This is a genomic window from Bradyrhizobium sp. AC87j1 (assembly GCF_002936975.1).
Taxonomy (GTDB): domain Bacteria; phylum Pseudomonadota; class Alphaproteobacteria; order Rhizobiales; family Xanthobacteraceae; genus Bradyrhizobium; species Bradyrhizobium shewense.
Genome location: NZ_PTFE01000030.1, coordinates 1 through 57,671, shown reverse-complemented (window position 1 = coordinate 57,671; position 57,671 = coordinate 1). Strand labels below are relative to the sequence as shown.

The 57,671-nt window shown below is 63.7% G+C and carries 49 protein-coding genes and 1 pseudogene; 29 read left to right on the top strand and 21 right to left on the bottom strand.

Features of this window, described 5'->3' with window-relative positions; genetic code table 11:
- The first annotated feature begins 160 nt into the window (after positions 1-160).
- The gene (locus tag CV770_RS17615) at positions 161-1,045 is read left to right on the top strand and encodes a 4-hydroxyphenyl-beta-ketoacyl-CoA hydrolase (RefSeq protein WP_018321552.1); all 885 of its coding nucleotides are present in this window, start codon (positions 161-163) and stop codon (positions 1,043-1,045) included.
- A gap of 61 nt (positions 1,046-1,106) precedes the next feature.
- Here CV770_RS17615 and CV770_RS17610 read toward each other — a convergent pair whose 3' ends face one another.
- Entirely contained in the window at positions 1,107-1,841 is a 735-nt protein-coding gene (locus tag CV770_RS17610) for an SDR family NAD(P)-dependent oxidoreductase (protein ID WP_165637802.1), read from the bottom strand.
- A 148-nt stretch (positions 1,842-1,989) separates the two neighbouring features.
- Here CV770_RS17610 and CV770_RS17605 point away from each other — a divergent pair, with 148 nt between their 5' ends.
- Positions 1,990-2,361, top strand: a complete 372-nt coding sequence (locus CV770_RS17605) for a winged helix-turn-helix transcriptional regulator (RefSeq protein WP_201759906.1) — start codon at positions 1,990-1,992, stop codon at positions 2,359-2,361.
- A gap of 463 nt (positions 2,362-2,824) precedes the next feature.
- Here the strand turns inward: CV770_RS17605 and CV770_RS17600 are convergent, their stop codons facing one another.
- On the bottom strand, positions 2,825-4,588 hold the full coding sequence (locus CV770_RS17600) for a caspase family protein (RefSeq protein WP_104463200.1): 1,764 nt from the start codon (positions 4,586-4,588) through the stop codon (positions 2,825-2,827).
- Positions 4,589-4,811: 223 nt separating this feature from the next.
- On the opposite strand from CV770_RS17600, the pseudogene CV770_RS17595 reads away from it, so the two are divergent.
- Positions 4,812-4,940 (top strand): annotated as a pseudogene (locus CV770_RS17595) (haloacid dehalogenase type II); the annotation flags it as partial.
- A 188-nt stretch (positions 4,941-5,128) separates the two neighbouring features.
- Here the strand turns inward: CV770_RS17595 and CV770_RS17590 are convergent.
- Positions 5,129-5,830, bottom strand: coding sequence for an alpha/beta fold hydrolase (locus tag CV770_RS17590; protein ID WP_091965982.1), 702 nt, complete (start codon positions 5,828-5,830; stop codon positions 5,129-5,131).
- Positions 5,831-5,955: 125 nt separating this feature from the next.
- Positions 5,956-6,657 carry an alpha/beta fold hydrolase gene (locus CV770_RS17585; RefSeq protein WP_104463199.1) on the bottom strand — a complete coding sequence of 234 codons (702 nt, stop codon included), beginning with the start codon at positions 6,655-6,657 and terminating at the stop codon, positions 5,956-5,958.
- 108 nt (positions 6,658-6,765) lie between these two features.
- Between CV770_RS17585 and CV770_RS17580 the strand changes: the two genes are divergently transcribed.
- From CV770_RS17580 to CV770_RS17560, 5 genes are all read left to right on the top strand, one after another.
- Positions 6,766-7,689: a LysR family transcriptional regulator gene (locus tag CV770_RS17580; RefSeq protein WP_104463198.1), complete on the top strand. Its 924-nt coding sequence runs from the start codon at positions 6,766-6,768 to the stop codon at positions 7,687-7,689.
- Positions 7,690-7,904: 215 nt separating this feature from the next.
- On the top strand, positions 7,905-8,429 hold the full coding sequence (locus CV770_RS17575) for a hypothetical protein (RefSeq protein ID WP_146101300.1): 525 nt from the start codon (positions 7,905-7,907) through the stop codon (positions 8,427-8,429).
- A gap of 168 nt (positions 8,430-8,597) precedes the next feature.
- Entirely contained in the window at positions 8,598-9,329 is a 732-nt protein-coding gene (locus CV770_RS17570) for a haloacid dehalogenase type II (RefSeq protein WP_104463196.1), read from the top strand.
- Positions 9,330-9,370: 41 nt separating this feature from the next.
- Positions 9,371-9,838 (top strand): YbaK/EbsC family protein, encoded by a 468-nt coding sequence (locus CV770_RS17565; protein ID WP_104463195.1) that lies wholly within the window; start codon positions 9,371-9,373, stop codon positions 9,836-9,838.
- A gap of 59 nt (positions 9,839-9,897) precedes the next feature.
- A complete protein-coding gene (locus tag CV770_RS17560; RefSeq protein ID WP_104463194.1) occupies positions 9,898-10,728 on the top strand; it encodes an adenylate/guanylate cyclase domain-containing protein in 831 nt (276 codons plus the stop codon).
- Positions 10,729-10,797: 69 nt separating this feature from the next.
- Here CV770_RS17560 and CV770_RS17555 read toward each other — a convergent pair whose 3' ends face one another.
- Positions 10,798-11,145 carry a hypothetical protein gene (locus CV770_RS17555; protein WP_028140073.1) on the bottom strand — a complete coding sequence of 116 codons (348 nt, stop codon included), beginning with the start codon at positions 11,143-11,145 and terminating at the stop codon, positions 10,798-10,800.
- A gap of 314 nt (positions 11,146-11,459) precedes the next feature.
- Here CV770_RS17555 and CV770_RS17550 point away from each other — a divergent pair, with 314 nt between their 5' ends.
- A complete protein-coding gene (locus tag CV770_RS17550) occupies positions 11,460-14,078 on the top strand; it encodes an autotransporter outer membrane beta-barrel domain-containing protein (protein ID WP_104463193.1) in 2,619 nt (872 codons plus the stop codon).
- Between the two features lie 112 nt (positions 14,079-14,190).
- Here CV770_RS17550 and CV770_RS17545 read toward each other — a convergent pair whose 3' ends face one another.
- The gene (locus CV770_RS17545) at positions 14,191-15,177 is read right to left on the bottom strand and encodes a tripartite tricarboxylate transporter substrate binding protein (protein ID WP_104463192.1); all 987 of its coding nucleotides are present in this window, start codon (positions 15,175-15,177) and stop codon (positions 14,191-14,193) included.
- Between the two features lie 148 nt (positions 15,178-15,325).
- On the opposite strand from CV770_RS17545, the gene CV770_RS17540 reads away from it, so the two are divergent.
- A complete protein-coding gene (locus tag CV770_RS17540; RefSeq protein WP_104463191.1) occupies positions 15,326-15,583 on the top strand; it encodes a hypothetical protein in 258 nt (85 codons plus the stop codon).
- Between the two features lie 112 nt (positions 15,584-15,695).
- Here the strand turns inward: CV770_RS17540 and CV770_RS17535 are convergent, their stop codons facing one another.
- On the bottom strand, positions 15,696-16,631 hold the full coding sequence (locus CV770_RS17535) for a LysR family transcriptional regulator (protein WP_104463190.1): 936 nt from the start codon (positions 16,629-16,631) through the stop codon (positions 15,696-15,698).
- Between the two features lie 117 nt (positions 16,632-16,748).
- On the opposite strand from CV770_RS17535, the gene CV770_RS17530 reads away from it, so the two are divergent.
- The 3 genes from CV770_RS17530 (at position 16,749) to wrbA (ending at position 18,918) form a co-directional block, all read left to right on the top strand.
- A complete protein-coding gene (locus tag CV770_RS17530) occupies positions 16,749-17,501 on the top strand; it encodes an SDR family NAD(P)-dependent oxidoreductase (protein WP_104463189.1) in 753 nt (250 codons plus the stop codon).
- A gap of 34 nt (positions 17,502-17,535) precedes the next feature.
- The gene (locus CV770_RS17525; protein WP_104463188.1) at positions 17,536-18,234 is read left to right on the top strand and encodes a pirin family protein; all 699 of its coding nucleotides are present in this window, start codon (positions 17,536-17,538) and stop codon (positions 18,232-18,234) included.
- Between the two features lie 84 nt (positions 18,235-18,318).
- Positions 18,319-18,918, top strand: a complete 600-nt coding sequence (gene wrbA, locus CV770_RS17520) for an NAD(P)H:quinone oxidoreductase (RefSeq protein ID WP_104463187.1) — start codon at positions 18,319-18,321, stop codon at positions 18,916-18,918.
- Positions 18,919-18,966: 48 nt separating this feature from the next.
- Here wrbA and CV770_RS17515 read toward each other — a convergent pair whose 3' ends face one another.
- A complete protein-coding gene (locus tag CV770_RS17515; protein ID WP_018321535.1) occupies positions 18,967-19,443 on the bottom strand; it encodes an Lrp/AsnC family transcriptional regulator in 477 nt (158 codons plus the stop codon).
- 122 nt (positions 19,444-19,565) lie between these two features.
- On the opposite strand from CV770_RS17515, the gene CV770_RS17510 reads away from it, so the two are divergent.
- Positions 19,566-20,105, top strand: a complete 540-nt coding sequence (locus CV770_RS17510; RefSeq protein ID WP_104463186.1) for an RBBP9/YdeN family alpha/beta hydrolase — start codon at positions 19,566-19,568, stop codon at positions 20,103-20,105.
- Positions 20,106-20,126: 21 nt separating this feature from the next.
- Here the strand turns inward: CV770_RS17510 and CV770_RS42635 are convergent, their stop codons facing one another.
- From CV770_RS42635 to CV770_RS17495, 3 genes are all read right to left on the bottom strand, one after another.
- A complete protein-coding gene (locus tag CV770_RS42635; RefSeq protein WP_201759903.1) occupies positions 20,127-21,269 on the bottom strand; it encodes a GNAT family N-acetyltransferase in 1,143 nt (380 codons plus the stop codon).
- A 119-nt stretch (positions 21,270-21,388) separates the two neighbouring features.
- The gene (locus CV770_RS17500; protein ID WP_104463213.1) at positions 21,389-22,741 is read right to left on the bottom strand and encodes an O-antigen ligase family protein; all 1,353 of its coding nucleotides are present in this window, start codon (positions 22,739-22,741) and stop codon (positions 21,389-21,391) included.
- Positions 22,742-22,756: 15 nt separating this feature from the next.
- Positions 22,757-23,857 (bottom strand): glycosyltransferase, encoded by a 1,101-nt coding sequence (locus CV770_RS17495; protein WP_104463185.1) that lies wholly within the window; start codon positions 23,855-23,857, stop codon positions 22,757-22,759.
- A 245-nt stretch (positions 23,858-24,102) separates the two neighbouring features.
- On the opposite strand from CV770_RS17495, the gene CV770_RS17490 reads away from it, so the two are divergent.
- Positions 24,103-25,089 carry a glycosyltransferase gene (locus tag CV770_RS17490; protein ID WP_201759902.1) on the top strand — a complete coding sequence of 329 codons (987 nt, stop codon included), beginning with the start codon at positions 24,103-24,105 and terminating at the stop codon, positions 25,087-25,089.
- 3 nt (positions 25,090-25,092) lie between these two features.
- Here the strand turns inward: CV770_RS17490 and CV770_RS17485 are convergent, their stop codons facing one another.
- Complete coding sequence (locus CV770_RS17485; RefSeq protein WP_091965999.1) at positions 25,093-26,121, bottom strand: glycosyltransferase family 2 protein; 1,029 nt, start codon at positions 26,119-26,121, stop codon at positions 25,093-25,095.
- A gap of 394 nt (positions 26,122-26,515) precedes the next feature.
- Between CV770_RS17485 and CV770_RS17480 the strand changes: the two genes are divergently transcribed.
- The 5 genes from CV770_RS17480 to CV770_RS17460 all read left to right on the top strand — a co-directional run bounded on the left by CV770_RS17480 (position 26,516) and on the right by CV770_RS17460 (position 32,313).
- On the top strand, positions 26,516-27,316 hold the full coding sequence (locus CV770_RS17480; protein ID WP_104463184.1) for a class I SAM-dependent methyltransferase: 801 nt from the start codon (positions 26,516-26,518) through the stop codon (positions 27,314-27,316).
- A gap of 291 nt (positions 27,317-27,607) precedes the next feature.
- Positions 27,608-29,977: an exopolysaccharide transport family protein gene (locus tag CV770_RS17475; RefSeq protein ID WP_104463183.1), complete on the top strand. Its 2,370-nt coding sequence runs from the start codon at positions 27,608-27,610 to the stop codon at positions 29,975-29,977.
- Entirely contained in the window at positions 29,970-30,773 is an 804-nt protein-coding gene (locus tag CV770_RS17470) for a WecB/TagA/CpsF family glycosyltransferase (protein ID WP_104463182.1), read from the top strand. Before CV770_RS17475 ends, CV770_RS17470 begins: the two co-directional genes overlap by 8 nt.
- 19 nt (positions 30,774-30,792) lie before the next feature.
- Positions 30,793-31,785 carry a UDP-glucose 4-epimerase GalE gene (gene galE, locus CV770_RS17465; RefSeq protein ID WP_091966003.1) on the top strand — a complete coding sequence of 331 codons (993 nt, stop codon included), beginning with the start codon at positions 30,793-30,795 and terminating at the stop codon, positions 31,783-31,785.
- Positions 31,786-31,971: 186 nt separating this feature from the next.
- Positions 31,972-32,313: a hypothetical protein gene (locus CV770_RS17460; RefSeq protein ID WP_104463181.1), complete on the top strand. Its 342-nt coding sequence runs from the start codon at positions 31,972-31,974 to the stop codon at positions 32,311-32,313.
- Here the strand turns inward: CV770_RS17460 and CV770_RS17455 are convergent.
- The gene (locus CV770_RS17455; RefSeq protein WP_104463180.1) at positions 32,287-36,402 is read right to left on the bottom strand and encodes a bifunctional diguanylate cyclase/phosphodiesterase; all 4,116 of its coding nucleotides are present in this window, start codon (positions 36,400-36,402) and stop codon (positions 32,287-32,289) included. The genes CV770_RS17460 and CV770_RS17455 overlap by 27 nt on opposite strands.
- Before the next feature lie 297 nt (positions 36,403-36,699).
- On the opposite strand from CV770_RS17455, the gene CV770_RS17450 reads away from it, so the two are divergent.
- The 3 genes from CV770_RS17450 to CV770_RS17440 are packed head-to-tail and all read left to right on the top strand — an operon-like array spanning position 36,700 to position 39,942.
- Positions 36,700-37,752, top strand: a complete 1,053-nt coding sequence (locus tag CV770_RS17450) for an Ldh family oxidoreductase (RefSeq protein ID WP_104463211.1) — start codon at positions 36,700-36,702, stop codon at positions 37,750-37,752.
- A 21-nt stretch (positions 37,753-37,773) separates the two neighbouring features.
- A complete protein-coding gene (locus CV770_RS17445) occupies positions 37,774-39,141 on the top strand; it encodes an LLM class flavin-dependent oxidoreductase (RefSeq protein ID WP_104463179.1) in 1,368 nt (455 codons plus the stop codon).
- 15 nt (positions 39,142-39,156) lie between these two features.
- On the top strand, positions 39,157-39,942 hold the full coding sequence (locus CV770_RS17440) for a fumarylacetoacetate hydrolase family protein (RefSeq protein WP_091966008.1): 786 nt from the start codon (positions 39,157-39,159) through the stop codon (positions 39,940-39,942).
- A 104-nt stretch (positions 39,943-40,046) separates the two neighbouring features.
- Here CV770_RS17440 and CV770_RS17435 read toward each other — a convergent pair whose 3' ends face one another.
- Positions 40,047-40,502 (bottom strand): Lrp/AsnC family transcriptional regulator, encoded by a 456-nt coding sequence (locus CV770_RS17435; RefSeq protein WP_091966009.1) that lies wholly within the window; start codon positions 40,500-40,502, stop codon positions 40,047-40,049.
- A 152-nt stretch (positions 40,503-40,654) separates the two neighbouring features.
- Here CV770_RS17435 and CV770_RS17430 point away from each other — a divergent pair, with 152 nt between their 5' ends.
- Positions 40,655-44,104, top strand: coding sequence for an indolepyruvate ferredoxin oxidoreductase family protein (locus tag CV770_RS17430; RefSeq protein WP_104463178.1), 3,450 nt, complete (start codon positions 40,655-40,657; stop codon positions 44,102-44,104).
- Positions 44,105-44,180: 76 nt separating this feature from the next.
- Positions 44,181-45,605 carry an indoleacetamide hydrolase gene (gene iaaH / locus CV770_RS17425; RefSeq protein WP_104463177.1) on the top strand — a complete coding sequence of 475 codons (1,425 nt, stop codon included), beginning with the start codon at positions 44,181-44,183 and terminating at the stop codon, positions 45,603-45,605.
- Here iaaH and CV770_RS17420 read toward each other — a convergent pair.
- Positions 45,600-46,511: a LysR family transcriptional regulator gene (locus CV770_RS17420; RefSeq protein WP_104463176.1), complete on the bottom strand. Its 912-nt coding sequence runs from the start codon at positions 46,509-46,511 to the stop codon at positions 45,600-45,602. The genes iaaH and CV770_RS17420 overlap by 6 nt on opposite strands.
- A 298-nt stretch (positions 46,512-46,809) precedes the next feature.
- Between CV770_RS17420 and CV770_RS17415 the strand changes: the two genes are divergently transcribed.
- The 3 genes from CV770_RS17415 to CV770_RS17405 all read left to right on the top strand — a co-directional run bounded on the left by CV770_RS17415 (position 46,810) and on the right by CV770_RS17405 (position 50,208).
- Positions 46,810-47,991, top strand: a complete 1,182-nt coding sequence (locus CV770_RS17415; RefSeq protein ID WP_104463175.1) for an HlyD family secretion protein — start codon at positions 46,810-46,812, stop codon at positions 47,989-47,991.
- Between the two features lie 116 nt (positions 47,992-48,107).
- Positions 48,108-49,718 carry an MDR family MFS transporter gene (locus CV770_RS17410; protein WP_104463174.1) on the top strand — a complete coding sequence of 537 codons (1,611 nt, stop codon included), beginning with the start codon at positions 48,108-48,110 and terminating at the stop codon, positions 49,716-49,718.
- A gap of 28 nt (positions 49,719-49,746) precedes the next feature.
- Positions 49,747-50,208, top strand: coding sequence for a carboxymuconolactone decarboxylase family protein (locus CV770_RS17405; protein WP_104463173.1), 462 nt, complete (start codon positions 49,747-49,749; stop codon positions 50,206-50,208).
- A 137-nt stretch (positions 50,209-50,345) separates the two neighbouring features.
- Here CV770_RS17405 and CV770_RS17400 read toward each other — a convergent pair whose 3' ends face one another.
- The 6 genes from CV770_RS17400 to CV770_RS17375 form a co-directional block, all read right to left on the bottom strand.
- The gene (locus tag CV770_RS17400) at positions 50,346-51,206 is read right to left on the bottom strand and encodes a D-amino-acid transaminase (protein WP_104463172.1); all 861 of its coding nucleotides are present in this window, start codon (positions 51,204-51,206) and stop codon (positions 50,346-50,348) included.
- Between the two features lie 189 nt (positions 51,207-51,395).
- On the bottom strand, positions 51,396-52,127 hold the full coding sequence (locus tag CV770_RS17395) for an amino acid ABC transporter ATP-binding protein (protein ID WP_018321511.1): 732 nt from the start codon (positions 52,125-52,127) through the stop codon (positions 51,396-51,398).
- Positions 52,128-52,139: 12 nt separating this feature from the next.
- Complete coding sequence (locus tag CV770_RS17390) at positions 52,140-52,832, bottom strand: amino acid ABC transporter permease (RefSeq protein ID WP_091966017.1); 693 nt, start codon at positions 52,830-52,832, stop codon at positions 52,140-52,142.
- Positions 52,833-52,835: 3 nt separating this feature from the next.
- The gene (locus CV770_RS17385; RefSeq protein WP_104463171.1) at positions 52,836-53,567 is read right to left on the bottom strand and encodes an amino acid ABC transporter permease; all 732 of its coding nucleotides are present in this window, start codon (positions 53,565-53,567) and stop codon (positions 52,836-52,838) included.
- A 115-nt stretch (positions 53,568-53,682) separates the two neighbouring features.
- Positions 53,683-54,594 (bottom strand): amino acid ABC transporter substrate-binding protein, encoded by a 912-nt coding sequence (locus CV770_RS17380; protein ID WP_091966019.1) that lies wholly within the window; start codon positions 54,592-54,594, stop codon positions 53,683-53,685.
- 101 nt (positions 54,595-54,695) lie between these two features.
- Positions 54,696-56,081: a M20 family metallopeptidase gene (locus tag CV770_RS17375; RefSeq protein ID WP_104463170.1), complete on the bottom strand. Its 1,386-nt coding sequence runs from the start codon at positions 56,079-56,081 to the stop codon at positions 54,696-54,698.
- 274 nt (positions 56,082-56,355) lie between these two features.
- Here CV770_RS17375 and CV770_RS17370 point away from each other — a divergent pair.
- The coding region (locus CV770_RS17370) for an LLM class flavin-dependent oxidoreductase (protein WP_104463169.1) at positions 56,356-57,671 on the top strand (1,316 nt) is incomplete at its 3' end.

The following is a 57,671-nucleotide window of genomic DNA, read 5'->3' as shown; positions in this document are numbered from 1 at the left end:
GGCCCGTTCCGAACCGGCAAATTCGCGAAAACAACCCCATGCACCGTCAAAGCGGCCGGATCGGCCCGATTTATCGCAAGGGGGAACAGACCTTTCGACGATACCTTGCCAAATTCGTTATATCATATAATCAATTCGGCAACCCGTCGGGAGGAAACCCATGCCGAAGCTGAAGCTGCCCAATATCGACGATGTCGTCGCCATCGACATCCACACCCACGCCGAGGAGCCCTGCGGCTGCCACCCTGACGATGGCTATGACGATTTCCAGGCGCAGATGGCGGAGTATTTCAAGTCGCCGAACAAGCATCCGCCGACGGTGCCGGAGACCGCGGCCTACTACCGCTCCAAGAACATCGCCGCTGTGATCTTCCCGGTCGACGCCGAGCGCGAGACCGGCTTCCGCCGCTACAACAATTACGAGATGATCGAGGCCGCCTCCGACCATCTCGACGTCCTCATTCCCTTCGTCTCGATCGACCCGCACAAGGGCAAGCTCGGCGCACGCGAAGCGCGCAAGCTGATCGAGGAATACGGCGTGCGCGGCTTCAAATTCCACCCGACCATGCAGGGCTTCTACGCCAATGACCGCATGGCCTATCCGCTCTACGAAGAGATCAACAATGGCGGCGCGGTCGCGCTCTTCCACACTGGCCAGACCGGCGTCGGCTCGGGCATGCCCGGCGGCATGGGGATGCGGCTGAAATATTCCAACCCGATGTACATGGACGACGTCGCGGCTGATTTCCCCGACCTCAAGATCATCCTCGCCCACCCCTCCTTCCCCTGGCAGGAAGAGGCGCTGTCGGTCGCGACCCACAAGCCGAACGTTTACATCGACCTCTCCGGCTGGTCGCCGAAGTACTTCCCGCCGATCCTGGTGCGCTACATCAACTCGATCCTGCAGGACAAGATGCTGTTCGGCTCGGACTGGCCGGTGATCACACCGGACCGCTGGCTGTCGGACTTCGCCAAGATCGAGATCCGCGACGAGATCCGGCCGAAGGTGCTGAAGGCGAACGCGCGCAAGCTGCTGGGGATCTGAAGCGCTTCTCAGCGCCGCGCATCGAGGGCTTCGGGTGACCGAAGCCCTCATGCTCGAAACGTCAGACCTGCGCCAGGCCGCCATCGACGAAGACCTCGCCGCCCGTCATGAAGCTGCTGTCCGAGGATGCCAGGAAGGCAGCCACCGCGCCTGTCTCGGAGGGATCGCCGACGCGCCCGATGGGCGTGGCACTTCCGAGCGCATCGAACGCTTCCTCGCCGACGATCTCCAGTGCCAGCTCCGTCTTGGTCGGCCCGGGCGACAGCACATTGACGCGGATGCCGGTGCCGCGCAGGTCCAGCGCCCAGCTCCGCGCCAGATTGCGGATCGCGGCCTTGGTCGCGCTGTAGATGCTGAACTGCGGCGTCCCCATCACGCCCGTGCTCGACCCGGTCAGGATGATCGACGATCCCTTCGTCATCAGCGGCAGGGCTTTCTGTACCGTGAAGACCAGCCCCTTCACATTGACGTCGAAGATATGATCGTAATGCTCGACCGTGATCTCGCCGAGCGGGGCGAACAACCCCGTGCCGGCATTGGCGAAGAGAATGTCGAGCCCGCCTCGTTCTTTCTTCACCGTCTCATAGAGCCGGTCGAGATCGGCCAGATCCGTCACCGAGCCCCTGACGGCTCGCGCCGAGGATCCGAGCTTCGCCACGGCGGCGTCGAGCTGCTCCTGCCGCCGGCCGAAGATGTAGACGAACGCGCCTTCGTCGATGAACCGTTTCGCCGCTCCAAATCCGATGCCGGTACCGCCGCCGGTCACCACTGCCGTCTTGCCTTGTAGTCTGCTCATGATGTGCTCCTTCACTGAGGTTGCACTGAGCTGGCGGCGTACCCACCTATCGACAAGTATGCACCTTTTGGTAAGTGCCCAAAAAATGTCAGACACGACTTTCCCGCCTGCACAGGCTCCAACACCGGTCCAGAGCTGCACGCCGACTTTGCCCGGCTTCACCTGCGGGTTAGATGCAACCCTGCGCGTCGTCTCCGGCAAGTGGAAGCCGCTGATCCTGTACTTCGTCGCCCAGGACGGCCCGACCCGCTACGGCGAGCTCCGGCGCGCCATCCGCGACGTCAGCGACAAGGTGCTGATCCAGCAGTTGAAGGAGCTGGAGGCCGACGGGCTCGTGAAGCGGACCGACTACAAGGAAGTGCCGCCGCGGGTCGACTACAGCCTCACCCCGTTGGGTCACAGCCTGGCCCAGGCTCTCGTGCCGCTCTGCACGTGGGGCACCGAGCACATGGCAGAAGTCAGCCAGGTCTTCGCCGAGCGAGCGACCTGGACGCGGCGAGGACGTCAGCCGACCGTCTAGCTTGAATGGTTGCATCGAACACCATGCAAACTCTACCTCTGCGTCTGCTTCCTATTAAAACGGTTGTTTAGACAGTTGGCTGGCGAACAATATTTGCGGTGTTTTGCAAAAGCCGAACCGTCCATGGCGCAACTTCCGGTGGGACATTGTCCGTTGTCAGAGCTCATCTTGGCTGATGGACTGTGCACCTGAGCCCTCGCTTCGACCGCAAACACCAGCGAACACATCACAATCAAAAGAACTGGAAAAATCCTCGACATCAACCGCCCCCTCGATTCAGCGTAAAGTCAGAGTTTACCTAAGAATTGGCTCGGAAAGAAAGCAAATCGATTATTGAGAGCATACGCCTTGCGCCTCGACCGTGGAACGTCTCCATCCATTTGAGCTGATGCAAGTTCAAAACGCGACTGCGCCGACAACAGCCCAACCACAAGCAACTTTCATTTTTCTCCGCCTTGGTGATTCAGCACGTCGGCTGCCGACTGCACCAGATTTTGGCTCTCTGCGGGTCCATCTGCTGAACAGCCCTTGCATAACATCCCGTGATGGGGCCCATGCATTTCTGATAGGTGCCGTTAGATAGAGCCGCATCAGCGCGCGTGACGGCGGAGGACGAAGAGGGTCTTACTTCGCGGTGCTGCATCTCTGGCTTTTTCTTTGCTTCAGGCGATGCTCCCTTCTTCTCGCACTCATTCTCGTCGTTCAGGACGTGGCCCTTGCGGCAGCTGATTTTCGTGCAGCGGTCCCCCTCTGCGCGGTAGCCGTTCTCGCAAATCAGCGGACATATTCGCCCGCCCTTGTTTTTGACAGCGTCGAGCGCGTCGGTAGTGGCGACGCTCACATTCAGTTTCATGCCCGCGTGCTTGTTGAAGAGGTCGAGGGCTTTCTGCGAGGGCTCACCCCAAACGCCGTCTACAACGCCTACATTGCATCCCACGCGACGTAGCTCGGCTTGCAGCGCGCGAGCTGTATCGGCGCTGATCTGCTCCGTCTCGACGGGAGGTGGTAGAGCAGCGACTTGCTGGTTCTTTTCTCGCGAGGCCTTCTCTCGAATTGCGAGTTCCCGTGCCGCGTTCTCCTGGGCTGTCAGACGAGCTCTTTCAGCGGCAGCAGCCTTGTCATGCTCGATCTGCTTGACCTTCTCGGCAGCGATGCGGGCCTCTTCAGCAGCCTTGGCAGCCGCAGCTGCTTTTTCTATCTCGAACTGTCTTGCACCTTCTGCGGCAAGTCGAACCCTCTCCTGCTCCGCTAGCCTCGCCTTTTCAGCGGCAGCTGCCCGCGCCTCTTCTGCGGCGATTTTTTTCGCGTGCGCTCTCGCAAGGTTGGCATAGAAGCCATCTGGATATTGAGACAGAAAAGCTTCCCAGCCATCGTGGGTGCCGAGTTGCAGCGCCAGCTCGTAGTCCCTTCGGATCGCCGTCTGAGGATCCGCCTGCGGTCCTGTTGGTGACGGCGCCGCCGCTGCCGGGACAAGCGAAAGATCATCGCCTCCAAGTGAGCCGTAGAGATATGGCTCTTGCCTATTGGCGGTAGACTTCAAGACTTCGTCGCGGACGTAACCAAAAGCCTTCCGCAGATCCAGGCCTGGCTTTGTAACGTGGTGAACCATCGCCGCCGTGAACGGACTATTCTTGCCATCACCATCCAGCGCTGTTGAACCTGCCTTTGATGCGAAGGCAATCAGGGTGTTGGGACTTGACGGTTCTACCTTTGCGAGGCCGCGCCCAATCGCCCTGGAAGCGAGGGTCCGCTTCATCACCTTCGAGAACGGGCTGTCACGGCATGCGTCAAGAACCACCAGCCGCAACTTTTTCGCAGGCTCGATCGCTACTAACACCCGATCCAGCGACATTGCCTCGTCATAAATGTCAGTGTCACGTTCGAGGACAGCATCGATCGGGATGAGATAATTGACCCCATCAACCTCGATGCCATGACCTGCATAGTAAACGACCGCAACCTCGGCATCGCGGGACTGCTCGATAAAGTCCCGCAGCGCCCGCCTCATATCAGCTACTTTTAGGTCATGACGCAGGTCGACAAGATCGAAGCCGGCAGCCTTCAAGGTTTCCGCCACGAGTGCTGCGTCGCTGGAGGGATTGCCGAGCCGCGCGACCTTTTCATAAGCCGAGTTACCGATCACCAGCGCCACGCGGCGCTCGGCATGCGCCGAACCGCAGGTCAGCCAGATGAAAAAGAACAATGAAAACCAGCGAAGAGCGCCCATTGCAGGCCCCGATCAAATTGTGCGCAGCCTACGTCGAGCCTGATGAAAGGCAAGCATTGGCTCTGTGATGTTTATCACACTTCGATGCCATGCCCCCTTTAGATCACAGGCCACCGATCATGCCTGCAGTGGCAAACTTCCGCTGTGCTTTGGTAAGCTGACGACAACGCGTACTCCCCCAAGCCGAGTTCTTGTGCTCACAACGATCCCGGAAGGACACCCAATGAGCATCAAAGCCGTCGTCTTCGACGCTTACGGGACGCTCTATGACATCCAGTCGGTCGCGGAGATTACCGAGGACGCGTTTCCGGGATACGGCGAGATCATCACGCAGGTCTGGCGCATCAAGCAGCGTAGGATGGGTTGAGCTCTTGCGAAACCCATCAAACTTGGTTCTCTCAATCAGATCGCACCAACGATTGCTTGGCTTCGGCCGTCGGGCGCTGGTTTCGCAAGAGCTCAACCCATCCTACGAACTGTCGCGAACAGAGGAGTGAAGCCGCCCTACGACGGCTTCGTCCATACCAACGCCGACTTCGATCAGCCTTTTTGAACGGCGGCTGCCGCCTTGCGAATGACATCGATCACAACGTCGGGCCGGGAGAGCATCGGCACGTGGCTGCTCGCCACCTCCGTGACCGTCGCGCCCATGCGCTTCGAGACCCAGCGTTGCAAGTCGGGATGCACGGTGTGGTCATCAGTAGCCAGGATGTACCAGCTCGGCTTCAATCTCCACGCAACCTTGCCAGCGCTAAGCTTCTGCTGCTGGAACAGATCGGCGACGGGCGCATAATGGGTGGCCCATACCAGTTTCTGCTCAGCCTCGGAAAGGTCGCCGGCGAAAAACTCGGTGCCGTTCGGCAGCATCCAGGCACGACCGTCTGCGACCTCGACACGTGAGAAAATGTCCGACGGGAATTTGTTGAGCTGGTCTTGCACGGTCTCGCCCGCATCGGGCGCAACCGCTGCGATGTAGACGAGGCCAACCACGCGATCATCGGTGCCGGCGCCCGTGATGGTCGCTCCGCCATAGGAATGGCCGACGAGGAGGACCGGGCTGCCAACGCGGTTGAGCGTGCGCTTCACCGTCGCAAGGTCTTCTTCATAGGAGTCCAAACCATATTGGACGGCAATGACCTCGTGGCCATCCGCCTGCAACGCAGGAATGACCTTGCTGAAGCACGAGCCATCAGCCCAAATACCGTGACAAAAGACGATTGTTGGCTTCGATGTGGTGGACATGGGCACTCCTTAAGAGTCGCGATTGCACCCCAAATACTGTCGAAAGACGCAGCGACGTCTTTCAAGATCACCCGAATCGGCAGAACGGAGACGCCTTAAACGGGGTCCCCTTCGCGAGCGAAGTGTCATTTATTCATTTCGACTGACCGCCTTGCAGCCTTGCGAATGACCTCGATGACCACGTCAGGCTGCGAGAGCATGGTGACATGGCTGCTGTCGGTCTCGACGGTGATCGCATTCATGCGCTTCGCCAGAAAACGCTGAAGATCGGGATGCACGGTCTGGTCCTTTCGGGCGAGGATGTACCAGTTCGGCTTGGACTTCCAGGCGACTTCATCGAGATTTTGCTGCTCGAGCAGGTCGGCGGCCGGCGGGTAGTGGGTCGCCCACACCAGCTTCTGCTCGTGCTCGGGAAGGTCTCCCGCGAAGTACTTGACGCCTTCCGGCTTGATCCAGACCCGTCCGCCCGCGACCTCGATATGGGAGAATATCTCCGTGGGGTATTTGTTGAGCTCGCTCTGTACGGTCTCATGCACATCCGGAACGACGGCAGCGATATAAACCAGGCCAGCGACGCGGCCGTCGGTCCCCGCGCCCGTGATGGTGGCTCCTCCATACGAGTGACCGACAAGGATTGAGGGGCTGCTGACCCGTCCCAGCGTGCGCTTCACGGTCGCCACGTCATCCGCATAATTATTGAGCCCGTATTGGACGGCGATCACCTCGTGACCGTCGGCCTGCAAAGCGGGGATGACCTTGCTGAAGCAGGAGCCGTCGGCCCAGAGGCCGTGACAGAACACGATGCTAGGCTTGGAGGTTGTCGACATTCTTCCTTGTCCCTTAATGGTTTGAAACTGCGCGAAGCTAAATCCCCCTTCTGTTGATGACTAAGACCTTTACGCTCGGAGCTATGCCTCAAAGATATACGAGGGCGAATGGAACTTCGGCATTTGCGCTATTTCGTTGCCGTGGCGGAGGAAGGCAGCTTTTTGACTGCTGCCCAGCGGCGGCTGAACACATCGCAGCCGTCTTTGAGTCGACAGGTTCGCGATCTGGAAAACGAGGTTGGCGTACAGCTATTGGAGCGCCAGGCCCGCGGCGTGACGCTGACAGCCGCAGGAAGAGTGTTTCTCGATCACGCTCGGCTAGCGCTCTTGCAAGTCGAGGCGGCGACTGATGGTGCCCGGCGGACGGCCGAACCGCAACGACCCGCGCTTTCCATGGGATTCCTGGTTGGATTGGAGGTCATGTGGCTACCCCATCTGTTGCGGATCCTCCGCGAAGAAGCACCCGAGGTCGAAGTCACGCTCTGCACTCAATCCTCCCCGGAACTCACGCTCGCGTTGATGCGAGGAAAGTTGGATGTCGCCTTCCTTCGACCTGAGAAGGAGAGCGCGGGTCTAATCTTCAAGATGCTGGCGAAGGAGCCCTTGATTGCTGTGCTTCCGGCTGACCATCGTTTGGCCTCTCGCAAAAGGATTCGGCCGCAAGATCTCGCCCGGGAAATTTACGTCAGTTCGGCAAGAACCTCTCCGGTGCTGCAAGCCGCCATTGATGATTATGCATCCAAGATTGGGATCACGCTCAAGGCAAAGTACGAAGGCGAGAATATATCGTCGGCGATGTCGCTCGTAGCGTCCACAGGCGGAATTAGTCTTGTTCCCCTCTATGCGCAGAATATGCTGGCACCCAACGTTGTTGCCAGAGCGCTCGAGGGAGGAACGCCAACGGTCGATTTAGCCCTGGGGTTCAATCAGAGAAATTCCTCTCCGTTGCTTCAACGGCTTTTGTCTCGCGCAGATGAATTGATCGCAAGCGTTCAGAATCAGAGCATCATCCGCTATGCCGAAGTTCAATAATTGGCGGTCGGCAGGCTGGGTTGAACTCTTGCGAAGTCCATCAGACTTCGTTCCCTCAATCAGACCGCACCGATGATTGCATGGCGCCGACCGTCAGGCGATGGGTTTCGCAAGTGCTCAACCCATCCTACGAACTACTGAATTAAAGGGGCGGCTTGGAGAATTGCACTTTGATACGGTTCAGAAGGTTAATCGTCGTTTTAGGTGTTCTCCTGGTGTCGGTGGGCGCCGTGGCGCTCGGACGCAGGGCCTATGTTGAGGCGATCGGCACCGATGAGATAGATTACCGCGGCGAGAAGATCCGACTGTCAAAGAAGTACGTCGATTACGACGACTACAAGAACGATCCGGCCAACCTTGGAGCTTCGGAGATTCCGCGCGTTGAGAAGCTGATGACAGATGCGCAGGTTGGCCCGGATTTCGCGGATTGGCATGACGCCGCGCATCAACTCATCAATATCAAATTTCCGGGCTACGGCATGGCAAGCGGTGAAAACGTTGTCGCCGCCGGACGAGAGTTTGCCGTCCGATTCATGGAAATCCCGCAAGTCGCGAAGGAACGCTATTTCGTTCTCGAAAAGCTGGCAGGGGGGACGTTCCGTCTGGTTGATGATTTCGTGGCCGAGCGCGACCCTGGGTCGGCCTATGCCCCAATATCCTCCATTCACCTCGTTAGCGGCAGACTGGTTTATGCCGACCGCAACGGCAGGATTGTCCGCGAGACGCCTGTAGCACGCTGAGAGGCCGCGTTCATTCAATCTACCGCTCACAAGGAATGGAGTCCGCTATGGGGTCGAGAGCCACCGATTACCCTCAAAGTCGCAAACTTCCGCTGAACGCTGGTAAGTTGACGACACGAGCACATCCCCAGAGGATCCTGTGACCACAACGGCCCGAAAGGACACCCAATGCCCACCAAAGCCGTCGTCTTCGACGCCTACGGAACGCTCTACGACATTCAATCAGTCGCAGAGGTCACCGAGGACACGTTTCCGGGCTATGGCGAGATCATCACGCAGGTCTGGCGCATCAAGCAGCTCGAATACACCTGGCTGCGCTCGCTGATGCGGCGCTACCAGGATTTTGCCGCGATCACGCGCGACTCGCTGGCCTATACGCTGCGCGTGCTCGGGCTGGCCTATGAGAGCGAGGCGTTCGAGCGCGTGATCGAGAAATATCTGAACCTCGATCTCTATCCCGATTCGACGAGCGCGCTCGCAGCGCTCAAGCCGCGAAAGCTCGCCATCCTCTCCAACGGCAGCCCGGACATGCTGAATGCACTGGTGCGCAATTCCGGCCTCGATCGTCTGCTCGATGCCACCATCAGCGTCGATGCCAAGAAGATCTTCAAGCCGAGCCCGGAGGCCTACATGCTGATCGGGGAAGTGCTCGGCACCGCACCGAGCGAGACTCTGTTCGTGTCCTCCAACCCCTGGGACGTGGCGGGCGCGAAAGCGTTCGGGCTGAACGTCGCCTGGATCGAGCGGGTGACGCCGGAGGCGATGGCGCTGGCTTGCGTCGAGAACGAACTCGTGGCACCGCTGACCATGTTCAAGGCGATCCGCACCCAGATGGACGAGCTTGGCTTTGCGCCGGATCATCGTGTCCGGGCGCTCTCCGAGCTGCCAGGGATTGCTTAGGCATCGCCGCCCGCCCGTGAGTCTGGAATGAGCTGCCCGGAATGAGCCTGGAATCCGTTCGCGCCTTCTTCGCCGAGAAAGCCCCCGACATCAATGTGATGGAATCCCCCATCAGTTCGGCGACCGTACCGCTGGCCGCCGAAGCCTATGGCGTCGAGCCCGGAATGATTGCCAAGACGCTGAGCTTGCGCATCGGCGAACGCGTGATCCTGATCGTGGCCGCCGGCACCTCGCGCATGGACAACAAGAAGGTCAAGGCGCAGTTCGGCGGCAAGCCGAAGATGCTGGGGCTGGAGGAGGTCGCCGACATCACCGGCCACGAGGTCGGCGGCGTCTGCCCGTTCGGCCTGAAGTCGCCGCTCCCGATCTATTGCGACGTCTCCCTGAAGGCTTTCAGCGTGGTGGTCCCGGCCGCAGGCTCGACCCACAGCGCGGTGCGCATCACGCCCGACCGGATGGCCGAGCTGACCGCCGCCGAATGGGTCGACGTCTGCGAGGTCAGGCCGTAGGGCGGCACCGGACACGATGCCTGATGCATTTGCCGATCAGGGAGGCTAGCATAGCGCCGATGACCGACGACAAGGTGAAACGACGACTGACCACCGTGCTGTGCGCTGACGTGTACGGCTATTCTCGTCTCATGGAAGCAGACGAGACCGGAACGTTGGAGACGCTCCGGCGCTACCGCACCGCCATCGCGCGATTGGTCGAGCGCCATGACGGCCGCATCGTGAATACCTGGGGCGATGCCGTAATCGCCGAGTTCGCCAGCGTCGTCGAGGCCGTGCAATGCGCAGTCGAAATTCAGCAGGAGATCTCCAGTCAGGCTGCGGACGCGCCGCAGGCGAGCCCGATGCGGTTTCGCATCGGCATCAACCTCGGCGACGTGATGGTGGACGGCTCCGACATCTATGGCGACGGGGTCAATATCGCATCGCGGCTGCAAGAGCTCGCCGAGCCCGGCGGCGTCGTGATCTCGAGCTCCGTCTATGACCAGGTGCACAACAAATTGTCTGTTGGCTTCGACTGTCTCGGCCAGCGTCCCCTGAAGAACATTGCTCCCCTGACCAGCTATCGGCTGACCCTGGGCGGCCAAGCCGCCGCACAGGGGAGCTTCCCGATCGAGGAAAGCGCAACTCCCTCAGAGCGAACGCGTGCTCCGCGGATGGACGACAGGCGCGAGCTGACTTCGGCGCCGAATGTCGTTTCGGAGTGGCTGGCAAAGCTGCCCCGCCCGCTTGCAACGGCCCTCACGGTGTCGGCCTTCCTGATTCTGATCAATCTTTTCACTGGCAACAAGATCTGGTTCCATTGGCCGGTCGCAGCCATCCTCTTCGGTGTCGTCCTGCGGATGGTGCTTGGACAACGACCTGAATCGGACAGCAAGACGGAGCGCTGACCGGGGCGCCACGACCGCATCGTCGCGCCGTCCGCTGCGCAATTTTCCGGATCATGCGCCCTTCAGAGCCTAATCGTCGTAATCGTCATAGGGACGCTGCGGAGGTGGCGGCGGCGCATTGTTATAGCGCGGCGGCGGTGCGGCGCGATTGCGCGGGACCTGCTGCTGCGGCGGCATCTGGTTGTTGGACTGGAACACGGCGCGGCAGCCGCTCGACAGCTGCGGCGTATTCTGCTGCAGGCAGGCGGTGATCCGGCTCACGTCCGGAATCTGGTCGCTGCACAGACGCCAGACGTCCGGCGTACATGCCATCTGCTGTTCCATGGTGCCGCGATATTCCTGGGCGAATGCAGCGCCCTGCGCGACGATGCCGCCGACCGCGAGCGCCACACCCAGCGCAATCCGCTCTGTTCGCATGTCCCGATCCTTCTTAATTCCCATCGATTTTCATCAATCAATGAGGCAGGAGCCGGTTCTGAACCAACAACAAAATGTGAAAATGGCTTCGGAACCCAATTCACCCTCGATATTCGGGTTGCCCGCAACGTCATCCCCCCTGCGCTTTTGTCCACGTGCCCGAGGCGACATCGGCGCCACGGTCCGTGGCACCGCCGCAACAGGGCCAGCGCAAACCGGCACCTTGCGCCTTTGGCCATAGGGCATTTCGCATAACGCCAAGAACCGCGGCGACGGCCCCGCTAGCAATTGCGCTGGAATGAGGGAATCCGTCGATGCCGACTGCAATACCGGCCTGTGCGCAAAACACCACAACGACCGCCGTTCTGCGCAACAAGCTGCTCGTGACCACGGCGCTGGCACCGCTGGTGCTTGCCGCGCTGCCCGTCCTTACAGCCATCCCGGCGCGCGCGGCCTGCACCGTGGCCGGCACCGGCGCAATCGGCGCGCTCAATTCGGGCGACGTTGCGACCTGCACCGGCCCCGGCAACACCGACCACATCAACGCCACCGGCCGCAGCAACGTCACGGTCAATATCGGCGATGGCACGTTGACTTCACTGCTGCCCGGCGCCGGGATTCCCGCGGTCGTTTTCGACAGCACCATCGGCTCGCGCGTCACCGTCAGCGATCAGGCGACGGCCTCGACCTACAGCGGGGCGGTTCTGCTCTCTAATGGATCGATCCACAACAATGTGACGATCGCGGCCGGCGGGATTGCGGAGGGGACGGGCAATGCCGAAGCGGCCATCGTCATCGACAATTCGGACGACAATCTCGTCAACATTCGCGGGACGGCGGTCGGCACCGGAGGAAACACGACGGGACTGCGCATCAGCGGGACGTCGAGTGGCAATGTCGTCCTCGTCTACGACAGCGGATCGATTGGCGGCGGTCATACCGGCGTGCAATTCATCGCCGGCGGCAATACACTCATCAATGGCGGCACGATCTCCGGCGGCTTCTTCATCGCCATCCAGGGTTCTTCCGGCAGCGACACCATCTTCAACTCCGGCACCATCTCGGGCGGCGGCAGCGGAGCGATCGAGCTGAATGGGGGCGATGATCTGCTCGGCCTCGCTCCGGGCGCGACGATCACCGGGAATGTTCGCGGCGGGAGCGGTACCGACACGCTGAACTTCGGCAGCATCGGCAGCGCTTCGTTCGACCTTGGCAATCTCGGCCCCGGGCTGCAATATGACGAGTTCGAGCAACTGAAGAAGAACGGCAACTCCGTCTGGACCTTGACCGGCGCCACCGCCTTCAACGGCGCGACCACGGTGGATGCCGGCGGCTTGATCGTGAACGGCACGTTGCCCTCCGTGGTCACTGTCAACGGCGGCTATCTCGGCGGCACCGGTACGGTCGGCGGCATCGTCGTCAACGCTGGCGGCATGGTCGCCCCCGGCAATTCGATCGGGACCCTCAACGTCAGCGGCAACGTGACCTTCAACGCCGGCTCGACCTTTCAGGTCGAGATCAATCCCGGCGGCCAGTCCGACAAGATCGCAGCCACCGGAACGGCGACGCTCAATGGCGGCACGGTGCAGATCGTGCCGCTCGGCGCCGGCTTCCTCGCCAACACCCAATATACGATCCTCACCGCGACCGGCGGCGTCACCGGCACGTTCGCGACGCTGACGACCTCGGGCAGCCCGCTAGTCTCGGGGCAACTCAGCTACGACGTTAACAATGTCTACTTCATCCTGCAGCAGATCGGCGGCTTCGGCACGCTGTCGGGCCTGACGCCGAACCAGACGGCAGTGGCTGGCGCGCTGGATCAGGCGCAGTCTGGCGGCGCATCCGGTCCGCTCGCCGCCGCGATCAATACGCTCGCCGCGCTCAACACATCGGGCATCAAGGCCGGCCTCGACGATCTCGCCGGGCAGATTCACGCCGATGGTCGCCGCTTCACCGCGGACCAGGCCGACATGTTCCAGAGCTTCATGTGGAATGCCGGCACGCAGTCGCGCGGCGAGAGCGTGCGGATGTCAGCCACAGCTTACGCCCCGGAGCCGGCGGACCCGATCGGCAAGGCGCTGCGTGGTCGCCGCGCCGCGCCGGTGCAGAGCGTCTGGTTCGGCGGCTACGGCAATTGGGACAAGGTGGCGGCGAGCAACATTGCTTTCGGGACCAGCACGGCCGTTGGCGGCGCGGCCCTTGGCGCCGATCTCTGGAACCGGCCGGGCTTCACGGCCGGCCTTGCGATTGGCGCATCGACCGGTCAGCTGCGCATGGCGGGCCGGGCCGACCGGATCGACTCCAATGCCGGTCATGCCGGCTTCTATGCCAGCGGTGAAGCGGGGGGATTCAATCTCGCATCCGCCATCAGCTATTCCTTCGCGGCGCTGGAATCCTCGCGCACGATCTCGTTCCTGGGACAGACTGCAGCCGCTTCCTCGCGGGCGAATACCTTTGCCGCTTCGTTCGGCATCGCACGTCCCTTCGAGACCGGATGGGGTTTTACGGCCGAGCCGTTTGCCAAAGCCGACTGGTACTCGACGCGCCAGGGCAGCTTCTCCGAGACCGGCGCGGCCGGCGTCAATCAGCTGGTGCGCGCCGGCAGCTTCGACGTCGGCTACGGCACGGCCGGCTTGCGCACCCATCACCGCATGATGATGCCGAACGGCCACGCGGCGCAGTTCGGCGCGACCCTTGCCGTACGCCATGAGTTTTCCGGCAACGCAGCAACCATTACGGCTGCGCTCGAAGGCGCGCCCGGCATACAGTTCGCGATCACCGGCGTCGAGCGCGCACGCACGGTGGCGCTCACCGGCGCGGAGGTCCGATGGGACCTCACGGCCGCGACATCGTTCAAGGCATCCTACGAGGGCGCGTTCGCGCCGGGATATGACCGGCATAACCTGCGGGGCGTGGTCCACAGTGAATTCTAAAGCATGATCCGGAAAAGTGCGCAGCGGTTTTCCGAAAAGATCATGCTTAAACAGACAACTTAAAGCGCGATGACGATTCATCCTAATCGCATCGCGCTTTAGAGCGAAGACCCTACTCCACCTTGCCGATCTTCTTCACCGCCGCAATCAGCCGCTTGCTGTCGGTCGCGACGAATTCGGAGAAGGCCGGCGCGTCCTGATAGGCGACGAGACTGCCCGAGGTTTCGAAGGCCTTGAGCACCTCGGGACTCGCCATCACCTGTGCCATCGCCTCGCGCAGGCGGGTCGCGATCGGCGCGGGAAGAGAACTCTGTGCGAACAGCCCCGCCCAGATGTACATCTCAACGTCCTTGTAGCCGAGTTCCTGGAAGGTCGGCACATCGGGAAAGCTCGCGATGCGCTGCGCGCCGCAATTGCCGAGCACGCGGAGCTTGCCGTCGTCGACCTGCGGCTTCAGCGTCCCCGGTGCGGCGGCGATCGCCTGCACGGTCCCGCCGAGGATCGCGGTGAGCGCGGGACCGGCGCCACGGAACGGCACGTGCAGCAGCTTGATGCCGGCGCTGTTTGCGAACATCTCCATCGCCACATGCAGCGTGCCGTAAGGCCCTGACGAGCCGTAGGTGATCTGGCCAGGGCGATTCTTCGCGTCCTCGACAAAATCCTGCGCCGTTTTCCATGGCGCGGAGGCCGGCACCGCCAGCAGCGTGGGATCGGCGAGCACGCGCGCGATCGGCATGAACTGCGAGACCTCGTAGGCGGCGGGCCGGTCGAACAGACGGTCGGCCTCGGGGAGCACCGCGAGCGAGGACAGCGTCATCAGCAGCGTGTAACCGTCGGGCTCGGCGCGTGCCGCCGCGGCATTGCCGACCGAGCCGCCGCCGCCTCCGGCCCGGTTGTCGACGATGACAGCCTTGCCGAGAACCCGCTCCAGCGCCATCGCCACCGGCCGCGCTGCGAGATCGGCCTGTCCGCCCGCGGGAAACGGCACGATCATGGTGATGTTGCGGGCCGGGTAGGTTTGCGCGGCGGCCGGCCCGGGTAACGCAGCGCGCAGCAACGGCAGTGCAGCAGCGGCGCGCAGGACATCGCGTCGATCCATGGCAGGTCCCTCCCCGAATTTTCTTCTTCGCTCCCAGCCTAGCGTGGCGACCGGCAAGAACAAGGCGTTTACGAAGCGTTAGCCATGTTCGGCCCAGCCCGGAACGCATGCCTAGAGCCGCTGTTGCCCTCCTGAGGGAGAATGAGCGATGCGGAATCTGGCGACCATCGACGGCGCGCTCGACGAGATGCTGGTGAATCTCGCGGCGATCGTTCTGCGGCTTTCAAAGCCCGAATTGACGCGGACTCCGGAAGCGCGGCGTGCATTGGCGCAATCGGTCCATCAATATGCGGTTTGTGCGAGGCGTTCGAGGGACCCTCGCGTTCACGAATTGAAGTCGCAGCTGGAAGAAACGCTGAAGCCAAGCCTGCGTATCGTCGCGATCGACGGCGTGAAGGTGGCGTAGTCGAACACCGTCATTGCGAGCGCAGCGAAGCAATCCAGAAATCCCTCCGCGGAGACACTCTGGATTGCTTCGCTGCGCTCGCAATGACGGGGCGTTGAAGCCGCTCGCTCTCCTACGACGCCTTGACCTTCCCACGCGCTCGCCGCTTGCATGTGCCCGGCAGCTTGGCCGCGAGGAAATCGCCGAGCGCTTCGACGCGGGCGGGACGCGGGCCGCCGGGTGGGGTCACCAGGTGCACGGCGCCTTCGGCCTGCTTCCAGTCCTTCAGGATTACTTCGACGGCGCCCGATGAGATCGCTTCACCGACGATGAATTCGGGCAGCTCGGCGATGCCGAGGCCCGCGATCAGCGCCGGCATCACGGCTTCGCCGTTGTTGACGCGGAGCTGTCCACCCGGGCGCACGCTGGCCTGCTCGCCGGCTGAATTGGTGTAGTGCCAGATGTTGGGCGTCGACAAATAGGCGTAGCTGAAGCATTTGTGCTCGGCCAGATGCATCGGATGCGTCGGCCGGCCGTGCTTCTTCAGATAGGACGGCGCGGCCACGGTGAAGCGCGGCATGGTGAAGAGGCGCCGTGCGATCAGCGAGGAGTCCGGCAGCCGAGCGATCCGCACTGCCATGTCGAAACCCTCGCCGATCAGGTCGATTGTCGCATCGCTCAAGTGCAGATCGACCGAGACTTCCGGATAGGCCTCAAAGAACTCAGGCAGCAGCGGCGCCACCGCCTTGATCCCGAACGTCATGGGCACGGCGAGCCGCACCAGGCCCCGCGGCGCCACCGATTGCGCCAGCGCCTCGTTCTCTGCCGCTTCGCCGTCGGTCAGCAGCCGCGTCGCGCGCTCGGCGAGCTTGTGCCCGGCGTCGGTCAGCGCAAGCCGGCGCGAGGTGCGGTTGAACAGCCGGGCGCCGAGCCGCTCCTCCAGGCGCGTGACCGCCTTGGACACAGTCGCCTTGGACATCACGAGCTCGCTCGCGGCCCCCGCAAACGACCGTAATTCCACGACTTTTGCGAAAATCGCGAGCGCCTCGAAATCGGGAAGTTTTGCCATGGCGGCCTATCCACCTGCATATTTATGGAAACAATGCGTTTCAACAGTTTCTATTTCTATACCACAGACGGAGGCTTATCCAAGGGGTCATCAGACATTCAGGACTGGAGAAATCCAATGACCAAGAAGCTCTCAGGCAAGGTTGCCCTCGTCACCGGCGGTTCGCGCGGCATCGGCGCGGCCTCTGCCCGCGCTCTCGCCGACCAAGGCGCGGATGTCGCCATCAGCTATGTGGCCTCGCCGGAAAAGGCGGAAGCCGTCGTCACCGAGTTGAAGGCCAAGGGCGTCAGGGCCCGCGCTTTCAGGGCGGACCAGGCTTCCGCGAAGGACGTCACGCAGCTCGTCAACGACGTCGCCAAGGAATTCGGCCATCTCGACATCCTCGTCAACAATGCCGGCGTTGCCACTGGCGGTGCCATCGACGACGCCAATGCCGACACGGATGCCCTCGCCCGCCAGGATCAAGTCAACGTGCACGGCGTGATCGCGGCGATCCGCGCCGCCTCGCAGCTGATGGGTGAAGGCGGCCGCATCGTCACCGTCGGCTCCATGCTCGCCGACCGCGCCTCGTTCCCTGGGCTTGCCGACTACGTCGCCACCAAGGCCGCCGTGGTTGGTTACACCAAGGGCGCGGCACGCGACCTCGGACCGCGCGGCATCACCGTGAACGTGGTGCAGCCCGGCTCGATCGACACCGACATGAATCCGAAGGATGGCGGCGAGTTCGCCGAGACCCAGCGCAAGCAGCACGCATTGCAACGCTTCGGCCGTCCCGAGGAAGTCGCCGCCGGCATCGTCTTCCTCGCAAGCCCGGACGCCTCCTTCGTCACCGGCACGGTGCTCAACGTCGACGGCGGGTTCGGCGCGTAAGGCGCCACCCGCTCGAATAAAAGGAATCACGCAAATGATCGAACTCAGACCTTTCGATAAGCTCGGCGGCGCCGATCACGGCTGGCTCAAGGCCAAGCATCATTTCTCCTTCGCTGGCCATTATGACCCCAACAACATGGGTCACGGCGCATTGCGGGTGTGGAACGACGACGAGATCGCGCCCAACACCGGCTTTCCCGCCCATCCCCACGCCAACATGGAGATCATCACCTATGTGCGCGAGGGCGCGATCACCCATCAGGACAGCCTCGGCAACGAGGGCCGCACTGAAGCGGGCGACGTGCAGGTGATGAGTGCCGGCAGCGGCATCCGCCACTCCGAGTACAATCTGGAGCCGACCCAGACGCGGATCTTCCAGATCTGGATCGAGCCGACGGCGCGCGGCGGACAGCCGACCTGGGGTTCGAAGCCGTTTCCGAAAGCTGATCGCTCCGGCAAGCTCGTGACCATCGCGAGCGGCTTCGATGACGATGCGGACGCGCTGCCGATCCGCGCCGATGCGCGTGTGCTCGCAACTACGCTGAAGGCCGGCGAGAGCGCGGAGTACGCACCGCAGAAGTCGCGGCATCTCTACCTCGTGCCCGCAGCGGGTGCTGTCGAGATCAACGGCGTGCGCGTCAACGCCCGCGACGGCGCCGCGATCCGCGACGAAGACCGGCTGAAGATCACCGCGCTCGAGGACACCGAGCTCGTGCTCGTCGACGCGGCCTGACCACTCTCTCCGTCATGGCCGGGCCTGTCCCGGCCATCCACGGCCTCAACAACAGTCAAGCTAATCCCCCCAACGGAGACCACCATGACCAAAGTTCTCGTCCTCTATTATTCCGCCTATGGCCACATCGAAGCGATGGCGAATGCCGTCGCCGAAGGCGCGCGCGAGGCCGGCGCCACCGTCGACGTCAAGCGCGTACCGGAGCTGGTGCCGGCCGAGGTCGCGAAAGCCTCCTATTACAAGGTCGATCAGGCCGCCCCCATCGCCAAGATTGAGGATCTCGCCAATTACGACGCGATCATCGTCGGCACCGGCACCCGTTTCGGCCGCATGGCTTCGCAGATGGCGAACTTTCTCGATCAGGCCGGCGGGCTCTGGGCCAAGGGCGCACTACATGGCAAGGTCGGCGGCGCCTTCACGTCGACCGCGACCCAGCATGGCGGCCAGGAGACGACGCTGTTCTCGATCATCACCAACCTCCTGCATTTCGGCATAGTCGTGGTCGGCATGAACTATGGCTTCGCCGGCCAGATGAAGCTCGACGAAGTCACCGGCGGCGCGCCCTACGGCGCCACCACGATCACCGGCGGAGACGGCAGCCGCCAGCCCAGCGCCAACGAGCTCGCCGGCGCGCGCTATCAGGGGCGCCAGATCGCGGAGACCGCCAAGAAGCTCCATGGTTGAGCTGCACGGCTGGTGCGACGGGCGGCATTCTCTTTCGGGAATGCCGCCTCAGCTCCGCTCGGTTTTCTTCCTGACGAGCTCGCGGCCGATCGGCCGCGCCGGTTCGCTCCGCAGCACCAGCGAGGTCGTCACAGTGCCGAAACCGGCAATGCGATCCACGATCGTCTCCAGGTCTTCCGGCGCCGGAACCAGCACCTTCAGCACGAAGCAGTCATCGCCGGTCACGCGATGGACCTCGATGATGTACGGAATCTCGCTGAATCTTTTCAGGCAGGTCTTGATGTGCTCGTGCGACGTGCGCAGGCGCACCAGCGCCATCAGGCCCAGCCCGAGCGCGCGCGGGTTGATCCGGGCACCGTAGCCTTCGATGATCCCGGCTTCCTCCAGCCGCTTGACGCGCTCGGAGACGGCCGGCTGGGACAGGCCGACGGAACGGCCAAGCTCGGACAACGGCACGCGCGCATTGGCCTGCAGCGCCTCAAGGATCTTCAGGTCCTTGGCGTCGATACTTCCGAAACGATCCAAGCAAATTCTCCATTCCGCCTTGAGATCATCGGCAGATGATCGATTCCGCCGATGATCTGCCATGTCACGCAGCACCGTGACCGGCCACACTGCGCCTCCATCTCAGATATCACGGGACGATCATGCACGACATCATCACCTTGCCCGGCCTCGGCGGCTCCGGCGACACCCATTGGCAAACGCTCTGGGAGCGTAGCGATGCGTGCTTCAGACGATTCCAGCCGACGAGCTGGGACCAGCCCGAGCTCGAGGACTGGGAGCAATCGCTGGAGCGAGCGGTCAGGCGCTGCGCGAAGCCGCCCGTGCTGGTGGCCCACAGCCTCGCCTGCCTGCTCGTGGCGCACTGGGCCGCCCGCTTCCCATCCGCGATCGCGGGCGCATTTCTGGTCGCGATCCCCGATCCTGAGGGCGCCGACTTTCCCGCGGAGGCCGCCGCGTTCAAGCCGGTCCCCGACCGCGCGCTGCGCTTCCCTTCCCTCGTCATCGCCAGCACGAACGATCCCTATGGCAGCCTCGAGGTGACACAGCGACACGCACGCGCCTGGCAGTCCGGCCTGATCGTGCCGGGCGCGCTCGGCCACATCAACGGGTCGAGCGGGCTCAGCGACTGGCCGCAGGGTCGCGCATTGCTGGATGCCTTCTGCGCGGGCCTTCCGAGGTGACGGGCGAGCAGACCGCCGCTGTCAGCGCATCTTGCGTATCGCCCTCGCAGCGACGTCGGCGAGCGCGGGATAGCGACGCAGACCCTGCGCGGCATGGTCGCGCCACGCAAAAGGAGCACCGCGCCAGGAAAGCGCGATGCTGACGTCGGTCAGCGGCACCCTCTCGGCGCCGAAGCGGCGCTTGTAATCTTGATTGCCGATGCTGAGGTCGAAACGGCGCACGCCCTCTGCATGCAGCGCCGCCATCGTGCGCTCGGCGACGAGCAGCCCCGGCGAGCAGTTCGACCATGAATTGCCGGCGTGGCTGATGCGTAAGAGGTAGTAGGTCGCGCCGGATCTGACGCCGAACGCGGTGGCGACGATACCCTTATCGCAGACGAGCGCTGTGACGACGGCATAGGCTTCCGCGACGCCCTGGCGGGCGACCTCGCGGTAAAACCGGGCATGGGCGTCGTCGTTGAGGACGAACCGCGAGCCGAGTTGGCGCATGCGCGCCTGCTGCTGGACATCCATCACGTCCAGCAGCTCATGCGCGCGCGCAACGTTCGCGGCGATCTCGAACCGCGCACCTTCGTGACGGCTGAAGACGCGCCAGCAGCGCTGCATCTGCATGCGCTTGATCGACGCTTGATAGTTCTCATAGTCGTCGCCCGTCAGCACGACATTGCCGTTCAGCGATGAGGATCCGATCCGCCCGAGCGACACCAGCGGATTCGGCTTGCCGCCGACCTGGGCCGGCATCTTCTTCAGGCGGAGCAGGTCGAAGCGGTCCGGCAAGGCGCGCAATGCCTCGACCAGTGCCCTGCCGATCGCATCCATCGCCGTCGCGTCCAACGCGGCATCGAGCGCCAGGATCGGCGCGTTGTTATCGGAGACGCCGAGATCGGCGAATTCGACGATGCGGATGCCGCGCCTGATGTGGCTGACCATCGGCACGACCGCGATGTCCTTGCCGGTGGCAGCATCCGAGATCATCGCGATCAGCGGCGCAAAATCGTGAAACGCCTCATACCATGCATCGAGCCAGTAACGATGCTGGAATGCGGTGCGATGCCCGGCGTACAGACGCGACGCGGCCTGCCGCCAGTCACGCACGAAATCGACAGCGATTTTCGACGTGCTGGACACGAGGCCATCTGGTTGCTCGACGCTGAGGAACGTCATCTGCGGGGCATACGATTACTGAGTGTTTCGAGATAGATTATGTTTTGTCGCACACCACAAGAGACGTAGCCGCTCAATCGTTAAGCCGATGCCACCATCGCCCCGACTGCGACAAGCTGTCAGCGCTGCGGTTCCATCTGCTCGACACATTGGAACCTGGCGAGGAAGTGCAGGCCGGCCACCGCGAGGGCGAACATGAACCAGATCGGATTTTGCCGTTCGAGCAGGAAGGTCTCGGTCGCGCCGTAATACAGGCCAAACAGCCAAACGGTCAGGAACAGCTTTGCCAGGGCCCCACTGCGGCTGTGAGCCTGGGCTGACTGGAAATTGCCGAGCGGTGCGAGCACGAAGACGAGGATCACGAGCAGCAGTCCCGGCAGACCGATGGTGACCGCGAGGTCGAGATAGCTGTTGTGGCTATGCGCCGCCGACGTCGCCCATTCGGCGCCCTGGGCGGTCTGCCGTGCGGTGACATCATCCCAGAAGGCCGCATAGCCGTGACCGATGACCGGCTTCTCGGCGACGGCCGCGAGCGCGAACTCCCAGATCGCGGAGCGGCCGGTGAAGGTCGGATCGAGCGGCAGCAAGCGTGTCAACGCTCCCAACGCCGGGCTCAAGACACCGCCGACCGTCAGCAGGTTCATCACGATCAGCGGCACGAAGCAGATGATCCGCTTCAGCCACAGGCCAGGGGTGACATAGACCAGCGAGGCGAGCGCGTAGATCGCAAGGCACAGCACCGACGAGGTCTTGCCGCCGGTGAAGATCAGGAAGATGCCGGCCAGCGCGGCGATCGCGGGTCCCATCACGAACGAGCCGACGGCGGTCAGGTAGATGCCGACATAGACCAGGATGGTCATCACGGGTGAGGCGATGTTCTTATGGCCAAAACTGCCGCGCCAGTCGCCGGCAAGCTGCGGCTCGCCAATATCGAGCGCGGTGTGGATCGAATATTGCGGCGCGAGGAAGATGCCGAGATAGCAGAGCGCGAGCAGCACCAGCGCGGCGGCACCCAGGCACAAATTGAAGCTGCGCTGCGTCGGCGGCAGCAATGGCAGCAGGACGGCGAGCGACGTCACGCTGGCGGCAAGCACGAAACGCTGGATCGAAACGCCGCGGCTTTCGGAGAGGGCGATGTTGATCACCAGCCAGCCCACGAGGCAGAGGTGAAGCGGCGTCACCAGGGTCTTCAGCGCGGGCGCATCCGTGGTGGCGACGAGCAGCACCGCGATTGCAGCGAGGAGTCCCCAGGAAACATAGGCCAGCGCCATTCGTCCGCCGACGACGGTGGTGACATCGGGATTGCGCAGGTCCGGGAACGGATCGAGCGTCACCAGCACCAGCAGCAGCGAGGCGACGGCGACGAGGCAGCGCGCCGCCTGCACGGCATTCAGCTCCGCAAGGCCGTCGCGGAAGGCGCGGCCCAACGATCGGGCCTCGAGGTCGGTCATGTCGGCGGCGCTGCGGTCCATGCTGCGGTCCACGGCTCAAGACACTTGGTGACGTCGGTGAAGCTCGACGTCCTGGCTCAAGCCCATTGAGCGTCCGTCACCAGGCCTTTCGGAAGTCTGCGCCGCCGGCTGCCGCACGATGCTCCGCGCGATCTCGTAATATTGCAGCGCCCGTTGCTCCAGTGTGAGGCTGTCCAGAATATAGCCGCGCGGATCGAATTCGCCCGCAGCACACCCTTCCCAGAAGTTTTCCCAACCTGCCTCGAACCCCGCGACGTCGACGAACTTGGCCCCGCAGCGCTCATCCCAATACGGCACCGACGACACCGGCGCGAACTGCACGCGGTGCGGATAGTAATCGGGGTCTCGCCACGGGCCGCCCGGATCCCAGGCAAATACCGGCAAGCCGCAAGACAAGGCCTGCTGATAGGCGATACCCTGGCTCTCGTTCTGACACAGGAAGATCATCGCGCGCGAACGCGCCAGCGCAGCCTGATAATCTTCTTCCTTGTAGCTGCCATAGCGCAGCTCCGTGAAGGAGCGCCCCTCTTTTCGCAGGCGGGCGCGGACGGGTTCGATCAACTCCGGCGCATAGCGCTCGCGATCCCAGTGGACCTTGTCGTAGATCAGCACGTCGACGGCCTTCTGCGAGGACTGCGACGGCGCCCAGAGATCGGTGTCGATGCCGACCGGCCAGGCTTCCGTCTCGGGCCAATACGGCCGGTACATGTCGACGTACCAGGGGCCGGGCACCACGACCTTCTTCACCGGCAGGCGCTTGAACAAATCGAGGTCGTCGAGCGGATGATTGTGGGCGGCGACGCCGAGCAGGATCGGGTTCTTCCACGCGAACTTGTCGAGCAGGAAGGTGCGGCCGACGATGCAGGCCAGCTCTTCGGGATGCCGCGCGATGTAGCCGTAATCGTTGACGCGGTAACGGATACCGAGCCGGTCTAGCCCCGCACAGAGATTGAGGAACACGCGAAGCTGGCCGCTCATGCGCGGCTCGCCGAGCAGCAACCGACGCGCCATGCGCCGCAGATGCCGGTCGCCGGGAAACCAGCGATCGTCCTTGTCCTCATAGAAGAGGTTGAGGATCATCGCATCTGGGTCGTGTTCGAATATCTTTGCGGGCACTGGATTCCATCCGCGGCAACCGGATGCGCATTCTCGCATGGGACCGGCGGTCGCACTCTTCCAAATTTGCCACAGGCTTAATGCCAGCGGCTTAACGCTAATTGACGAAACCAGCGCCGCTCACGGCTTCCCGACAACGATCTGGCTGTAATGCGAGTATCATTCGCGGGCATGCCCATGTTGCGATCGATCGCATCATCCATTCAGCAGATGCGCCCTGGTTAACAGACTCTTAAAGGCGAGCCGTGGCTCAGATCACCGCCGAAGACGTTCTCGATTTGCCGGCAACCAGACGCATCGTTCCGGCGGCACGCCAACCGCTGCCGTCGAGCTCGACGGTGTCCGTCGTCATTCCCGCCAAGAACGTTGCGGCCTATGTCGGCGAAACCCTCGCCAGCGCACTGGCGCAGGGCGACGTGGGCGAAGTGATCGTCGTGAACGACGGCTCGACCGACAACACCGCCGCCATCGTCCGCGGCATTCGCGATCCGCGGCTGCGCCTGATCACGAATGATTCCGCCGGCGTGTCGGCAGCGCGCAATCTCGGTGCACGATATGCCCGCGGCGAATGGCTGCTGTTCCTCGATGCCGACGACCGCCTTCGCCCCGGCGCAGTGGCGGCACTGCTGGAGGCGGCACGCGGGGCTCCGCGGGCGGTGCTCGTCTATGGCGATTACAACACGATCGACAGCGAGGGACATCAGATCGGCCGGCGCGGCCTGCTGAAGGGGCGCCGGAAGCCGTCCGGCGACGTGCTGACGCGGCTCGCCGCCGGCAATTTCATCGTCAATGGCGGCATCGCGCTGGCCCGCGCGGAAGCTTTCCGGGCCATCGGCGGTTTCGACACATCGCTGCGCTATTGCGAGGATTGGCATTGCTGGTGTCGCCTCGCCGCGATCGGCGAGTTCGAGTTCGCGCCAAAACTGCTGCTCGATTATCGCTTGCACACCGCCAACACCATGAACGCGGCGGTGCGGACGCCGAAGGACTTCTTCCCTGCCATCGCGCGGGTATTCGACGACGGACTGATCCTGGCACGCCTGCCCGAGGGCACGGCGGCCGGACTGCGCCTCGCCGCCGAACTTCATCTCATCACCTACTCGGCGATGCAGGCGGTTCGCTTCGGCCGATATCGCCAGGCTTTTGGCTATCTTGGAATGGTCGGCCGCCGCTCGCTCAAGGCGTTGCCGCGCGCCGCGGCCAGGACTGCCCTCGCCCGCTTCGGCATCTGATCGTCACGACACGATCTTCGAGGCCTCATAGGGCTTCGGCTCGATCCCGAGCGCCGCGAGCATCGAGCCGAGCGCGACCATCACAGGATGCATCGCGACGACGGCCTTCGACGACGTCAACAGACCTGCGGACCGAACCAGCGAGAGCGGCAACCGTCCGAGCATCTGTATGAACACCCGCGCCCGCGCCGTCGCGCTCTGCGCGGCCTTGTACTGCACGCGATAATTGATCGCGCCGATGCGCAGGCCACGCTTGGCGATCCAGCCGAGGCTGGTGCGGCTTTGCGGTACGGTCTCGGTGATGACGGCCTCCGCCGTCCAGTGGAAGATCATGCCGGCATCACGGCACCGCACGAAGAAATCGCAATCGCCGCCGCCGAGGAAATTGAAGCGCAGGTCGAACGCGGGACGATCGAACCGCTCGAACGCGGCGCGCGTGATCAGACAATTGCCGCAGCCATAGATCAGCGGCACCGCGCCGGAATAGTCGTAGGCGGGACGGAAAGCGGGATGACGCGACAGCCACGGCTTGCTGTCGTCATCGAACACAGGCAGCACCGGCCCGCCGACCACGTCAGCGCCGGTCGCCTCCGCGGTGCGGACCATCAGTTCGAGCCAGTCGCTTGATGCGATCTCGTCGTCGTCGATCATCAGGAAGCGGGTCGCGGCGGGAAACAGCGCCTGCGCCGTCTCGAACGCAGCGTTGATCGCCTGGCAATTGCCCTGCCGCTTCTCGACGAGGCAGACGCCCTGCAGCCTGCCGGCGACCAGAAACTCCGCGGCAACCGGCGCGCTCTCGCGCTGCGTGGCATCGTTCTCGACCATGACGACGGCAAAGGAGCGCGGGGTCCGCTGGTTCGCAAGCGACTCCAGCGTCAACCGCAGATGCTGCGGACGGCGGAAGCAGGGAATGCAGACGACGATACCGACCGACAGGTCGATGACCGCGGAGCTCGCCACGATCTCCCGGTTGGGATCGCGCACGGCATCCGAGATACGCGTGGCAGACAGGTCTGTCGGGATCAATGTCATGACGTTCTAGATGTCCGAAATATATTGAAAAAGCCCTGCTTCATTCGTACGTCCCGCGACGGCACATCGTCGCGGGACAGATGCGTCCCAAAAAGAACGGCCAGTTGATGGCGCGTGCCTGCGCCTCACGCCAGTCTCCCGGCCGTCCCAAGATAACATCATGCGTTTAACCGCTTTCGCCTGTTTCTCCCGCGAAATCATGCGCACGTGGTACTGCAATTCGCGGTCCATGCGCCGAGGAAGACCCAACATGAACAATGCCGTAGTTAATGCGCATGCGCATTAACCCGACCGTAAGCACTGCGACCGGTGAGACGGCGCGGCATCAGATTTGCTCTTCGGGCTCGCGATATTTTTCCTGTAAATTTGAATAGAACAAGCGCGGTCAGAAAATATGAACAAGCCAGCCACGATTGATTTTGCGACAGCCACGGCGATCCAGATTCCCGCGGCCGCGTCCCCCGTCCAGGCACTTCACGATCTCGTCCCGGGCGAAGCCCGCGACAGCCTGCTCGCCGTTCACGACGTGCTGCGGCGCGAACTGCCGCAAGGCCAGCTCGCCATCTATGAAGCCGGCGGCGGCTCGTGCAGCGTTCTGCCACCGGAATTGCCTGGACGCAGCAAGGTCACCGTCGTCGATATCGACGAGGACCAGGTCCGCAACAACACCTATGCGGATGAAGCGATTCTCGGCGACGTGCAGACCTATCGCTTCGGGCGCGAGACCTTCGATCTCGTGATCTGCTACAACGTGATCGAGCATCTGCCCCATGTCGACGCCGCGCTCCTGAACTTCCGCGATGCGCTCAAGCGCGGCGGCATGATTCTGATCGGCGCGCCCAATCCCCGCTCGCTGTCCGGCGTCGTCACCAAATATTCGCCGCACTGGTTTCACGTCTGGTTCTACCGGCACATCCGCGGCATCAAGGATGCCGGCATGCCCGGTGAGCCGCCATTCCCGACCTTCTTTCATCCACTGGTGACGCTGCCCCGCCTCGAAGCCTTCGCGACTGCCAACGGCCTGGAGATGATCTACCGCCGTGAGGTCGAGAGTCCGCGCTATCCCGAGATGCGCCGGCGCAAGCCGCTGTTTGCTGCGCTCGTGGACGCCGGCGCCGCCGTTCTGAACACCATGCTTTCGCGTGGGACCGACGTCCGCCGCGGCGACTATCACGTCATCCTGCGGAAGAGCTGACGGTCATGGCGCGCGCGCGGCCCATTGCAGAACAAGCCGAGCCTCGCGGCCAAGCCGTGCGCGGTAACGAACTGTTAATCTCCAGGGAGCCCCGGCATCGCTGGCGTCACGAGGACGCACCGCGGAGTGACAAGCGCTTAAACTCTTTGTTTGCCATTTCGGTGAATAGTCCCTCAATGAGTATGGTTAATTTTCCCTGTTGCGTTGATTGGGCACCTATATCCCGGGTGCATGGCGTAGAGCGAAGAGTAGCCCCTCAGCCTGCGGCAGTTGGAATGAAAGCTGGGGATCATGCTTGACTATAACCAGCCGATAGATCGGGCCAGACCGGAGTCGCCGCAACAGCGGCCCCAGGCCGGCTTCAACGTGCTGGAGCTCGTCAATCTGCTCTGGCGGCGCAAGATCGCGATTGCCGCGGCTGCCCTGCTCGGCGCAACGCTTGCCGTTACCGTGGGCAAGAGCCTGACGCCCCGCTACACCGCCACTGCCCAGCTCTATGTCGATCCGCGCGAGCTTCAGCTCGTCGACCGCGAACTCACACCGCGCGCGCAGGACGTCTCCGGCATGTCCATGGTGGTGGAGAGCCAGGCGCGCCTGATCACCTCCAACAGCGTGCTGCTCAAGGTGATCCAGCAGGCGGGTCTCGACAAGGACCCGGAATTCGGCGGCGGCAGCGACGGCCAGAGCCTGATGCCGTCGCTGCTCGGCCTGATCGGCCTGCAGCCGCGCGCTCCCTCCGCTGCGGACAACAAGGAAGTGCAACTTGCGGCGCTCGAAGCGCTGAACAGGCACATCACGATCCGCAAGACCGAGAAGAGCTTCATCGTTGACATCGAGGTCTGGTCGACGGATCCGGCGAAAGCGGCGATGCTCGCCAACACGCTGACCAATGCCTACCTCACCGAATCCCGCAACTCGCAGGCTTCGGCCGCACGGCGCGCCACCAACGATCTCTCCGGCCGCCTCAAGGAGCTGCGCGAGCGGCTGCGCAACGCCGAGACCACGCTCGCCACCTACAAGGCCCAGAACAATTTCGTCGGCACCCAGGATGCGCTGATCAGCGATCAGCAGCTTTCCGCCAGCAACCAGCGGCTTTCCGCAGCCCGCGCGGCGACGATGGATGCGCAGGCGCGGCTCGACCAGATCGAGGCGAGCCGCCGTACCGCTGCCGATGCCGGTGCGATTCCGGAAGCGCTGCAATCACCGACGATCGCGAATTTGCGCGCGCAATATGCCGATGCGCGCAAGAAATATGCTGAGCAGGCCGGCGAGCTCGGGCCGCGCCATCCGGCGCTGCGCCAGACCGAGAAGCAGGTCGAGGATCTCAAGCGTACCATCAGCGAGGAGATCGATCGCTTCGCCCAGTCGGCCAAGAACGATCTGACGCGCGCCCGCGACTATGAGGCCTCGCTCAACCGGGCCATGGAAGCGCAGAAGCGGCAGAGCGTGCAGCTCAGCCAGGCCGCCGTCCGCCTCCGCGAACTCGAGCGCGAGGCCGATGCCAGCCGCGACGTCTATCAATCCTTCCTCAAGCGCTCGCGCGAGACCGAGGAGCAGGAGACGCTGAACACTTCGGCGGCCCGCGTCATCGGCGAAGCGACGGTGCCGCAGCGGCGCTCGTTCCCGCCCGCCATGAGCCTGTTCGCCATGATCGGCTTCATCTTCGGCGCGCTCGCGGCGTCAGGCTGGTTCGCCGCGGTCGAACTCCTGCTCGTCGGCGCGCCGGCGCCCGCGCCAGCCCGCCGTGCGGGCAAGCCGGCACCGGAGAGAACGCGCACTCCCAAGGTTTTGCCGGCTCCTGAAGCCCCGCAGCCTCCGCAGGTCTCGCGACCTCAGGAAGTGGCGCAGGCCCTGCCCGAACTTGCCGCGCTATCGCTGCAGCCTGCGATGGTCGAAAAGCCCCTGATCGAAAAGCCGCTGATCGCGCGCCTCCAGGAGGCCGATGTCATCCACACGCTCGGAGCCATTCTCGCCACCGGCGGCGGCGTCGACCTCACGCGGCTGGGCTGGCCGACATTGCGGCCCGGCTTTCCCTTGACGAAACTGCTCAACGCTTGGCGCGATATGCGCGCCGCCGTGGCCCGGCGCGCCGGCGACAAGACGATGCCGGTCATCGCGCTCGTCGGCGCCGGCGACACCACCGGACGCAGCGTGATCGCGCTGAATTTCGCGATCGCGGCAGCGCGCGACGGCGCCCGCGTGCTGATGATCGATGCCGACCATCAGGCCCATGTGCTCTCGAACAAGGTCAGCCGCCCCGGCAAGAGCGAGCCGAGCAGGCTCGGCTGGCTCTCGATCGGCAGCAAGGCCGCACGCGAGATCAAGACGGTCAACGGCATTTCGGTGCTGCCGGCCGGCGAGGGTGACGCCGGCAAGGCTGCCGACGCGATTCGCAAGGCGATTGCGCAGGCACGTTCCGCAGGCGGCTATGACCTTGTGATCCTCGACGGTCCCGCGATGCCGCTCTCGGGCGGCGGCCGCAAGCTGCTCGACGATACCGACGCGCTGGTGGCGGTGCTGCCGACCAGCCACGACATCAACGACAGCCTGGAAGAGATCCTGACCGCGCTGGGCCGCGCCGAGCGCAAGCTGGTCGGCGTCGTGCTGGACGAGCTCACCCCTGCAATCCAAACGCGCCAGCGAGGCAGACAATATGCTTGAGCGTCGCGTCAACCTCGACGGACGGGCAGCCACGGCCGAGGTGCCGCGAATCACCGTCGGCGGGCTCCGCATGGCCGCGATCGATCTGGAAGCGACCGCCGATTTCATGATCGAAGCGACCGATCCCGACAATCGCATCGGCCGTCCGTTGTTCCTGACCTCGGCCAATGGCGAGGTGCTGGCGCGCTGCTCGACGGAACCGCAGACCGAGCGCCTGTTCCGCGCCGCCGACCTGATCAATGCCGACGGCCAGCCGCTGGTGGCGGCCTCGAGGCTGCAATCGTGGTTTCCCCTGCCCGAGCGCGTCGCGACCACGGACCTGTTCCACGTCGTCGCGCGCAAGGCGGAAGCGGTCGGCCGCACCTTCTACATGTTCGGCGCCAGCGAGGCCGAAAACATCGTGGCCGTCGAGAACGTCCAGAAGATGTATCCGGACCTCAAGATCATCGGGCGCAGCCACGGCTATCTGCGAGGCGAGGCGCTACGCGCCAAAGTCGAGGAGATCAACACGCTTGCGCCGGACTATCTGTGGGTCGCGCTCGGCGTGCCCAACGAGCAGGCATTCGTGGAGGAATTCACGCCATACCTGACCAATGTTGGCGTTATCAAGACATCAGGCGGCCTGTTCAACTTTTTGTCGGGCAGCCGTTCCCGCGCGCCGCAATGGATGCAGAAGATCGGACTCGAATGGGCGTGGCGCACCTTGCTCGAGCCGCGCCGCCTGTTCTGGCGCTATTTGACCACCAACCCCCGCGCGCTCTATCTTCTCTTCAGCCGCAACCGACCCCTCCGCTAAGAGAAGAGCAGAAGACGATATGACCGACCGACCGACTGTCCTCGTCACTGGGGGCGCGGGCTATATTGGCTCGCATGCCTGCCGCGCATTGACCGCCGCCGGCTACCAGCCCGTCGTTTATGACAATCTCTCGACAGGTCATCGCAGCTTCGTTGCCGGCCCGCTGGTGACGGGCGATCTGCTCGACGGCACGGCGCTGGCACGCGCCTTCGCCGACCACAAGATCACGGCGGTGATGCATTTCGCGGCGGCCAGCCTGGTCGGCGAGTCGATGACCGATCCGCAGAAATACTACATCAACAACGTTCAGGGTACGCTGTCGCTGCTGCAGGCGATGCGCAACGCAGGCTGCCATCGCATCGTGTTCTCCTCGACCGGCGCCGTCTACGGCAATGCCGATTCCAAGGAGCTGCCGGAAGACTTTCCCTGCGTACCGATCAACCCCTATGGCGCGTCGAAATGGATGATCGAGCGGATGCTCGCCGATTACCGCTCGGCCTACGGTTTCGGCGCGTTCTGCCTGCGCTATTTCAACGCCAGCGGCGCCGATCCGGCCGGCGGCATCGGCGAACTGCGCGACAATGAAACCCACCTCATTCCCCGCGCCATGATGGCGCTGCAGGGCCATGTCGACTTCGCGGTGTTCGGCGACGACTACGACACGCCCGACGGAACCGCGATCCGCGACTACATCCACGTCACCGACCTCGCCGCGGCGCATGTCGCAGCCCTGAAGCTCCTGGAGGACGGGCATGCCGGCGGCAGCTTCAATCTCGGCACCGGCTCCGGCTTTTCCGTGCGCGAGATCCTGAACGCGATCAGGCAGGAGACCGGTCGCGAGGTGCCGCACACCATCAAGCCGCGCCGCGCCGGCGATCCGACTTATCTGGTCGCGGATCCTTCCGCTGCGCGAAAGGTGCTGAACTTCGTGCCTGGCCATTCCGACCTGGCGACGGTCATCCGCACCGCCTGGGCCTGGCACCAGAAGGCGCATCCGTTCAGACAGCGTTAGGCAATCGGGGCTCCCGCGCCTTGCTCGGCGGAGGCGTGAACGGCTAGACTGGGCCTTCGCTGCCGGCGACGATGCCGGCATGCCTGGCTCGGCCGATTGCGCGAGCCGATTTTCCGAGCGTCAGGTCACGATCATTTCGGCGCGAAGGCCTGTCATTGGTCGCGGATCCCTGGGAGCATGGAACGAATGCATCAGGCCGCACGCCTGGAGTTCGAGCGCGTGATGGAGGAGTTTGCCCGCTGGCGCATTGTGCCTGCGGACGAGCGCTCGCCCGCGCCCGCCTGGTGGTGGGGACCCGCCATGGCGGTGTTCGACGACCGGGAGCCGATGAGTTGCCCATGGTGCGCCGAACTCGGTTTGAACGAGGGCGCGAGCTTCGCCGAGGGCGCGCACACGATTCTCGCGCTGTTCGTCGAGCAGACGTCGCTGACGGGGCCTCAGGATTTTCCGAGCAAGGCCGAGGGCGGGGAGCACGACGTCCGCGAGCTGCACCCGCAGCCGTCAGACGACAGCGCGTTTAAGCCGTGACGCCGCAGCTTCCGTGGCGGCAACGTCCGGCTCCGGCTGGAGCGGCGGGGCGACAGGCAGGATCATCGGCCGCAACAGCTCGGCCATCTGCTTGGCCGGCAGCGGCTTCGAGATCAGGAAGCCCTGCATCTCGTCGCAGCCATGGGTGCGCAGGAAGGCCTCCTGCTCGGCGTTCTCGACGCCTTCGGCGACGACGGTCATGCCGAGCGCCTTGCCCATGCTGATGATGGCCTGCGCGATCGCCTGGTCCTCCGAATCCTGCGGCAGGTCGCGCACGAAGGAGCGGTCGATCTTGATGGTGTCGATCGGGAAGTGCTTCATCAGCGACATCGACGAATAGCCGGTGCCGAAATCGTCGATGGCGAGGCGGATGCCGCGGCTCTGGATGGCATCGAGCACCTTGAGCGCGCGGCCGACATTGCGCATCATCATGCTCTCGGTGACTTCGAGCTGGAGCAGCACCGGTGACATGCCGCTGGCCGCCAGCACCTCGTCGACGTCCTGCAACAGATGCTCGTCGGCGAATTGCCGCGGCGACAGGTTGACCGCCATCGACAACGGCAACAGGCCGCGGCGCTGCCAGGCCATGGCCTGCGCGCAGGCTTCCCTCAGCACCCAGCGGCCGATCGGCACGATCAGGCCGGTCTCCTCCGCGAGCGGGATGAACTGAGCCGGCGAGATGTTGCCGAGATCGGGATGCGCCCAGCGCAGCAGCGCTTCCACGCCGGTGATCTGGCCGGTCGCCATGTCGACCTTGGGCTGGTAGTTCAGCGAGAACTGCTCGCGCTCCAGCGCGCGGCGCAGCGCGCTCTCCAGCGACAGCCGCTCGATCGACTGCGTCGTCACTTCCTTCGAGAAGAAGCGGTAGCCGTTCTTGCCGTCCTCCTTGGCGAGGTACATCGCCATGTCGGCGTTCTTGGTCAGGGTCTGCGCATCGGAGCCGTTGGTTGGATACATCGCGATACCGATCGAGGCCGTGGTGTGGCACTCGTGTCCGGCCAGCTCCATGGGCTCGGCGAGTGCAGCGAGCAGCCCGGTCGCGATGCGCTGGACGTCGTCGATCTCGCCGCACTGGTCCAGGATCACCACGAACTCGTCGCCGCCGAGGCGCGCCACCACGTCGCTTTCCCGCAGCGCGCCGCGCAAGCGGTTGGCGACTTCGAGCAGGAGCAGGTCGCCGGCCTCATGGCCGAGCGAATCGTTGATGACCTTGAAGCGGTCGAGATCGATGAACAGCACCGCGAAACGGTGATCGTGGCGCTCTGCCGTTTCGATCGCCTCGCGCAAGAGCCCGTTGAAGGTCTCGCGGTTCGGAAGATCGGTCAGGCTGTCATGCGAGGCGAGGTACTCGATCCGCTCGTCGGCCTCGTTCTTCTCGTCCGCGCGATCGAAATTCTCCATCGCGAAGGCGACGTTGTCGGCGAGGCGCTGCAACAGCTCGACGAACTCGGCCGTGAAGGTAGCCGGCTCGGTCGACATGTAGATCATGACGCCGACGGCCTGATCGTGCACGATGAGCGGAAATGCCGCGCCCGATCGCGCCCCGTCGCCGCGGACGACCGCATGAAAGGCGCTGACGCGATCGTCGTTGAGATAGTCGTTGCTGATGCAGGGCTGGCGCGTGCGGAACGCCGTGCCGCTCATCCCGCGTCCTTCGGGACGCTCGGGGTCGATGGAGAGGCGAACGTTCCGCGTGGTGTCGGAAGACGGCCCGGCGCTCGCCACGATCTCCAGCTGCTCGCTGTCGGCCCTGGCAAGCGCGATCGTGGTCGAGGTGAACTTGGCGCCGTTCGAGGCGGCAAGGCAGACGAGGTCGAACAGCTCGGCGCGCGACTTCGCCCGCATGATCGCCTCGTTGGTCGCGCTCAGAGCCGCGAACATGCGCGTCAGGCGCTCCTTCTGCGCCTCGGTGCGGGCCTTTTCCTCGGCACGGTCGAAATTGTCGAGCGCGAAGGAGACGTTTTCGGCAAGGCGCCCGAGCAGTTCGACCAGATCGGGCGTGAATGTGTCCTCCTCGGGTGCGAGGAAAAGCAGGATGCCGATCGGCTCCTGGCCCGCCTTTAGAAGCGGGAAGCTGGCGGCGGCCCGCGTTCCGTCCTCGATCGCCTTCGCCCGCCAGTATGCCGACCGCGGCTCGTTCAGATAGTCGTTCATGACGCTGGGCCGGCGGGTCCGGAGCGAGGTGCCGATGATCCCCTCGCCTTCGGGATGGTCGGTGGAAATGCTGCAGGTCCGTCCAACCATTTGCTGCTGCAGGCGCCCCTTCACCGCGACGACGCGAACGAGCTCGTTTTCCTCGTCGATGATGCCGATCGTTGCCGACGCGAACACGTCGCCGAGAATAGCTGCCTGGCACGCGGCCTCGAACAGGTCCTCGCGCGTCTTGGCGCGCATGATCGCTTCATTGGTTGCGCTTAGCGCTTCGAACATTCCGCTCAGGCGATTGCGCTGCTTGTCTACCTGCGCCTTCTCCTCGGCGCGATCGAAGCCTTCCAGCGCGAAGGCGACGTTGGCCTGGAGCTTGCGCAGCAATTCGACGAATTCGGGTGTGAACGTGCCGCACTCCGGAGAGTTGAACAGGAACACGCCTTCGACCTGATCGCCGTTGAAGAGCGGCAGCGCCGCGGAGGAGGCGATCCCGTTGCGGCGGGCGCTGGCGTGCCACGGCGCGATGCGCTCGTCGGCGAGCACGTCGTTGCTGACGGCGGGCTGGCGCGTGCGGAACGCGATGCCGGTCAGTCCGCGCCCTTCCGGCACCTCCTCGGAGATGGATAACTTGAAGTTGCGAACCTGATCGGCGTTAGGTCCGTAACAGGCGACGACGCGCAGCAGCCCGGCGTGAGGGTCGACCAGTGCGATGTTGGCCGAAGTGAACTTGGCGCCCTTCGCCGTCGCCTCGCAAACGAGGTCGAACAGCTCGGAACGCGACCGCGCCCGCAGGATCGCCTCGTTGGTGGCGCTGAGCGCCGCATACATGCGTGCCAGCCGTTCCTCTTCGACGGCGATTTTGGCCTTCTCGGACTCGCGGCCGAAATTATCGATCGCGAACGAGACGTTCTCCGCCATACGCAGCAGGAGCGCGACGATCTCCTCGTCCTTGGCCCACGAGCGGCTGATGAAGAACAAGAGCACGCCGACACTTTCACCGTGCCTGATCAGCGGCGCGACCACGCAGGCGGCAACGCCAGTGTTGACGTTGGCCTGCTCCCACGGCGAACCTCTGGTGCGGCTGGCGAGATCGTCCTCGACGATGGCCTTCTGCGTCCGGAACACCTCGCCGGATATTCCCTTGCCGTAGGGATTCTCCGGATCGATCGAATAGCGCGCCTGGGTGATCAGTGCGAGGTTCTGGCCGGTGGACGCGACCGGACTCATCCAATGCGAATCCGGTTCGCGGAGCAATACGATGGTCGCCAGCGATTTGCCTCCATGAACGGAGGCGTCACACACGAGCTGATACAGTTCCTGCTCGGTTTTGGCGCGTAGAATGGCTTCATTGGTGGCGCTGATGGCGCCGAACATGCGGTTGAGTCGCCGCGTCGCCCGTTCGCTGGTCTGCCGCGCGGTTTCGCGCGCGAAATTGTCCAGCGCATAGGAAATGTTGGCCGACATGCGCCCGAACAGCGACACCATCTGCTCGTTCAGCGAGCCGGCTTCGCGGCGGGTCACGTAGAGCACGCCGACACTCTTGCCGTTGCAGAGCAGCGGCAGCGCCGCAGCCGCGCCAATGGCGGCCGAAGCGGCACCCGCGCGCCACGCCAGCGAACGGGGGTCGTTCAGATAATCGTTGCTGACGCACAGCTTCTGATCTCGAAATGCCTCGCCGCCGACGCCCGAGCCTTCGGGTGTGCCGGCAACCGTCGTGATCTCGATCGAGCGCAGCCGCGCAACGTCGTCGCCACAGCCGGCCGCAAAATGGAGTCGCCGGTCGTCCGGTCCGACCAGAAACACGGCGACAGCCAAGAAATCCCCGCTCGAAAACCCGGCGTTGCAGACCTTCTGGTACAGCTCGTCCGGCGATTTCGCATAGAGGATCGCTTCGTTGATGGCGCTCAACGCCGCAAATGTGCGCGCGAGTGTCGTCGGCACGATCTCAGCTCCCGGGCATTCTGCCTATTTCTCCCGGGTGACTTTATGAGGGGCCATCGCCTAAGTGGTCGTTATTGCGCGCTGCAAACAATCGATCAAAGTGAACGAGCTGCGAACGACCCGGGGTAAACTACCGAAAATACCGCCGCACGGGACGAATCCTCAGCGAGAGCCGCGATCTCTTTACGAATTTGCAGCCCTGTATTGGTTTACGGGAGATTGATATCGCTGCCGCGCTTTGAGACGATGGCCTCCAACAATCAGTGCCCGCCAAGGGCAAAGATCCCGGGGAACGCCATGCCGATCGTCACGGCCGATCGTCTCACGCGCATCAGCGCCGCCCTGCTCCGCGCCGCCGGAGCCTCCGAGGAAGAAGCCGACGCCGTCGCGGTCGGCTGCGTCAACGCCAATCTCGCCGGCCATGATTCCCACGGCGTGATCGCCGTTCCCACCTATATCGACCGCATCAAGGCCGGCCACATCGTTCCCGGCGCCCAATGGACCGTCGTCCAGGCATCGCCGACCACAACCGTGATCGACGGCCATTGGGGCTTTGGTTTCCACGTCAACGCCAAGGCGATGGCGCTGACGATCGAGAAAGCCAGGACGGCGAATGTCGCTGCCTGCACCGTGTTCCGGCAAAGCCATGTCGGCCGTCTCGCCGCCTACCCCTTGATGGCGATGCGCGCAGGCATGATCGGAATTGCCACGGCGGACTCCGGCCGCTCGCCGAAACACGTCGCCCCGTTTGGAGGCAAGGAGGCGCGGCTCGGCACCAACCCGATCTCGATCGCGGTGCCGTCCGATCTCGATGCGCCGTTCTATCTGGATATGGCGACTTCGGCGGTGGCGGCCGGCAAGATCCAGCTCGCGGTCGCCCGCGGCGAGGAGATTCCGACGGGCTGGATCATCGATGCCGAGGGACGGCACACCACCGATCCGACCCAATACCGCAAGGGCGGCGCGCTGCTGCCGCTCGGCGGCACCGAGGGCTACAAAGGCAGCGGTCTTGCCGCGATGGTCGAGGTGCTGTGCGGCCTGCTCACCGGTCTCGGCTTCGGCGTCGAGCCTACGGGGCGGCACAATGACGGATGTTTCATGGCGGTGTTCAATGTCGCCGCATTCCGCCCGCTGCAGGAGTTCAAGCGCGAGGTCGCCGAGTTCGCGCGTTATCTGAAATCAACGCCGCCGTCCGAGGGCAGCAAGGGCGTGTTCTATCCCGGCGAGATCGAGGGTTTGCGCGAGCAGCAGCGCCTGCGCGACGGCATCGAGGTCGAGGATGCCACCTGGGAAAAGCTGCGCGCGCTGGCGCGGGAATACCGGCTCGACACCGTCCTCGATCTGGCCTGACGGCATCAGGAGAACAGCAGCATGAATCGGCAGATGGTACTGGTCGGCTTCCTCCAGGCGCAGAACTGCACCAACTTGCCGAGCTCGTGGCGACATCCAGACTCGCGCGACGATTCGATGTCGGCGGGCTACTATCAGGAGATCGGCAGGATTCTCGAAGCCGGCAAGTTCCACATGGCCTTCTTCGACGATCGCCTGGCAATGCCGGACCGCTACGGCAACGACCACGCCCATACCGTCGAATACGGCATCCGCTGCGTGAAGATGGATCCGCTGATCGTGCTGACCACGATGGGCATGGTCACTGAGAAGCTCGGGCTGGGAGCAACCTGCTCGACTACCTATTACGAGCCGTTCGATGTTGCGCGCCGTTTTGCGACGCTCGACCTCATGTCCGGCGGACGCGCGGGCTGGAACGTCGTGACCTCGCTCAACGACGGCGAGGCCCTCAACATGGGGCGCGACTCCCATCCCGAACATGATTCCCGCTACGACAAGGCCGACGAGTTCATGGAGGTCGTGCTCGGCCATTGGGACACCTGGGAAGACGGCGCGCTGATCATGGACAAGAAGACCGGCCGCTTTGCCGATCCGGCCAAGGTGAAGCGGCTCGACCACAAGGGCGCGGCGTTCAAGTCACGCGGGCCGTTCACCGTGCCGCGTTCGCAGCAAGGCCACCCCGTGATCATCCAGGCCGGGGCATCGGGCCGAGGCCAGCGCTTTGCCGGCCGCTGGGGCGAGGTGATCTTCACCGCCGCGCGCAATCTTCAGGGCGCCAAGGACGGCTATGCGTCCGTGCGCAACGAGGCCGCCAAGGCCGGCCGCGATCCCGACCAGATGTTCCTTTGCAATTTGACGACGCCGGTCTGTGGCGCGACCAAGGCGGAAGCCGAGGACAGGATGGCGCTGATCAACAAGCTGCCGCTCCAGATCGACGCGCTGTCGCTGCTTGCCGAAGCGCTCAACTACGACTTCGCCTCCAAGGATCTCGACGAGCCGCTGACCACTGACGAACTCAAGAGCATGCAGGGTATTCTGGGCATCCGCGACGGCGTGCTGAAGAATTCAGGCAAGAGCAATCCGAGCGCGCGCGACTTCGTCACTTTCTCCGGCCGCGGCCAGGTGCAGGACGCGATGGTCGGCGGCCCGAAGGAGATCGCGGACAAGCTCGAGGAGATGTTTGTCGAGCGCGGCTGCGACGGCTTTGTCATCGCGGCGACCTATGTGCCCGGCTCCTACGCCGATTTCGTGCAGCATGTCGTGCCGGAGCTGCAACGCCGCGGACTGTTCCAGAAAGACTATCGCGGCAAGACGCTGCGCGAAAATCTCGGACTGAAGCGGCCCGCGGCCGGCGCCTGGAAGGTGCCGCCGCGCGATGCCGCGGAATAGCAACGAGGACTTAGCATGCGCTGGCTGAAATTCACTGAGACAGGCAAGACCTCGTGGGGGATCGTCGAGGGAGATAAGGTCGTCGCAGTCGATGGCGATCCCTTCGGCGAATGGCAGCGCACCTCGCGCACGCATTCGCTGTCGCAGGTCAGGATCGAGCTGCCGCTGATCCCGCGCACCTTCTATTGCGTCGGCCTGAACTATCTGAAGCATCTGAAGGAGGCCGCTGACAAGCGCGGCGAAGTGCCGGCCGTGCCTGATCGCCCCGAGATCGGCTATCGCGCGCAGAACGCGCTGATCGCACATGACGAGGACGTCGTGATCCCGTCCTTCGCGACGGAGAAAATCCATTACGAGGGCGAACTCGTCGTTGTTATCGGCAAGAAGGTGAAACATCTCACCAAAGACAACGCGATGGATTGCGTGTTCGGCTACACCATCGGCAACGACGTCAGCGAGCGCAGCTGGCAGAAGGCCGACCGCAGCCTGTGGCGCTCGAAGAACGCCGACACATTCAAGCCGATGGGGCCGTGGATCGAGACAGAAGCCGATCTCCAACAGATGGAAACGATCGTCCGGGTCAACGGCAAGGAAACCAACCGCTTCGCTACCGGCGACATGATCTTCGGCGTGGTGCCCTTCCTGGTCGAGCTGACAAAGTATTTTACCTTATGGCCCGGCGACGTGATCTGGATGGGCACCGATGGCGCCTCGCCTGACATCAAGCACGGCGATGTCGTGGAGATCGAGATCACGGGCGTAGGGACATTGCGGAACAGGTTTGTGCGGGAGGGGCGGTGATCCTGCCGTAGGATGGGTAGAGCGCAGCGAAACCCATCATTTCGGTTCGTCGCGGAGAGAGCGCGATGGGTTTCGCTATCGCTCTACCCATCCTACAATCTTCCTCAAAACGGCAGCGCCACACTCGACTTGATCTCCTTCAGCACCACGTTGCTGCGGACATAGCGGATGCCGGGAATGCGGAACATGAACTCGTCGAGGAAGCGGTTGTAGGCCGCCATATCCTGCACGACGACACGCAAATGATAATCGGCGTCGCCCGTGGTCGCAAAGCACTCCAGCACCTCGCGGCGTTTGGTTACCCGCGAGACGAACTCGTCGACGAACTTCGCGTCGTGCCGCTCCAGCGAGACGTGGAGGATGGCCGACATCGCAAAGCCCGCCTGCTCGCGCGCGACCAGCGCCGCGTAGCCCTGGATGATGCCGGCTTCCTCCAGCGCGCGCACCCTGCGCCAGCAGGCCGAAGTGGACATGCCGACCTCGTCGGCGAGCTGCTGGTTGGTGGCCCGGCCATCCTTCTGGAGATGAGCGAGAATCCGCGCGTCCTGGTCTTCGATCATCGATCGGCCCAATCTGGTGTATTCTACCGCACGATAGCAGAATTCGGGATAATTTACCAGAATCAGGTTGTAAATAGGAAAGATAGGTAAGACCTACCAACCATCAGGGCCTACCCTCCGCTCATCCGGCAAGGATGCCGCGGGAGGTCCGCATGGACGCCTTTCCGTCACTCGACCCCTACGAACTCTCCGATCGCTACGATCGCGAACACGGCCGCGTCTTCCTTACGGGCACACAGGCCATCGTCCGCATCGCGCTCGATCAAGTCAGGCGCGACCGGGCCGCGGGGCTCAACACCGCCGGCTTCATCTCAGGCTATCGCGGCTCGCCGCTCGGCGGCATCGACCTCGAGCTCTGGCGCATCCAGGAGCGGCTGAAGCGGGACCGTGTCGAATTCCTGCCAGCCGTGAACGAGGACCTCGCCGCGACCGCGGTGCTCGGCTCGCAGCAGGTCGAGACGCAGGGAGATCGCGAGGTCGATGGCGTGTTCGGGCTCTGGTACGGCAAGGGACCCGGCGTCGACCGCTCCGGCGATGCGCTGAAGCACGGCAACGCCTACGGCTCCTCGCCGCATGGCGGCGTGCTGGTGGTCGCCGGCGACGACCATGGCTGCGTCTCCTCCTCGATGCCGCACCAGTCCGACGTCGCCTTCATGAGCTGGTTCATGCCGACGCTGCATCCCGCGAGCGTCGGCGAATATCTCGAGTTCGGCGAATATGGCTATGCGCTGAGCCGCTTCTCCGGCATGTGGGTCGGCTTCAAGGCGATCTCGGAGATCGTGGAGTCGGGCGCCTCCGTCGCGCTACAGCCGCCGCGCCACTTCCGCACGCCCGACTTCACGCCGCCGCCTGATGGACTGCACTACCGCTGGCCTGATTTGCCGGGCCCGCAGATCGAGGAGCGGCTGGAGGCGAAGAAGCACGCGGTCTACGCCTTCGCAAAGGCCAATCCGATCGACCTTCACATCTATGACATTCCGGATGCCACCTACGGCATCGTCACCACAGGCAAGGCCCATCTCGATCTGATGGAGGCGCTGCGGCTGATGGGTCTTGACGAAGCCGCCTGCCGCAGCATCGGCATCGACGTCTACAAGGTCGGCATGGTCTGGCCACTGGCGTTGCATGACGCCATGGATTTCGTGAAAGGCAAGCGCGAGATCCTCGTGGTCGAGGAGAAGCGCGGCATCATCGAGAGTCAGTTCAAGGAATATTTTTACGACTATCCTGGCAGCAAGCCGGAGCGCATGGTCGGCAAGCACGATGAAACCGGGGCAAGGCTGATCTCCTGGATCGGCGAATTGTCGCCTCGCGCGCTCGCCGGCGTGCTAGCGCGCCGGCTTGATCCGATGTTTCCAGGCCTCAATCTCGCCGCACGCGCGGCCGCTCTGATGCCGGAGGCAGCGCGCACGATCAACGTCAGCGGCGCGACACGAACGCCGTATTTTTGCTCGGGATGTCCGCACAACACATCAACAAAGGTACCTGAAGGCTCCAAGGCGCTGGCCGGCATCGGTTGTCACTTCATGGCAAGCTGGATGGACCGCGAGACCTCGTCACTGATCCAGATGGGCGGTGAAGGCGTCAACTGGACGGCTTCGTCACGCTTCACCGGCCACAAGCACATCTTTCAGAACCTCGGCGAAGGCACCTACTACCACTCCGGCTCGATGGCGATCCGGCAGGCGATCGCCGCCAAGGCCAATATCACCTACAAGATCCTGTTCAACGATGCCGTCGCGATGACAGGCGGGCAGCCGGTCGATGGTCCCATCAGCGTGCTTGCCATCGCCCACAGCGTCCGCGCCGAAGGTGTGACGCGCATCGCGCTGGTGTCGGATGATCCGGCACAGTTCTCGCCTGCCGACCTGCCGGCCGGCGTCACCCTTCATCCGCGCGAAGAGATGGATGCCGTGCAGCGCGAGCTGCGCAATATCCCCGGCGTCTCGGTCCTGATCTATCAGCAGACCTGCGCCACGGAGAAGCGACGCCGGCGCAAGCGCGGGCAGATGGCCGACCCCAAGCGCTTCGCCTATATCAACGATCTCGTCTGCGAAGGCTGCGGCGACTGCTCCGTGGAATCCAACTGCCTCAGCGTCGAGCCAAAGGAGACGCCGTTCGGCCGCAAGCGCCAGATCAATCTGTCGGCCTGCAACAAGGATTTTTCCTGCCTCAACGGCTTCTGCCCGAGTTTTGTGACCGTCGAAGGCGCGACGCGGCGGAAGAAGAGCGCGAGTCAGATCGACGCCGTTGGGCGGGCCGCCACACTTCCGTTGCCCGCGACGGCAACGCTCGACCGCCCCTACGACCTGCTGGTGACCGGCGTCGGTGGCACCGGCGTCATCACAGTGGGCGCGCTGATCGGCATGGCCGCGCACCTCGAACGCCGCGGCGTCTCGGTGCTGGACTTCACCGGTTTTGCGCAGAAGTTCGGGCCCGTGCTGAGCTACATCCGCCTCGCCTCGAGTCCCGAGGCGCTGCATCAGGTCCGTATCGACCAGGGCGCAGCCGATGCGCTGATCGGCTGCGACCTTGTGGTGAGCTCCTCGCCAAAAGCCTCAGGCACCTACCGCCGCGGCACGCGTGCAGCGGTCAACACCGCGGAGATGCCGACCGGTGACGTCGTCCGCTTCCGGGACGCCGATCTCGCATCACCCGCGCGCCTGCGTGCCATTGGCCAGGTCATCGGCGAGAGCAATCTCGGCACCATCAACGCCAACGCACTGGCTGAACGGCTGCTCGGCGATGCCGTCTATGCCAACATCATCATGCTCGGTTTTGCCTGGCAGCACGGACTGGTTCCCCTCTCGCTGCAAGCGCTGCTGCGCGCAATCGAGCTCAACGGCGTCGCCGTCGAACGCAACAAGCAGGCCTTTGCTTGGGGCCGGGTCGCCGCGGCCGATCCGGACTTTTTGCCGAGGGTGGACGATGCGCCCAAGGCCGAGACGCTCGACCAGATGACCGACCGTCGGGCCGATTTCCTCACCGCCTATCAGGACAACGCCTATGCGGCGCGCTACCGGGCGACCGTCGCGAGGGTCCGCCGAGCCGAAGCTGTCCTGAACAGCGAGGCCCTGACCGAGGCCGTCGCCCGCGCCCTGTTCAAGCTGATGGCCTACAAGGACGAGTATGAGGTGGCGCGCCTGCACATGCAGGGCGGATTCCTCGATGAGCTGAAACGCGAATTCGAGGATGGCTTCAGAGTCCGGTATCACCTCGCCCCACCCTTCCTGCCGTCGCAGCGCGACGCACGGGGGCGGCCGCGCAAGCGCGCCTTCGGCCAATGGATCCAGATGCCGCTCGCCATGCTCGCGCGCTTGAAGGGACTACGCGGCACGCCGTTCGATCCGTTCGGCTACACCCGGGAAAGACGCTCCGAGCGCGAGCTGATCGCCTGGTATGAAGGTCTGATCGAACGGATGCTCGGCGGGCTCGACGCGGCGCATCTGCCAGGTCTCGTCGCAATCGCAACGGCGCCGATGGACATCCGCGGCTATGGCCCGGTCAAGGACGCCGCGATCGAGAAGGCGAAGATCGAGGTCGAGCGGCGGTTCAATGAACTCCACCCGTCGTCGCCGGCAAAGCTGCGCGCCACCGGTTGACGCGGAGCCGGCGAGGCTTCAGCCTCTATGTTCGGGAGGGCGCCCTGACGGCTGCCCGCCAATCGGGTGACGCATCATGGATTTCGACCAGTTGACCCTGACCCAGGCCGCGGCCGCCCTCCGCGCCGGTACAGTCAAGAGTACCGCGCTCACAACGGAGGCTCTCGCCCGCGCCAAGGCCAATGCCGATCTCAATGCCTTCGTCACGCTGGACGAGGCCGGCGTCCTGAAGGCCGCCGCGGCATTCGACACGACGGGCGACAAGAACAAGCCGCTCGGCGGTGTGCCCCTTGTGATCAAGGACAACATCGAGGTCGCGGGACTGCCCTGTAGCGCCGGCACACCCGCACTTAGGGATTACGTTCCAAAGGCCGATGCGCCGGTCGTGGCAAAGCTGCGCGCTGCCGGCGCGATCATCATCGGCAAGACCAGCATGCACGAGCTGGCCTTCGGCATCTCCGGCTACAACACCGCTTTCAAGACCGGCGCCGAGTTCGGCGTGCGCAACGCCTATGACCGCACCCTGATCGCCGGCGGCTCCTCGTCCGGGACCGGCGCTGCGATCGGCGCGCGGATCGTCGCTGGCGGGCTCGGCACCGACACCGGTGGATCGGTGCGCGTGCCCGCCGCGCTGAACGGATGTGCCTCGCTGCGCCCGACCATCGGCCGCTATCCGCAAGAAGGCATCGCCCCGATCTCGCACGCGCGCGACACCGCGGGCCCGATGGCCGCGACCATGGCCGACGTCGAGCTGCTCGATCGCGTGATCTCGGGTCGCGAGGCGGTCCTACCTGCCGACCTGAAGCAGGTGCGGATCGGCATCGTGAAGACGATGTTGACCAATCTCGATGCCGACACCGAAACCGCCTTCCAGGCCGCCATCATGCGGATGAAGGCGCAGGGCGTCACGGTCGTTGAGGTCGAGATGCCGCAGCTCGCCGAACTCAACGGCCAGGTCGGCTTCCCCGTCGCGCTGTATGAAGCCTATGACGACATGGTCGGATATCTCGCCCACACCGGCACAGGCCTCACCATCGAAGCGCTGGCGAGGGCGATTGCGAGCCCCGACGTGAAGGGCACCTATGATGGCCTCGTCATCCCGCGCAAACTGCCCGGTCCGGACAATACGCTGCTCGATGCCGGGCCGATCTACGACGCGGCGATCAAGACCGCACGACCGGCGCTACAGGCGCTCTATGCCAGGTCCTTCGCCGATCATCGGCTCGACGCCATCGCTTTCCCGACCACGCCCCGCGTCGCAATCGCCTCCAATCCCGACTCCAGCAGCCTCGAGAACTTCGGGCTGTTCATCCAGAACACCGATCCCGGCAGCAATGCCGGTATTCCCGGAATCCAGATCCCGATCGCGCTCGGCGCCACCAGCGAGCTGCCGATCGGCCTTGAGCTGGACGGCCCGGCGGGCAGCGATGCGCAGCTCGTTGCGATTGGCATGGCGCTGGACATGGTATTCGGACGGCTGCCGGCGCCGCGCCGATCATGAATACGGATTGATCAGCTTTTGCTGCTCGGCGCTGTGGTGCGCGAGCAGGTCGATGAAGGTCCTGACCTTCGCCGACAGATGGTGACGATGCGGATAGACCGCGTTCATGGACAGCTCGATCGTCCGATATTCCGGCAAGAGGCGCACGAGGCGACCGGCTTCGAGGTCGTCCTGAATGAGAAATCCCGCCATTAGACAGATTGCGGCTCCCTCCAGTGCGACCTTGCGCAGCGCTTCCCCGCTATTGGTGACGAAGCTGCCCGAGATGCGTACGGAGGCCGGTGCGCCTTTGCGATCGAGGAAGCGCCATTCATCGCCGAACGGATAGTTCAGGTGCCGGCCACAATTATGCGCGGCGAGCTCGTCGAGCTTCTGCACCCGGCCGTGCTTCTCGAGATAATCGTGCGAACAGCACAGCACGTGACGCCAGGTGGCGAGGCTACGGACGATCAGGCTTGAATCCGGCGGCGAGGTCATGCGCAAGGCGACATCGTAGCCTTCCTCGATGAGATCGACGTCACCTTCGCCCATGCGCAGATCGACCTTGAGCTCCGAATAGGTCGACAGAAGCTTTGCCACCACAGGCGCGACGAACTGCACCATGTGCGTGGCGACGTGGATGCGCAGCGTGCCGCGGGGTACCGACTGCAATTCACTTGCGATATCGTCGGCCTGTTCGATGTCGGCGAGGATCTGGACGCAACGGTCGTAATAGGCCTTGCCGATCTCGGTGAGGTTGACCTTGCGCGTGGTCCGCTGAAGCAGCCTCACCCCGAGCCGGTCTTCCAGCGCCTGAACGTGATTGCTCACCATGGTGGTCGACATGTTGAGCTTGCGGGCGGCTGCAGAGAAGCCGCCGGTCTCTACCACCCGGCTGAAGACTTCGAGGCTGGTCAATCGATCCATGGCGCGGATTATCCGCCTTTGATGGATAATCGCAAGGAATTCGCCCCGATTATCTATCGAAACATGGAGTTCATCCGGCTTGGAGGCTCCGGTGCAGCAGGACGCATGCGTTAGCAGCAATCGCTCGACGGGCGCGGCAATCCCGCTGGGGCAGTCGCGGGTCTGGTTTCGCTAGACATCACAACCAAGGCGACCTCTGCGGATTATCCAACCCTGATGGATAATCCTTCCAGCATTTCGTCGATTATCACCCATCCCAGAAAGACCAATAGTCTCAGGACGCCGATAGGAGACTTCCATGTCCGAGATGCCCCGCGCCGAGATTTTTCAGCAGGCAACTGAAATCACCCCAGATAGCCCCAAGCCGCCGCCGACTGTCCCGGCCTGGAACAGGGTGCGGCGCGCGGCGCTGGTGCTCGCGTTCCTCGCCGGTACGGCAGCGATTGTCTATTACGGACACGACTACTGGACCAACGGTCGCTACCTTGAGACAACCGACGACGCCTATGTGAAGGCCGACTCCACGATCATCGCACCAAAAATCTCCGGCTACATCGCCAAGGTGCTGGTCAGTGACAACGAAAAGGTGAAGGCCGGCCAAGCGCTGGCCAAGATCGACGATCGCGACTTCAAGGCCGCGCTCGACCAGGCCAAAGCCGACGTCGCCGCCGGCGAAGCCTCGGTGCGCAACATCGATGCCCAGCTCGAACTGCAACAGCCGATCATCGAGCAGAGCACGGCTGATGTCACCGCAGCGGACGCCAACCTGAAATTCGCGCAGGAAGAGCGCGCCCGTTACGACGACCTCATGAAGACCGGCTCCGGCACGATCCAGCGCGCGCAGCAGACCGACGCGGCGCTGCGTGCCAGCAGCGCGCAATTGCAGCACGCGAAATTTGGTCTGCTGGCCGCGCAGCGCAAGATCGACGTGCTCACGACCCAGCGCGCCCAGGCGGTGGCCCAGCTCGAACGGGCCCGCGCGGTCGCGCAGCAGGCGGCGTTGAACCTGTCCTATACCGAGATCACCGCGCCGGTCGAGGGCACCGTCGGCGCCCGCTCGCTGCGCGTCGGCCAGTACGTGCAAGCCGGCACGCAATTGATGGCGGTGGTGCCGCTCGATGCGGTCTACGTGGTCGCCAACTTCAAGGAGACCCAGCTCACGCATATGCGGCCGGGTCAGCCGGTCGAGTTGCACGTCGACAGTTTTCGCAATCGAACCCTGCACGGCCATGTCGACAGCCTGTCGCCGGCGAGCGGGCTCGAATTCGCGCTGCTGCCGCCCGACAATGCCACCGGCAATTTCACCAAGATCGTGCAGCGGGTCCCGGTGAAGATCGTGCTCGACGACCACAGCCTCACCGGCCTGCTGCGCCCCGGCATGTCGGCGGTGCCGACGGTCGATACCAAGCAGGCGGTGCTGGCCGAGCGCGAGGCGGCGAAGCGCCTCGCCGACAACACGTCCCGCCCCAACGGCGGCTGAAGCCGGAAGGTATCGGCGGGATGATCAAATCCTGCCAACGATCCTTCCACAGCTTCATCGATCATCGAAACCATTCGCCTGACGCATCCTGTCTCCGTACCCGAGACGAGGCTTCCATGAGCACGCTGCAACCGACCGTCGACGCCGCCACCAATCTCGCCGCCCCCGCAGCTCCGACCACGCCGGCGGTATCCGCAAAAACCTGGGTCGCGGTGATCGGCGCGACGCTCGGCGCCTTCATGGCGGTGCTGAACATCCAGATCGTCAACGCCTCGCTCGCCGACATCCAAGGCGCGATCGGCGCCGGCATCGACGACGGCGGCTGGATCTCGACCTCCTATCTGATCGCCGAAATCGTGGTGATCCCGCTCTCCGGCTGGCTGGCGCAGGTGTTCTCGATCCGGATTTACCTTCTGACCAACGCGGTCCTGTTCCTGGTTCTCTCGGCGGCTTGCGCACTGGCGCAGGATCTGCCGCAGATGATCGTGCTGCGCGCCGTGCAGGGATTTACCGGCGGCGTGCTGATTCCGATGGCGTTCACGCTGATCATCACGCTGCTGCCGCGCGCAAAACAGCCGGTCGGCCTTGCCCTGTTCGCGCTGTCGGCGACGTTCGCGCCCGCGATCGGCCCGACCATCGGCGGCTATCTCACCGAGAATTTCGGCTGGGAGTACATCTTCTACGTCAACCTCATCCCCGGCGCGGTGATGGTCGGCATGCTCTGGTACGCGCTCGAGCCCAAGCCGATGAAGCTGGCGCTGCTGCGCGATGGCGACTGGGCCGGCATCATCACCATGGCGATCGGGCTATCGGCGCTGCAGACCGTGCTGGAGGAAGGCAACAAGGACGACTGGTTCGGCTCGCCCTTCATCGTCAGGCTGTCAGTGATCGCGGCCGTCGCGCTGTCCGCCTTCCTGATCATCGAGCTCACGGTGAAGAAGCCGCTACTCAACCTACGCCTGCTCGTCCGCCGCAATTTCGGCTTCGGCATGCTCGCCAATTTCCTGCTCGGCATTGCGCTGTACGGCTCGGTCTTCATCCTGCCGCAATATCTGTCGCGCATCCAGGGCTACAATTCCGAACAGATCGGCATGGTGCTGGCATGGACCGGATTGCCGCAACTCCTGCTGATTCCGCTGGTGCCGCGCCTGATGCAAAAGTTCGATGCGCGGATCATCATCGGCATCGGGTTCGTGCTGTTCGCGGCTTCCAACTTCATGAACATCTATATGACCAACGATTACGCCGCCGACCAGCTGCTGTGGCCCAACGTCGTCCGCGCCATCGGCCAGGCGCTGGTGATGGCGCCGCTGTCGGCGGTCGCCACCGCCGGCATCGAGGCGGAGAACGCGGGCTCGGCCTCGGGCCTGTTCAACATGATGCGCAATCTCGGCGGCGCTGTCGGCATCGCACTGCTCCAGACCGTGCTGACCAAGCGCGAGCAGTATCACTCCAACGTGCTGATGCAGTCGGTCTCGGTGTTCGAGCAGGCCACCCGCACACGGCTGGAACAGCTTACGCAATATTTTGTCAATCACGGCATCCTCGACCGTGCGGATGCGGCGCATCGCGCCTATGTCGCGATTGGCCATACCGTGCAGAAGCAGGCCTATATCTTCGCCTTCAGCGACACGTTTTATCTGCTCGGCATGGCACTGATCGTCGCGCTCGCCGCGGTCCTCTTCCTGAAGAAGCCCGGCCAGACCTCAGCCGGTGGTGCCCACTGACCGAACCCAGCAAGCAAGGAGAACGACCATGAAACCCCGGATGAATTTCTACCAGGCCGCGCCCGACACGATGAAAGCGCTGATGGCGCTGGAGACGCAGATCCAGTCCACGGGGCTCGAGAAATCGCTGATCGAGCTCGTCAAGATCCGGGCGTCACAGATCAACGGCTGCGCCTTTTGCATCAACATGCACACCGAAGACGCGCGCAAGCGCGGCGAGACCGAGCAGCGCATCTATCTGCTCGATGCCTGGCGCGAATCCCCGCTTTACACCGATCGCGAACGCGCCGCGCTGGCCTGGACGAAATCGGTCACGCTGATTGCGCAGACGCACGCGCCTGACGACGTCTACGAGCAGGTCCGTGCGCAGTTCTCCGAGGAAGAGACGGTGAACCTGACCATGCTGATCGGCGCCATCAACGCCTGGAACAGGATCGCGATCGCGTTCCGTGCGGTTCATCCGGTGAAGGTGAAGGCGTCCGTGGCGTAGGTCGCAACACGCGCCTCAGCGCAGGTCTCGTAGGGTGGGCAAAGCGAAGCGTGCCCACGTTCTTCCAACATCCGAGAGAAGACGTGGGCACGGCGCAAGGGCGCCTTTGCCCACCCTACGGAAGCGGCGTATGCGGCCTAAACCGCCGTCGCCTTGGCGAACTCCACGTAGATTTCGCGCAGGCGCGTGGCCATCGGGCCGGGCTTGCCGTCGCCGACCTTCTTGCCGTCGATCGCAACCACGGGCTGGACAAACAGTGACGCCGAGGTGGCAAAAGCTTCCTTCGCGGCCAGCGCCTCGGCCACCGTGAACGAGCGCTCCTCGACACGGAGCTGACGCTCCTCGGCGAGCGCCACCACGGCCTTGCGGGTGCAGCCCGGCAGGATCGCGTTGGAGTTCTTGCGGGTGACGATGACGTCGTCCTTGGTGAGGATGAACGCCGAGGAGGAGCCGCCCTCGGTGACGTAGCCGTCTTCCAGCATCCAGGCTTCGCCGGCGCCGGCTTCGGCCGCGGCCTGCTTTGCCAAGACCTGCGCCAGCAGGGCGACGCTCTTGATGTCGCGCCGCTCCCAGCGGATATCAGGCACGGTGATGACGTTGATGCCGGTCTTCGCGGAAGCGGCGTTGATGATGTCCTTTTCGGAAGTGAACATCACCAGGCTCGACTTGACGTCGCCCTTGGGGAAGGCGAAGTCGCGGCCCTTGTCGGCGCCGCGCGTCACCTGGAGATAGACGAGGCCGTTGGCGATCTTGTTGCGCGCTATCAGCTCCTTCTGCAGCTCGGTAATGCGCTCGACCGTCTCCGGCAGCTTCAAGCTGATCTCGCCGACCGAGCGCTCCAGCCGCGCCAGATGCGAGGCGTTGTCGACCAGCTTGCCGTCGAGCACGGCCGAGACCTCATAGATGCCGTCGGCAAACAGGAAGCCGCGATCGAGGACCGAGATCTTGGCGTCCGAGAGCGGGACGAATGAGCCGTTGACGTAGGCGATCGGATCCAAGGCAGGTCTCCTGGGGGGAAGGGGGATTTGGCTCTCGGTATAGGAGATTTGGCGAGCCCGATAAACCCTCGATCCGTCATTCCGGGGCATTCGCAAAGCGAATGAGCCCGGAATCCATCTTACCTCGCGTACTGCCGCCCGATGGATTCCGGGCCCGCGCCAGAGGCGCGTCCCGGAATGACAGGGGAGCTAATGCGACAGAATCTTCGACAAGAACTTCTGCGCGCGGTCGCTGCGCGGCTGGCCGAAGAAATCGTCCTTCGCCGCGTCCTCGACGATCTCGCCGCGGTCCATGAAGATCACGCGGTTGGCGACCTTGCGGGCAAACCCCATCTCGTGGGTGACGACCATCATGGTCATGCCCTCATGGGCGAGATCGACCATGACGTCGAGCACTTCGCTGACCATTTCGGGATCGAGTGCCGAGGTCGGCTCGTCGAACAGCATCACGATCGGGTCCATGGCGAGCGCGCGCGCGATCGCCACGCGCTGCTGCTGGCCGCCGGAAAGCTGCGCGGGAAATTTCTGCGCCTGTTCCTTCAGGCCGACGCGATCCAGCAGCATCATGCCCTTCGTCACCGCCTTGTCAGACGACCTGCCCAGCACCTTCTGCTGCGCGAGGCAGAGATTGTCGATGATCTTGAGGTGCGGGAACAGCTCGAAGTGCTGGAACACCATGCCGACGCGCGAGCGCAGCTTGGGCAGATTGGTCTTGGGATCGTTGACCTTGGTGCCGTCGACGCTGATGTCGCCGCTCTGGAACGGCTCCAGCGCATTGACGCATTTGATCAGCGTCGACTTGCCCGAGCCCGAGGGACCGCAGACCACGACCACCTCGCCCTTGGTGACGCTGGTGGTGCAATCGGTCAGCACCTGGAAGCTCGGAGTGTACCATTTGTTGACGTGGCTGATTTCGATCATGACCGACACGCTCTATCGAATGATGGCGATGCGCGCCTGAAGGCGACGGACGCCGAAGGACGCGATACAGGAAATGGTGAAGTAGACGACCGCTGCGAACAGATACATTTCTACGAGGCGCCCGTCGCGTTGCGCGACCTTGCTCGCCGCTCCCAGGAAGTCCGTGATCGAGAGGACGTAGACCAGCGAGGTGTCCTGGAACAGCACGATGGTCTGCGTGATCAGGACCGGCAGCATGTTGCGGAAGGCTTGCGGCAACACGACGTAGCGCATGGTCTGGGCGTAGGTCAGCCCCAGCGCGCTGGCCGCGGCCGGCTGGCCGCGCGAGATCGACTGGATGCCGGCGCGCATGATCTCGGAGAAGTACGCCGCCTCGAACATGATGAAGGTGATGAGCGAGGACGCGAACGCGCCGACGCTGATCGGGCGCGAGGCGCCGGTCACCCACTGCCCGATATAGGGCACCAGGAAGTAGAACCAGAAGATCACCAGCACCAGCGGCAGCGAGCGCATGAAGTCGACATAGACCCCGGCGATCCGGCCGAGCAGCTTGAGGCCGGACAACCGCATCAGCGCGAGCGCCGTGCCGAAGACGAGGCCACCGAGAGCTGCGAGCCCCGTCAGCGTCAGAGTGAACGTCATGCCCTCGTAGAACAAATAGGGCAGCGCGCGGCGGATGACGTCGAAATCGAGATTGCCGAACATCGCTTATTTCCCCGTGATGTAGCCGGGGATCGCGACCCAGCGCTCGAGGAAACGCATCGCGGTCACGACGACGGCGTTGACGAGAAGATAGAGGATGGTCGCGGCGGTGAAGGCCTCGAACACCTGGAACGAGAATTCCTGCATCGAGCGCGCCTGTCCGGTCAGCTCCAGCAGGCCGATGGTGATCGCGACCGCCGTGTTCTTGATGGTGTTGAGGAACTCCGACGTCAGCGGCGGCAGGATGATACGGAACGCCATCGGCAGCAGCACATAGCGATAACCCTGCGCGGTGGTCAGGCCGAGCGCGGTCGCCGCCATCTTCTGCCCGCGCGGCAGTGAGCCGATGCCGGCCTGCAGCTGCACGGCGACGCGCGCCGACATGAAGAAGCCGACGCCGATCGCCGCCGTCCAGAACGGCGCGTTCGGCAGCTGCTTCAGCCAGGTGCCGGCGCCTTTCGGCAGCAGTTCCGGCAGCACGAAGAACCACAGGAACAGTTGCACCAGCAGCGGCATGTTGCGGAAGAATTCGACATAAGCGAAGCCGAACCAGTTCGCACCCTTCGACGGCAGCGTGCGCATGACGCCGACGAGCGAGCCGGTGATCAGCGCGATGACCCAGGCCAACGCCGCGGTCTTCAGGGTCAGCACCAGGCCCGACAGCAGCATGTCGAGATAGGTGCCGGTCCCCATCGGGTTCGGCTGGAAAAAGATTCCCCAGTTCCAGTTGTAGTTCACGTGTCCCCCGCGCGAACGCGCCAGTCAGAGATATCCTGGCCGCCTATGCAAATGTCCGGCCACCCCTGTGTCAAGAGTGGCCGGACATGATCCCGATCGAAAGATCGAGGTTATCTTACTTATAGTCGTCCGGGTTCGGCGAGTCCGAAGGTTTCGCGAACTCGTTCTTCAGCTCGGCCGAGATCGGCGTATTGAGGTTGAGGCCCTTCGGCGGGATCTTGGCCGTGAACCACTTGTCGTAGATCTTCTGGGCCTCGCCGGACGTATAGAGCGCAGCGGTCGCCGCATCGACCACCTTCTTGAAGGCAGCGTCGTCCTTGCGCAGCATGATGCCGTAGGGCTCGGGCTTGGAGAATGCGTCCTTGGAGACGGCGTAGTCATCCGGCGACTTCGAGCCGGCGACAAGGCTCGCGAGCAGGATGTCGTCCATGACGAAGGCGACCGCGCGGTCAGTTTCGACCATCAGGAAGGCTTCGGCGTGGTCCTTGGCGGGGATGATGTTTGCGCCGAGGCTTTTCGCGACGTTAGCCTCGGTGAGCTGCTTGATGTTGGTGGTTCCCGCGGTCGAGACCACGGTCTTGCCCTTGAGGTCCTCGATCGACTTCAGGCCGCTCGACTTCTTGAAGACGTAGCGGCTGGCGGTCAGGAAGTGGGTGTTGGTGAAGGCAACCTGCTTCTGGCGCTCGGCATTGTTGGTGGTCGAGCCGCATTCGAGGTCGATGGTGCCGTTCGCCATCAGCGGGATGCGGGTCGCCGACGTTACCGGGTTGAGCTTGACCTCGAGCTTGTCGAGCTTGAGCTCCTTCTTCACGGCGTCGACGATCTTGTAGCAGATATCCATCGCGAACCCGACGGGCTTCTGATTGTCGTCGAGATAGGAGAAGGGGATCGAGGAGTCGCGGAAGCCCAGCGTGATGGCGCCGGTGTCCTTGATGTTCTTCAGCGTGCCTGTCAGCTCCTGGGCCCCGGCCTGGCTGACGGCGAAGGTCGCGGCGAGCGCGAGCCCAATGCTACGGAAATGTTTCACTTTTTTGGTCCCCTTTCAGGATGATGCGGCCCGGATGCAAGCACAGATTGGGCCGGATTAGAATGTGACTTTCGGCTGGCTTGCGGCAGAGGTTAATGGGCTCAGGTCAGCGGCTTGGGCAATTCCCCGAGATCCCAGAACAGGCCGGCCATCACCGTCAAGGCTTCTTCCGTCAATGGCAGCAGGATGTGCTCATTGGGCGCATGCTGGGAGCAGCCGGGATAGGAGTGAGGGACCCAGATCGTCGGCAGACCCAGGATCTCGGAGAATACGTCGTTGGGCAGCGAGCCGCCGAAGTTCGGCAGCACCGCCGGCGGCTTCCCCGTGGTCTCTTTCACCGAATCCGCGGCCCATTTGATCCAAGGGCTGTCGAAATCGGTCCGCGATGCAGCAAAGCTCTGCGCCGCCCGCACCTCGACCATCGGAAAGCCCTTCTGGACAAGGTGCGCGCGAACCGCCTCGATCAGGCCGCCGACCTCGGTGCCGACCACGAAACGCAGTTGCAGCACGGCATTGGCATGGCCTGGAATGGCGTTGGCCGGCTTCTCGATATTGCCCGATGACATCGCCAGCACTTCCAGCGTGTTCCAGGCGTAAAGCCGCTCGGCGGCCGACAGCCCCTCCTCGCCCCAGTTCTCGGCAAGCGCCGGCTCGTCCTCGGTCGGCACCACCTGTACGTCGGCAAGATAGCTGCGGATCTGGTTGGTGAGGCGCGGCGGTTTCAGGGCGTCGAGCTGCAGCCGGCCATGGCCGTCGACCAGCGTCGAGATGGCATTCACCAGAATGGTCGCGGGGTTGGCGAGCACGCCGCCCCAATTGCCGGAATGGTGGCCGCCGTCGCGCAGGTTCACATCGAGATGAATGCGGATGCCGCCGCGGCATCCCAGGAACAGCGTCGGGCGGTCGGCGGACAAACGGGGCCCGTCGGAGGCCATGAACAGGTCGGCCTTGAGCGCGTCGCGGTTGAGGTCGCAGACCTTGCCGAGATCGGGCGAGCCGATCTCCTCGCCCATCTCGACGATGAACTTGGCGTTGAAGCCGAGCTTGCCGCCACGGGCGTCGCGCACCGCACGGAGTGCCGCCATGTTGATGCTGTGCTGGCCCTTGTTGTCGGCGGTGCCGCGGCCATAGAGCCGCGTGCCCGCAACCGTCGTGCGCCAGGGATCGCGGCCCTCGCGCCACTCGCCCTCCATGCCGTCGACGACGTCGCCATGGCCGTAGATCAGCACGGTCGGCGCTGAGGCGCTTTCGTGATGCTCGGCGAACAGGAACGGCGACTTGCCAGTGGGGGACTCGACGATGCGGCTGGCAAAATCCAGCGCGGCAAACGCCGGCTGCATCTCCTGTTCCAGATAGGCGCGCAGCTCGGCGCCGCGCGAGGGATTCTGGCTTTCGGTCTTGAAGGCAACGCGGCGGTCGAGTTCAGCGAGGAACGCACCGGATTTGAAATCCTCACGGGCGCGGGCGATGGCGTCGGCTCTGGTCATGACTTGCTTTTCGGACTTCGAGGTGAAGGACCCTACCCGAGACAGGGTGGCCTTCGAAAGTGGCGGGGACTTGGATAGCTCTTGTACTTCTCTTGTAGTTCTCTTGTACTTCTCCTGGGATTTCGTTCTTGCTCTCTTGAGATTGGCTTGCCAAAGGCGGCAGCGCGACTGATTTTGGCCTTGCCAAGCGCAGGTTATATGCAAGAACTTCGCCAAGTTCGGGCGCACATCTACCATTCGAAGAGCGCTCAGTATAGAGCGCCGGGGAACGATCATGGCCAAGCAGATCAGGCTCAATGCCTTTGCGATGAATTGCGTCGCGCACCAGTCGCCGGGCCTGTGGACCCATCCGCGCGACCGCACCGCCGAGTATAACCGCCTGCCCTACTGGATCGATCTTGCCAGGACGCTGGAGCGCGGCCGTTTCGACGGATTGTTCCTCGCCGACGTGCTCGGCGTCTACGACGTCTACGGCAACAGCCCTGACGCGGCCTTGCGCAACGCAGCACAGACGCCGTCGAACGAGCCGCTGCTGCTGCTCTCGGCGATGGCCGCGGTGACGAAAGACCTCGGCTTCGGCGTCACCAGCAATCTGTCGTTTGAGCCGCCCTACCCGTTCGCGCGGCGGATTTCGACGCTGGATCATCTCACCGAGGGGCGGATCGGCTGGAACGTCGTCACCGGTTATCTCGACAGTGCCGCGCGTGGCGCCGGCAAGGACAAGCAGACCGGGCATGACGACCGCTACGACATCGCGGACGAATATATGGAGGTGGTCTACAAGCTCTGGGAGGGAAGCTGGGAGGACGACGCCGTGCTGCGCGACCGCAAGCGCGGCATCTTCACCGATCCCGCCAAAGTCCATCGCGTCAACCATGAGGGCGCGAACTACCGCATCAACAACACCATTCATCTCAGCGAGCCCTCGCCCCAGCGCACGCCCGTGCTCTACCAGGCCGGCACCTCGCCGCGCGGCCGGCAGTTCGCGGCACGTCACGCCGAATGCGTGTTCATGTCAGGACCGTCAGCCAAGATCATCGGGCCGCGCGTGTCGGCGATCCGCCAGGAGGCCGCCTCGGTCGGCCGCAATCCGGCTCAGATCCTGATGTTCAACATGATGACGATCATCCTCGGCAACACGGAAGCGGAAGCTGCGGCGAAATATGCCGACTACCGATCGCATATCAATCCGGAAGGCGCGCTGGCCCTGATGTCGGGATGGACCGGCATCGACTTCTCCGGCTACGAGCTCGACCAGCAAGTGCGTCACGTCCAGAACGATGCCGGTCGCAGCGCGCTCGACAACGTCACCCGGGGCGATCCGGACCGCGTCTGGACCGTGCGCGACGTCATCGAGCATGTCGGCATCGGCGGCGCCGGCCCTGTCGTGGTCGGCACGCCGGAGATGGTCGCGGACAAGATCGAGGACTGGTTCGAGAAGACCGACGTCGACGGCCTCAACGTGGCCTTCGCCGTCTCGCCCGGCGATTTCGAGGATATCGCCGACATGCTGGTGCCGGAGCTGACCAAGCGTGGTCGGTACAAGCCGGAATATGCGAAGGGCACGCTGCGGGAGAAGCTGTTCGGCGC

Excerpts from the sequence above, each read along its gene's own strand:
- CV770_RS17615 (WP_018321552.1), top strand. The coding sequence starts at position 161 with ATGCCGAAGCTGAAGCTGCCCAATATCGACGATGTCGTCGCCATCGAC.
- CV770_RS17610 (WP_165637802.1), bottom strand. The coding sequence starts at position 1,841 with ATGAGCAGACTACAAGGCAAGACGGCAGTGGTGACCGGCGGCGGTACC.
- CV770_RS17600 (WP_104463200.1), bottom strand. The coding sequence starts at position 4,588 with ATGGGCGCTCTTCGCTGGTTTTCATTGTTCTTTTTCATCTGGCTGACC.
- CV770_RS17590 (WP_091965982.1), bottom strand. The coding sequence starts at position 5,830 with ATGTCCACCACATCGAAGCCAACAATCGTCTTTTGTCACGGTATTTGG.
- CV770_RS17585 (WP_104463199.1), bottom strand. The coding sequence starts at position 6,657 with ATGTCGACAACCTCCAAGCCTAGCATCGTGTTCTGTCACGGCCTCTGG.
- CV770_RS17580 (WP_104463198.1), top strand. The coding sequence starts at position 6,766 with ATGGAACTTCGGCATTTGCGCTATTTCGTTGCCGTGGCGGAGGAAGGC.
- CV770_RS17570 (WP_104463196.1), top strand. The coding sequence starts at position 8,598 with ATGCCCACCAAAGCCGTCGTCTTCGACGCCTACGGAACGCTCTACGAC.
- CV770_RS17565 (WP_104463195.1), top strand. The coding sequence starts at position 9,371 with ATGAGCCTGGAATCCGTTCGCGCCTTCTTCGCCGAGAAAGCCCCCGAC.
- CV770_RS17560 (WP_104463194.1), top strand. The coding sequence starts at position 9,898 with ATGACCGACGACAAGGTGAAACGACGACTGACCACCGTGCTGTGCGCT.
- CV770_RS17555 (WP_028140073.1), bottom strand. The coding sequence starts at position 11,145 with ATGCGAACAGAGCGGATTGCGCTGGGTGTGGCGCTCGCGGTCGGCGGC.
- CV770_RS17550 (WP_104463193.1), top strand. The coding sequence starts at position 11,460 with ATGCCGACTGCAATACCGGCCTGTGCGCAAAACACCACAACGACCGCC.
- CV770_RS17545 (WP_104463192.1), bottom strand. The coding sequence starts at position 15,177 with ATGGATCGACGCGATGTCCTGCGCGCCGCTGCTGCACTGCCGTTGCTG.
- CV770_RS17540 (WP_104463191.1), top strand. The coding sequence starts at position 15,326 with ATGCGGAATCTGGCGACCATCGACGGCGCGCTCGACGAGATGCTGGTG.
- CV770_RS17535 (WP_104463190.1), bottom strand. The coding sequence starts at position 16,631 with ATGGCAAAACTTCCCGATTTCGAGGCGCTCGCGATTTTCGCAAAAGTC.
- CV770_RS17530 (WP_104463189.1), top strand. The coding sequence starts at position 16,749 with ATGACCAAGAAGCTCTCAGGCAAGGTTGCCCTCGTCACCGGCGGTTCG.
- CV770_RS17525 (WP_104463188.1), top strand. The coding sequence starts at position 17,536 with ATGATCGAACTCAGACCTTTCGATAAGCTCGGCGGCGCCGATCACGGC.
- wrbA (WP_104463187.1), top strand. The coding sequence starts at position 18,319 with ATGACCAAAGTTCTCGTCCTCTATTATTCCGCCTATGGCCACATCGAA.
- CV770_RS17510 (WP_104463186.1), top strand. The coding sequence starts at position 19,566 with ATGCACGACATCATCACCTTGCCCGGCCTCGGCGGCTCCGGCGACACC.
- CV770_RS42635 (WP_201759903.1), bottom strand. The coding sequence starts at position 21,269 with ATGACGTTCCTCAGCGTCGAGCAACCAGATGGCCTCGTGTCCAGCACG.
- CV770_RS17500 (WP_104463213.1), bottom strand. The coding sequence starts at position 22,741 with ATGGACCGCAGCGCCGCCGACATGACCGACCTCGAGGCCCGATCGTTG.
- CV770_RS17485 (WP_091965999.1), bottom strand. The coding sequence starts at position 26,121 with ATGACATTGATCCCGACAGACCTGTCTGCCACGCGTATCTCGGATGCC.
- CV770_RS17480 (WP_104463184.1), top strand. The coding sequence starts at position 26,516 with ATGAACAAGCCAGCCACGATTGATTTTGCGACAGCCACGGCGATCCAG.
- CV770_RS17475 (WP_104463183.1), top strand. The coding sequence starts at position 27,608 with ATGCTTGACTATAACCAGCCGATAGATCGGGCCAGACCGGAGTCGCCG.
- CV770_RS17470 (WP_104463182.1), top strand. The coding sequence starts at position 29,970 with ATGCTTGAGCGTCGCGTCAACCTCGACGGACGGGCAGCCACGGCCGAG.
- galE (WP_091966003.1), top strand. The coding sequence starts at position 30,793 with ATGACCGACCGACCGACTGTCCTCGTCACTGGGGGCGCGGGCTATATT.
- CV770_RS17460 (WP_104463181.1), top strand. The coding sequence starts at position 31,972 with ATGCATCAGGCCGCACGCCTGGAGTTCGAGCGCGTGATGGAGGAGTTT.
- CV770_RS17450 (WP_104463211.1), top strand. The coding sequence starts at position 36,700 with ATGCCGATCGTCACGGCCGATCGTCTCACGCGCATCAGCGCCGCCCTG.
- CV770_RS17445 (WP_104463179.1), top strand. The coding sequence starts at position 37,774 with ATGAATCGGCAGATGGTACTGGTCGGCTTCCTCCAGGCGCAGAACTGC.
- CV770_RS17440 (WP_091966008.1), top strand. The coding sequence starts at position 39,157 with ATGCGCTGGCTGAAATTCACTGAGACAGGCAAGACCTCGTGGGGGATC.
- CV770_RS17435 (WP_091966009.1), bottom strand. The coding sequence starts at position 40,502 with ATGATCGAAGACCAGGACGCGCGGATTCTCGCTCATCTCCAGAAGGAT.
- CV770_RS17430 (WP_104463178.1), top strand. The coding sequence starts at position 40,655 with ATGGACGCCTTTCCGTCACTCGACCCCTACGAACTCTCCGATCGCTAC.
- iaaH (WP_104463177.1), top strand. The coding sequence starts at position 44,181 with ATGGATTTCGACCAGTTGACCCTGACCCAGGCCGCGGCCGCCCTCCGC.
- CV770_RS17420 (WP_104463176.1), bottom strand. The coding sequence starts at position 46,511 with ATGGATCGATTGACCAGCCTCGAAGTCTTCAGCCGGGTGGTAGAGACC.
- CV770_RS17415 (WP_104463175.1), top strand. The coding sequence starts at position 46,810 with ATGTCCGAGATGCCCCGCGCCGAGATTTTTCAGCAGGCAACTGAAATC.
- CV770_RS17410 (WP_104463174.1), top strand. The coding sequence starts at position 48,108 with ATGAGCACGCTGCAACCGACCGTCGACGCCGCCACCAATCTCGCCGCC.
- CV770_RS17405 (WP_104463173.1), top strand. The coding sequence starts at position 49,747 with ATGAAACCCCGGATGAATTTCTACCAGGCCGCGCCCGACACGATGAAA.
- CV770_RS17395 (WP_018321511.1), bottom strand. The coding sequence starts at position 52,127 with ATGATCGAAATCAGCCACGTCAACAAATGGTACACTCCGAGCTTCCAG.
- CV770_RS17390 (WP_091966017.1), bottom strand. The coding sequence starts at position 52,832 with ATGTTCGGCAATCTCGATTTCGACGTCATCCGCCGCGCGCTGCCCTAT.
- CV770_RS17375 (WP_104463170.1), bottom strand. The coding sequence starts at position 56,081 with ATGACCAGAGCCGACGCCATCGCCCGCGCCCGTGAGGATTTCAAATCC.